This is a genomic window from Streptomyces sp. NPDC051582 (genome assembly GCF_040681715.1).
Classification (GTDB): Bacteria; Actinomycetota; Actinomycetes; order Streptomycetales; family Streptomycetaceae; genus Streptomyces.
In genome coordinates this window covers 1-56282 of record NZ_JBFAZJ010000026.1, presented here as the reverse complement: position 1 = coordinate 56282, position 56282 = coordinate 1, and the positions used below count along the sequence as shown (strand labels likewise).

49 protein-coding genes and 1 riboswitch (1 of these 50 running past the window's edge) are annotated in these 56282 nt (G+C 70.5%); of the genes, 26 read left to right on the top strand and 23 right to left on the bottom strand.

Annotated elements, in window-relative coordinates; all coding sequences use genetic code 11:
• Positions 1 to 208, top strand: partial view of a MerR family transcriptional regulator gene (locus AB0M92_RS28810; protein WP_366105223.1) — the 3' end only. 707 nt of this gene lie to the left of the window's left edge; 208 of the gene's 915 nt are visible here — the last part of the coding sequence; its start codon lies off the left edge, out of view; its stop codon occupies positions 206 to 208.
• Between the two features lie 73 nt (positions 209 to 281).
• Here the strand turns inward: AB0M92_RS28810 and AB0M92_RS28805 are convergent, their stop codons facing one another.
• A complete protein-coding gene (locus tag AB0M92_RS28805) occupies positions 282 to 1088 on the bottom strand; it encodes an aquaporin (protein ID WP_366105222.1) in 807 nt (268 codons plus the stop codon).
• Between the two features lie 143 nt (positions 1089 to 1231).
• On the opposite strand from AB0M92_RS28805, the gene AB0M92_RS28800 reads away from it, so the two are divergent.
• The 3 genes from AB0M92_RS28800 (at position 1232) to AB0M92_RS28790 (ending at position 6797) form a co-directional block, all read left to right on the top strand.
• Positions 1232 to 1771: an RNA 2'-phosphotransferase gene (locus AB0M92_RS28800; protein ID WP_366105221.1), complete on the top strand. Its 540-nt coding sequence runs from the start codon at positions 1232 to 1234 to the stop codon at positions 1769 to 1771.
• A gap of 119 nt (positions 1772 to 1890) precedes the next feature.
• Complete coding sequence (locus AB0M92_RS28795) at positions 1891 to 3786, top strand: HSP90 family protein (RefSeq protein WP_366105220.1); 1896 nt, start codon at positions 1891 to 1893, stop codon at positions 3784 to 3786.
• Positions 3783 to 6797: a tetratricopeptide repeat protein gene (locus AB0M92_RS28790; RefSeq protein ID WP_366105219.1), complete on the top strand. Its 3015-nt coding sequence runs from the start codon at positions 3783 to 3785 to the stop codon at positions 6795 to 6797. The genes AB0M92_RS28795 and AB0M92_RS28790 overlap by 4 nt, the downstream gene beginning before the upstream one ends.
• A 46-nt stretch (positions 6798 to 6843) precedes the next feature.
• Here the strand turns inward: AB0M92_RS28790 and AB0M92_RS28785 are convergent, their stop codons facing one another.
• Positions 6844 to 7749, bottom strand: a complete 906-nt coding sequence (locus tag AB0M92_RS28785; RefSeq protein ID WP_366105218.1) for an LLM class flavin-dependent oxidoreductase — start codon at positions 7747 to 7749, stop codon at positions 6844 to 6846.
• Between the two features lie 147 nt (positions 7750 to 7896).
• Between AB0M92_RS28785 and AB0M92_RS28780 the strand changes: the two genes are divergently transcribed.
• Positions 7897 to 8781, top strand: a complete 885-nt coding sequence (locus AB0M92_RS28780) for a Cof-type HAD-IIB family hydrolase (RefSeq protein ID WP_366105217.1) — start codon at positions 7897 to 7899, stop codon at positions 8779 to 8781.
• Positions 8782 to 8830: 49 nt separating this feature from the next.
• Here the strand turns inward: AB0M92_RS28780 and AB0M92_RS28775 are convergent, their stop codons facing one another.
• The 4 genes from AB0M92_RS28775 to AB0M92_RS28760 are packed head-to-tail and all read right to left on the bottom strand — an operon-like array spanning position 8831 to position 16748.
• A complete protein-coding gene (locus AB0M92_RS28775; protein ID WP_366105216.1) occupies positions 8831 to 10567 on the bottom strand; it encodes a GAF domain-containing protein in 1737 nt (578 codons plus the stop codon).
• A gap of 24 nt (positions 10568 to 10591) precedes the next feature.
• Entirely contained in the window at positions 10592 to 14164 is a 3573-nt protein-coding gene (gene cydD / locus AB0M92_RS28770) for a thiol reductant ABC exporter subunit CydD (RefSeq protein WP_366105215.1), read from the bottom strand.
• Positions 14165 to 14222: 58 nt separating this feature from the next.
• The gene (cydB, locus tag AB0M92_RS28765) at positions 14223 to 15224 is read right to left on the bottom strand and encodes a cytochrome d ubiquinol oxidase subunit II (protein ID WP_366105214.1); all 1002 of its coding nucleotides are present in this window, start codon (positions 15222 to 15224) and stop codon (positions 14223 to 14225) included.
• An 18-nt stretch (positions 15225 to 15242) separates the two neighbouring features.
• Positions 15243 to 16748 (bottom strand): cytochrome ubiquinol oxidase subunit I, encoded by a 1506-nt coding sequence (locus tag AB0M92_RS28760; RefSeq protein ID WP_366105213.1) that lies wholly within the window; start codon positions 16746 to 16748, stop codon positions 15243 to 15245.
• Positions 16749 to 16935: 187 nt separating this feature from the next.
• Here AB0M92_RS28760 and AB0M92_RS28755 point away from each other — a divergent pair, with 187 nt between their 5' ends.
• Positions 16936 to 17304 carry a cyclophilin-like fold protein gene (locus AB0M92_RS28755; protein ID WP_366105212.1) on the top strand — a complete coding sequence of 123 codons (369 nt, stop codon included), beginning with the start codon at positions 16936 to 16938 and terminating at the stop codon, positions 17302 to 17304.
• Positions 17305 to 17357: 53 nt separating this feature from the next.
• Here the strand turns inward: AB0M92_RS28755 and hisC are convergent, their stop codons facing one another.
• A complete protein-coding gene (hisC, locus tag AB0M92_RS28750; protein ID WP_366105211.1) occupies positions 17358 to 18437 on the bottom strand; it encodes a histidinol-phosphate transaminase in 1080 nt (359 codons plus the stop codon).
• A 362-nt stretch (positions 18438 to 18799) separates the two neighbouring features.
• Between hisC and AB0M92_RS28745 the strand changes: the two genes are divergently transcribed.
• The 3 genes from AB0M92_RS28745 (at position 18800) to AB0M92_RS28735 (ending at position 22344) form a co-directional block, all read left to right on the top strand.
• Positions 18800 to 19915: a LacI family DNA-binding transcriptional regulator gene (locus AB0M92_RS28745; RefSeq protein ID WP_366105210.1), complete on the top strand. Its 1116-nt coding sequence runs from the start codon at positions 18800 to 18802 to the stop codon at positions 19913 to 19915.
• Positions 19916 to 20145: 230 nt separating this feature from the next.
• Positions 20146 to 21360 (top strand): metallophosphoesterase, encoded by a 1215-nt coding sequence (locus AB0M92_RS28740; protein ID WP_366105209.1) that lies wholly within the window; start codon positions 20146 to 20148, stop codon positions 21358 to 21360.
• Between the two features lie 150 nt (positions 21361 to 21510).
• Positions 21511 to 22344 carry a hypothetical protein gene (locus AB0M92_RS28735; RefSeq protein WP_366105208.1) on the top strand — a complete coding sequence of 278 codons (834 nt, stop codon included), beginning with the start codon at positions 21511 to 21513 and terminating at the stop codon, positions 22342 to 22344.
• A gap of 18 nt (positions 22345 to 22362) precedes the next feature.
• On the opposite strand, the gene AB0M92_RS28730 is transcribed toward AB0M92_RS28735, so the two are convergent.
• A complete protein-coding gene (locus AB0M92_RS28730; protein ID WP_366105207.1) occupies positions 22363 to 23325 on the bottom strand; it encodes a hypothetical protein in 963 nt (320 codons plus the stop codon).
• A gap of 232 nt (positions 23326 to 23557) precedes the next feature.
• Between AB0M92_RS28730 and AB0M92_RS28725 the strand changes: the two genes are divergently transcribed.
• The gene (locus AB0M92_RS28725) at positions 23558 to 24688 is read left to right on the top strand and encodes a glycosyltransferase (RefSeq protein WP_366105206.1); all 1131 of its coding nucleotides are present in this window, start codon (positions 23558 to 23560) and stop codon (positions 24686 to 24688) included.
• Between the two features lie 103 nt (positions 24689 to 24791).
• On the opposite strand, the gene thiC is transcribed toward AB0M92_RS28725, so the two are convergent.
• Complete coding sequence (thiC, locus tag AB0M92_RS28720; RefSeq protein WP_366105205.1) at positions 24792 to 26579, bottom strand: phosphomethylpyrimidine synthase ThiC; 1788 nt, start codon at positions 26577 to 26579, stop codon at positions 24792 to 24794.
• A riboswitch (TPP riboswitch) is annotated at positions 26574 to 26719 on the bottom strand. (Overlaps the previous gene by 6 nt.)
• A 72-nt stretch (positions 26720 to 26791) precedes the next feature.
• Between thiC and AB0M92_RS28715 the strand changes: the two genes are divergently transcribed.
• Complete coding sequence (locus tag AB0M92_RS28715) at positions 26792 to 28204, top strand: YibE/F family protein (protein WP_366105204.1); 1413 nt, start codon at positions 26792 to 26794, stop codon at positions 28202 to 28204.
• A gap of 76 nt (positions 28205 to 28280) precedes the next feature.
• On the opposite strand, the gene AB0M92_RS28710 is transcribed toward AB0M92_RS28715, so the two are convergent.
• The 4 genes from AB0M92_RS28710 to AB0M92_RS28695 form a co-directional block, all read right to left on the bottom strand.
• Complete coding sequence (locus AB0M92_RS28710; RefSeq protein WP_099890683.1) at positions 28281 to 28730, bottom strand: SsgA family sporulation/cell division regulator; 450 nt, start codon at positions 28728 to 28730, stop codon at positions 28281 to 28283.
• A gap of 97 nt (positions 28731 to 28827) precedes the next feature.
• The gene (locus tag AB0M92_RS28705; RefSeq protein ID WP_366105203.1) at positions 28828 to 29598 is read right to left on the bottom strand and encodes a helix-turn-helix domain-containing protein; all 771 of its coding nucleotides are present in this window, start codon (positions 29596 to 29598) and stop codon (positions 28828 to 28830) included.
• A gap of 301 nt (positions 29599 to 29899) precedes the next feature.
• Positions 29900 to 30118 (bottom strand): DUF5326 family protein, encoded by a 219-nt coding sequence (locus tag AB0M92_RS28700; protein ID WP_366105303.1) that lies wholly within the window; start codon positions 30116 to 30118, stop codon positions 29900 to 29902.
• A 164-nt stretch (positions 30119 to 30282) separates the two neighbouring features.
• Positions 30283 to 30600 (bottom strand): cupin domain-containing protein, encoded by a 318-nt coding sequence (locus AB0M92_RS28695; RefSeq protein ID WP_366105202.1) that lies wholly within the window; start codon positions 30598 to 30600, stop codon positions 30283 to 30285.
• 89 nt (positions 30601 to 30689) lie between these two features.
• On the opposite strand from AB0M92_RS28695, the gene AB0M92_RS28690 reads away from it, so the two are divergent.
• The 5 genes from AB0M92_RS28690 (at position 30690) to AB0M92_RS28670 (ending at position 34406) form a co-directional block, all read left to right on the top strand.
• Positions 30690 to 31070, top strand: coding sequence for a phage holin family protein (locus tag AB0M92_RS28690; RefSeq protein WP_366105201.1), 381 nt, complete (start codon positions 30690 to 30692; stop codon positions 31068 to 31070).
• Positions 31071 to 31080: 10 nt separating this feature from the next.
• Positions 31081 to 31572 (top strand): low molecular weight protein-tyrosine-phosphatase, encoded by a 492-nt coding sequence (locus AB0M92_RS28685; RefSeq protein WP_366105200.1) that lies wholly within the window; start codon positions 31081 to 31083, stop codon positions 31570 to 31572.
• A complete protein-coding gene (locus AB0M92_RS28680; RefSeq protein WP_366105199.1) occupies positions 31569 to 32765 on the top strand; it encodes a cystathionine gamma-lyase in 1197 nt (398 codons plus the stop codon). Before AB0M92_RS28685 ends, AB0M92_RS28680 begins: the two co-directional genes overlap by 4 nt.
• A 175-nt stretch (positions 32766 to 32940) precedes the next feature.
• Positions 32941 to 33852: a LysR family transcriptional regulator gene (locus AB0M92_RS28675; protein WP_366105198.1), complete on the top strand. Its 912-nt coding sequence runs from the start codon at positions 32941 to 32943 to the stop codon at positions 33850 to 33852.
• 74 nt (positions 33853 to 33926) lie between these two features.
• Positions 33927 to 34406 (top strand): NUDIX hydrolase, encoded by a 480-nt coding sequence (locus tag AB0M92_RS28670; RefSeq protein ID WP_366105197.1) that lies wholly within the window; start codon positions 33927 to 33929, stop codon positions 34404 to 34406.
• An 84-nt stretch (positions 34407 to 34490) separates the two neighbouring features.
• Here the strand turns inward: AB0M92_RS28670 and AB0M92_RS28665 are convergent, their stop codons facing one another.
• Positions 34491 to 35822 (bottom strand): globin domain-containing protein, encoded by a 1332-nt coding sequence (locus AB0M92_RS28665; RefSeq protein WP_366105302.1) that lies wholly within the window; start codon positions 35820 to 35822, stop codon positions 34491 to 34493.
• On the bottom strand, positions 35816 to 36466 hold the full coding sequence (locus tag AB0M92_RS28660; RefSeq protein WP_366105196.1) for a haloacid dehalogenase-like hydrolase: 651 nt from the start codon (positions 36464 to 36466) through the stop codon (positions 35816 to 35818). The genes AB0M92_RS28665 and AB0M92_RS28660 overlap by 7 nt, the downstream gene beginning before the upstream one ends.
• Positions 36467 to 36585: 119 nt before the next feature.
• Between AB0M92_RS28660 and AB0M92_RS28655 the strand changes: the two genes are divergently transcribed.
• The 3 genes from AB0M92_RS28655 to AB0M92_RS28645 are packed head-to-tail and all read left to right on the top strand — an operon-like array spanning position 36586 to position 39197.
• Positions 36586 to 37476: a GNAT family N-acetyltransferase gene (locus tag AB0M92_RS28655; RefSeq protein WP_366105195.1), complete on the top strand. Its 891-nt coding sequence runs from the start codon at positions 36586 to 36588 to the stop codon at positions 37474 to 37476.
• 29 nt (positions 37477 to 37505) lie between these two features.
• A complete protein-coding gene (locus tag AB0M92_RS28650) occupies positions 37506 to 37967 on the top strand; it encodes a GNAT family N-acetyltransferase (RefSeq protein WP_366105194.1) in 462 nt (153 codons plus the stop codon).
• Positions 37968 to 38021: 54 nt separating this feature from the next.
• Positions 38022 to 39197 carry a winged helix DNA-binding domain-containing protein gene (locus AB0M92_RS28645; RefSeq protein ID WP_366105193.1) on the top strand — a complete coding sequence of 392 codons (1176 nt, stop codon included), beginning with the start codon at positions 38022 to 38024 and terminating at the stop codon, positions 39195 to 39197.
• 39 nt (positions 39198 to 39236) lie between these two features.
• On the opposite strand, the gene AB0M92_RS28640 is transcribed toward AB0M92_RS28645, so the two are convergent.
• A complete protein-coding gene (locus AB0M92_RS28640; RefSeq protein WP_366105192.1) occupies positions 39237 to 40622 on the bottom strand; it encodes a serine hydrolase domain-containing protein in 1386 nt (461 codons plus the stop codon).
• A 9-nt stretch (positions 40623 to 40631) separates the two neighbouring features.
• Positions 40632 to 42095: a replicative DNA helicase gene (gene dnaB / locus AB0M92_RS28635; RefSeq protein ID WP_366105301.1), complete on the bottom strand. Its 1464-nt coding sequence runs from the start codon at positions 42093 to 42095 to the stop codon at positions 40632 to 40634.
• 452 nt (positions 42096 to 42547) lie between these two features.
• Between dnaB and AB0M92_RS28630 the strand changes: the two genes are divergently transcribed.
• A complete protein-coding gene (locus AB0M92_RS28630; protein ID WP_366105191.1) occupies positions 42548 to 43885 on the top strand; it encodes an MATE family efflux transporter in 1338 nt (445 codons plus the stop codon).
• Positions 43886 to 44022: 137 nt separating this feature from the next.
• Here AB0M92_RS28630 and rplI read toward each other — a convergent pair whose 3' ends face one another.
• From rplI to rpsF, 4 genes are all read right to left on the bottom strand, one after another.
• Positions 44023 to 44469 (bottom strand): 50S ribosomal protein L9, encoded by a 447-nt coding sequence (gene rplI / locus AB0M92_RS28625; protein ID WP_048476047.1) that lies wholly within the window; start codon positions 44467 to 44469, stop codon positions 44023 to 44025.
• 18 nt (positions 44470 to 44487) lie between these two features.
• On the bottom strand, positions 44488 to 44724 hold the full coding sequence (gene rpsR / locus AB0M92_RS28620; RefSeq protein ID WP_005315025.1) for a 30S ribosomal protein S18: 237 nt from the start codon (positions 44722 to 44724) through the stop codon (positions 44488 to 44490).
• A 43-nt stretch (positions 44725 to 44767) separates the two neighbouring features.
• Entirely contained in the window at positions 44768 to 45364 is a 597-nt protein-coding gene (locus AB0M92_RS28615; RefSeq protein ID WP_366105190.1) for a single-stranded DNA-binding protein, read from the bottom strand.
• Positions 45365 to 45436: 72 nt separating this feature from the next.
• Positions 45437 to 45727: a 30S ribosomal protein S6 gene (rpsF, locus tag AB0M92_RS28610; protein WP_004950685.1), complete on the bottom strand. Its 291-nt coding sequence runs from the start codon at positions 45725 to 45727 to the stop codon at positions 45437 to 45439.
• A 247-nt stretch (positions 45728 to 45974) separates the two neighbouring features.
• Here rpsF and AB0M92_RS28605 point away from each other — a divergent pair, with 247 nt between their 5' ends.
• The 3 genes from AB0M92_RS28605 to AB0M92_RS28595 all read left to right on the top strand — a co-directional run bounded on the left by AB0M92_RS28605 (position 45975) and on the right by AB0M92_RS28595 (position 48642).
• Entirely contained in the window at positions 45975 to 46289 is a 315-nt protein-coding gene (locus tag AB0M92_RS28605; RefSeq protein WP_366105189.1) for a hypothetical protein, read from the top strand.
• A 132-nt stretch (positions 46290 to 46421) separates the two neighbouring features.
• Positions 46422 to 47540: a peptidoglycan bridge formation glycyltransferase FemA/FemB family protein gene (locus AB0M92_RS28600; RefSeq protein WP_366105188.1), complete on the top strand. Its 1119-nt coding sequence runs from the start codon at positions 46422 to 46424 to the stop codon at positions 47538 to 47540.
• A gap of 70 nt (positions 47541 to 47610) precedes the next feature.
• A complete protein-coding gene (locus AB0M92_RS28595; protein WP_366105187.1) occupies positions 47611 to 48642 on the top strand; it encodes an alanine racemase in 1032 nt (343 codons plus the stop codon).
• A 4-nt stretch (positions 48643 to 48646) separates the two neighbouring features.
• On the opposite strand, the gene AB0M92_RS28590 is transcribed toward AB0M92_RS28595, so the two are convergent.
• Positions 48647 to 50107 carry a glycosyltransferase 87 family protein gene (locus tag AB0M92_RS28590; protein ID WP_366105186.1) on the bottom strand — a complete coding sequence of 487 codons (1461 nt, stop codon included), beginning with the start codon at positions 50105 to 50107 and terminating at the stop codon, positions 48647 to 48649.
• 86 nt (positions 50108 to 50193) lie between these two features.
• Positions 50194 to 52782 (bottom strand): transglycosylase domain-containing protein, encoded by a 2589-nt coding sequence (locus AB0M92_RS28585; RefSeq protein WP_366105185.1) that lies wholly within the window; start codon positions 52780 to 52782, stop codon positions 50194 to 50196.
• 273 nt (positions 52783 to 53055) lie between these two features.
• On the opposite strand from AB0M92_RS28585, the gene AB0M92_RS28580 reads away from it, so the two are divergent.
• The 3 genes from AB0M92_RS28580 (at position 53056) to AB0M92_RS28570 (ending at position 56170) form a co-directional block, all read left to right on the top strand.
• Positions 53056 to 53658 (top strand): PadR family transcriptional regulator, encoded by a 603-nt coding sequence (locus tag AB0M92_RS28580; protein ID WP_030857740.1) that lies wholly within the window; start codon positions 53056 to 53058, stop codon positions 53656 to 53658.
• A 49-nt stretch (positions 53659 to 53707) separates the two neighbouring features.
• Positions 53708 to 54790, top strand: a complete 1083-nt coding sequence (locus AB0M92_RS28575) for an inositol-3-phosphate synthase (protein ID WP_366105184.1) — start codon at positions 53708 to 53710, stop codon at positions 54788 to 54790.
• A gap of 105 nt (positions 54791 to 54895) precedes the next feature.
• Positions 54896 to 56170 (top strand): MFS transporter, encoded by a 1275-nt coding sequence (locus AB0M92_RS28570; protein WP_366105183.1) that lies wholly within the window; start codon positions 54896 to 54898, stop codon positions 56168 to 56170.
• Positions 56171 to 56282 lie beyond the last annotated feature (112 nt).

The following is a 56282-nucleotide window of genomic DNA, read 5'->3' as shown; positions in this document are numbered from 1 at the left end:
CGCTACCCGGCACCTGCAGCGCCACCTGGGGGCGGCCGGGGCCCCTCAGCCCTCGGGCCCCGCCCCGGTGGCCCTGCCGGCGGAGACCGTACGGGCGGTGCAGGAGCTGGTCGGCGCCGAACACGTGGGGGAGTTCGTCCGGGCCGCCACGGAGCGGGAGCTCCAGGCCCGGACGATGAACGAACTGGCGCGCCGCGCAGGCGGGTGACGGCCGGCCGGTTACGACCGGCGGGTGACGGCCGGCGGGCTACGGCCGGCGGGTGACGGCCGCCAGCACCCGCTCAGTAGTCCACAGGGCGGATCACTCGTTTGCCTGCAAAACCAACCCAACCGGCTGTGGACAAGTCGGTATTGCCTGTGGGCAACTCTGTGGACAACGCCGCCGGCGCCTCTTGCGCACCGGGCCGGGCGCTCCCGTACAGGAGCCCGGCGAGGGCCAGCCCCACGGCGCCGCCGACCACCTGGGCCGCGACGAAACCGGGCAGCGACTGCGGGGCGATCCCGGTGAACGAGTCGCTGAAGGCCCGCCCGATGGTGCCCGCCGGGTTGGCGAAGGAGCCGGACGAGGTGAACCAGATCGCGGCGGCGATGTACGCGGCGACCGCGGCGGGGATCAGCTTCGACCGCCCGATGCGCTCCAGGCCCTGGATGACGAGGACGAGCCCGGCGGTGGCGACGACCTCGCCGACGAGCAGGTGGCCACCGCTGCGGATCTGCGTGGAGAAGGTGCCGGGCGCGCGGCCGAACATCACCTCGGCGAGGACGGCCCCGCCGATGGCCCCGGCGGTCTGGGCAGCGGCGTAGACGAGGGCCTCCCGGCCGCCGAGCCCCTCTCCTCCGGTCCGCCGGGCCCACCAGGAGGTGAGGGTGACGACCGGGTTGAGGTGGGCTCCGGACAGCGGCCCGAAGAGGGTGATGATCAGGCCGAGGCCGATGGCCGAGGCGAGCGAGTTGGCGACGAGCGCGACACCGGCGTCGCGGCTGAGGCCGGCGGCCTGGATACCGGAACCGATCACGACCACGAGAAGGCCGGCGGTGCCGACGAGCTCGGCGACCGCACGGCGCGGCAGGGAAGCGTGGATTGTCATGGGTTCTCCCCCTGGGCAGAAGTACAGCGGAAAATGTATTCCGTATCTTGGAAACGCGATAGAGGGGGTCCCACGGTGCCCCGGGGCGGTGGAGCCCCGATAAATCCCTGCTCGACCCCCGCCCGACCCGGCAAGCTGGACCCATGGACGACAGACGCACCGTGAAGGTGTCCAAATACGTCTCGAAACACCTGCGGCATCAGCCGGAACGCATCGGACTGGTGCTCGACCCCCAGGGCTGGGTGGAGATCGACGAGCTCCTGGCCGCGGCCGCCGACCACCGCTTCCCCATCAGCCGCGCCGAGCTCGACCACGTCGTCGCGGCCAACGACAAGCAGCGGTTCGCCGTCGAGGGCACCCGTATCCGCGCCAGCCAGGGACACACCGTTCCCGTGGACCTGGACCTACCGGAAGCCGAACCGCCCGCGTACCTCTACCACGGCACCGTCGCCGCGGCCCTGGACGCGATCCGCGCCGAGGGCCTGCGCCCCATGGCCCGCCACCACGTGCACCTGTCCCCCGACCGGGAGACGGCGACCCGCGTGGGCGCGCGGCGCGGCCGGCCGATCGTGCTCGCCGTGGACGCGGGAGCGATGCGCGCGGCCGGGCACGTGTTCCGGATCAGCGCCAACGGGGTGTGGCTGGCGGACGCCGTACCGCCGCAGTTCCTGCGCTTCTCCTAGCGCGGGAATTCAAGACGAGATTGTCAGATCATCCCCCTACTCTGTTCCTCATTCCGGTCCGTGAGGGGGGTACCTCGCGATCGCCGAACCATCCATGCGAGCACGCGAGGTGACGCCCCATGACGTCCGCATCCTCTTCCTCCACCCACTCCGATCCCGCCGCCAACAGCTTCCAAGTCGATCTGCACGGCCTGGTCGACCTGCTCTCCCACCACCTCTACTCCAGCCCGCGCGTCTACGTCCGCGAGCTGTTGCAGAACGCGGTGGACGCCGTCACCGCCCGCCAGGCACTCGACCCGGAGGCGGAGATCCGCATCCGCCTGTCGGCGTCCGCCGGCCGGGTGACCATCGAGGACAGCGGCATCGGTCTGACCGCCGCCGAGGCCCACTCCCTCCTCGCCACCATCGGCCGCAGCTCCAAGCGCGGCGGCGACCACGGTCTTGAGACCACCCGCCGGGAGTTCCTCGGTCAGTTCGGCATCGGCCTGCTCGCATGCTTCGTCGTGGCCCGCCAGATCCGCGTCATCACCCGCTCCGCCCGCGACCCCCGGGCCGCGCCCGTCGAATGGCTGGCCACGGACGACGGCTCGTACACCGTCCGCGAACTGCCCGACGAGGCGCGCCGGGAGCCCGGCACCACCGTGATCCTCCAGGCCCGCCCGGGTGCCGAGGAGTGGACCGTCCCGGCCAAGGTCGAGCAGCTGGCCCGCGACTACGGCTCCCTGCTCCCGTACGACATCACCTTCATCGAAGGCGCGGTCGAGAGCGAGGGCGCGGGCGTGGGCGACCGTGCCGGTGAGCCGCGGGGCATCACCGACCGGCCCGCCGTGTGGGACCGCCCCTTCCCCACCCCCGCCGCGCGCCGCGTCGCGCTCGCCGGCCACTGCGCACAGCTCTTCGGCTTCACCCCGCTCGACAGCATCGACCTCGACCTGCCCGTCGCCGGGGTGCGCGGAGTCGCGTACGTCCTCCCCGAGCCGACCAGCCCCGCCCACCGGGCCGGACACCGCGTCCACCTCAAGGGCATGCTGCTCACGGACCACGCCGACAACCTCCTGCCGGACTGGGCCTTCTTCGTCCGCGCGGTCGTCGACACGGACACCCTGCGGCCCACCGCGTCCCGCGAGAACCTGTACGACGACGAGACCCTCTCCGCCGTACGGGAAGCCCTCGGCGCCCGGGTCCGGGCCTGGCTCGCCGAGCTCGCCGCGAGCGAACCGGAGCGCCTCGCGGCGTTCCTGAGCGTCCACCACCTCGGTGTGAAATCCCTGGCCCGGCACGACGCCGAGCTGCTCGGCCTGATGCTGCCCTGGCTTCCGTTCGAGACGAGCGAGGGCTCGATGAGCCTCCAGGAGTTCACGGCCGCGCACACCGAGATCCACTTCACGCGCACCGTCGAGGAGTTCCGCCAGATCGCTCCGATCGCCGCGGCCCACGGCCTCGGCGTCATCAACGCGGGATACACCTACGACGCCGACCTGCTCGCCCTCCTGCCCACCGTCCGGCCGGACCTCAAGGTCTCGGAGCTGGACGCCGGCGCCGTCACCGAGCGGCTCGACCCGGTCCCGACCTCCGCCGAACTGGCCCTCGCGCCCTTCCTGTCCACGGCGCGCACCCGCTTGGAGGCGCAGGGCTGCGATGTCGTGCTGCGCGCCTTCCAGCCCGTCGCCGTCCCCGCGCTCTACCTCGACGACCGCCAGGCCCGCCAGGAGCGCGACCGCACGGCGGCGCTGGACAGCGCCGACTCCCTCTGGAGCGGAATCCTCGGCTCGCTGCGCGGCTCCGCCCCGCGCGCCCGCCTGGTGCTCAACCACAACAACCCGCTGATCCGCCGGATCTCGGCCCTTCCCGACGAGGCCTTGACCGGCACGGCCGTCGAATCGCTTTACGGACAGGCGTTGCTGATGTCCCAGCGGCCGCTGCGCCCCGCCGACTCCACGCTGCTCAACCGGGCCTTCCTCGGCCTCCTCGAATGGGCGACCCACTCCACCGACTCCCCGGAGGGACAGAAGTGACCATGCTGACGCGCGAGGAGATCGAGCAGGGCCTGGTCGAGAACCGGAACTCCCCGAACGGCACCGCGCGCAATGCGCACGCCGAAGTACTCGTGGGCGCGGCGGAGGCGATCGGTGACGGGCCCCTGTTCCACACGGCTCTGGACAACCTGATCAACGCCTACCTCTGGAGCGCCGAGTCCTCCAAGATGCTGGTGCCCTTCGCCCGGCTGCTCCAGGAGTACGACAAGGACCCCGGTGCCTTCGACCGGTGGGAAGCCCACTCGCTGTTCTGGCAGTTCAAGTGGGTGGCCACCGCCATCGGCGATTCCCCCGAGATCCCGCTCCAGTCCGCCGTCGGGTGGCTGGACGAGATGGAGCGCCGCTATCGGATCGCCGGCTACAGCGAGCGGCCGGTCCGCGAATCCGAGCTGTGGCTCGCCGACGCGATGGGCGACGACGACCGGGCCGAGGGGGCCCACCGGGCCTGGCTGGCGGCCGAACGCGACGACATGAGCGACTGCCACGCCTGCGAGCTCAACGGCCAGGGCGCGTACGCCGTACTGCGCGGGGAGGACGCCCGGGCCCTGGAGCTCTGGCGGCCGGTGCTGGCGGGCGAGCGGACCTGCGCCGAGGAGCCCCACCGGCTGCTCGCCACCTCGCTGCTGCCGCTGCTGCGCCTGGGCCGCCTCGACGAGGCCCGCTCGCACCACGTACGCGGCTACCGCATGGCCCGCGGCAACGAGAGCCTGCTGCCCTCGATCGGCAAGCACATCGAGTTCTGCGCCCTGAGCGGCAACGAGTCGCGCGGTCTGGAGATCCTCGCCGAGCATGCCGCCCACGTGAACCCGCTGGTCAACGTCGACGACCAGCTGGCCTTCCACGGCGGCATCCTCGTACTGCTGCGCCGGCTGACGGAGCTGGGGCACGGCCGGAGCCCGGCCGTCCCGTACGAGGGCGTCCCGCACACGGTGTCCGAGCTGTACGAGGTGCTGCGCGCGAGCTCGCTCGCGATCGCCCACCGGTTCGACGCCCGCAACGGCACCACCCGGGTCTCCGACCGCTTCCTCGCCCGGATCGGGCGGGAGCCGCTGGTCGACGTACTGCCGCTGGGGGTGCGCAGCTCGGCGCTGCCGCAGCCGACGGCGGCCGTGACCGCCCCTGCGGCCGCGGCCGTGACCCCGGTGCCCGCGGCCGATCTGGCGGAGCTGGTGGAGCGGGCCCGGCAGGCCCGGGAGCAGCGGCACCCGGCCGCGGACGCGCTCTGGGCCGAGGTCGGCGTACGGGTGGACGCGCGCCCGGCGGACGAGGTGGACCCGCTGCTCGCGGCCGATGTCGCCGACCACCGGGCGCTGACGGCGGCGCGCGGCGGCGCCGACGACGCGGCGGAGCTGCTGGAGGCGGTCCGCGACCGCTACCGGGAGCTCCGGCAGGCGGAGCGCGCGGCACTGGCGGAGCTGCGGCTGGCGAGCGCGGCCGCGCAGTCCGGAGCCGAGCCGCAACGGATCCGGGAGCTGCTGGCGGTGGCCCTGAAGGCCGCCGAGGGGCTGGACGCGGACGAGCCGCTGCGCGGGCGCCGGATCGCACTGGCGGAGCTGTCGTCGATCCGGGTGGAGTCGTACCTGCGCTCGCTGGAGGAGGGTCCCGAGCACGAACACCTCCACGGGCCGGGCCAGGACCACGGGCACGGTGAGCTGGCTGCCGAACTCGGCGCCTTCGTCACCGCGTACGAGGAAGCGCTGCCCGACCTGGCGGCCGAAGCCGAGGAGATGCTGGGCCGCGTCGCGCTGTCGCAGGGTGACCCCGAGCGGGCCCTGCCGCTCCTGGCCGCGTCCGCGGCGCGCGCGGTGGCGGCGGGCCTGCCGTGGCAGGCGGTGGATGCGCTGGTGCTGCGGGCCGGTGTGCTGATGTCGCTGGAGCGGGCCGAGGAGGCACAGGAGGCGGCGCGTTCCGCGCTGGAGCACTCGGCGGAGGTGACGGAACCCGAGACGCACGGCGTCGTACGGCTCACCCTGGCGGACATCCTGCTGCGCCGGGTCGACGCGGCGGCTGAGGCGGCCGAGCACGCCCTGACCGCCGCGCACTGGTTCGACCAGGCGGGTCTGACCGCGGACGGCGGGGCGCAGGCCCGGCTGGTGCTGGCCCGGGCTTACGCGCGGGAGGGCAGGCACGCCGACGCGGCGGAGGTGCTGCAGTCGACCCTGCCCGATCTCCTGGAGCACGGCGAGGGACAGGCCGTGTCCGTGCGGGAGTTCCTCGGCGATCTGCTGCGGCAGCTCGGCGATCCCCGGGCGGCCGCGGAGCAGTACCTGCTGGCGGCGGAGGTGGCCAAGGGCTGGCAGGACACCCGCCCGCAGGCCGCTCTGGCGCAGGCGGCGGCGGAACAGCTGTCCGCCGCGCGCCTGGACCAGGAGGCGACCGCCGCGTACGAGCGGTCCCTGGAGCTGTTCCGTGTGACGGGGGATGCCCCGATCGCCGAGGTGCGGATCCTGCGCTCCCTGGCCTGGTTGGCCCCGCGGGGAGACGCCAATGCGACGGCGGCGGCGTGGGCGCGTGCACGTGAGCTGATGGAGCAGGCCTCCGGGGTCCTGGAGGCAGCGCTGGCAGAGCACGCCGCGAACGCCGAGCCCTCCGAGACCCAGGCCTCGCCGCTGCGGGCCGAGCTCGCCCAGACCTGGCTCCAGCTGGCACAGGTGCTCGACTGGCGGGTCACCTCGCACGAGCAGTCCGAGGACGAGGGCGACGGTGACGGAGACGGGGGCGAGGTGGACGTCGAGGCGCTGAGGCTGGAGGAGATCGAGCTGACTGCGCGCGCCGGGGAGCTGTACGCGGAACTGGGTCCGAACCATCTGGGGGACCGGCTCCAGTGCGTGCAGTACGCGGCCTGGACGGAGCAGGAGATCGGTCGCGAAGACGCGGGGGCCACCCGGCTCGCGGCGCTGGTCGAGGAACTCCGGGCCATGCCCGAGGGGGTCGTCCCGGACGGGCTGGTGGAGCGCGCCCAGTCCTCCCTCGACAGCCTGCGGTCCTGACCACGATGCCCCCGCCGCCCGGTGGCGGCGGGGCATCGTGTTCGCTTCAGCTGTTCAGCTGGGCCAGACCCTCGGTGGCGATCTGCTCGAAGACGTTCTCGTCGGCCGCGAACTCGGAGTCCGGGATCGGCGCGTGGATCACGATCTCGGTGATGCCGAGTTCCTGGTGGCGGCCTGCGAAGTCGACGAACGCGTCGACGGAGTCCAGCATCGTGTTGCGGTCCGGGGTGAAGCCGGTCAGCAGGATCTTGTCCATCGGCTCGGATGCGCGGCCGATCTCGGCGCATGCCTTGTCGAGCCGGGCCAGCTGGCCTCGGATGGCCTCCACCGACTGCTCGGGGGTGCCCTCGTCGAAGAGCTTCGGGTCGCCGGTGGTCACCCAGGCCTGGCCATGGGCGGCTGCCAGCTTCATGCCCCGCGGGCCGTTCCCGGCGACGGCGAAGGGCAGGCGCGGCCGCTGCACACAGCCGGGGAGGTTGCGGGCCTCCGCCGCGGAGTAGAACGTGCCGGATTCACTGATCTCGGCCTCGGTGAGCAGCCGGTCCAGCAGCGGCACGAACTCCGCGAGGCGGTCCGCGCGCTCGCGCGGGGTCCAGGGGGCCTGACCGAGCGCGGTGGCATCGAATCCGTTGCCGCCGGCGCCGATGCCGAGGGTGAAACGGCCGCCGGAGATGTCGTCCAGCGACATGAGCTCCTTGGCCAGCGTCACCGGGTGCCGGAAGTTCGGCGAGGTCACGAGCGTGCCCAGGCGCAGCTTCTCGGTGGCTGCGGCCGCCGCGGTCAGGGTCGGGATCGCGCCAAACCAGGGCTTGTCCCGGAAGGACCGCCAGGTCAGGTGGTCGTAGGTGTAAGCGGTGTGGAATCCGAGCCGCTCGGCTCGCACCCACTGGTCACGGCCGCCCTCACGCCACGGGCGTACCGGAAGGATCACAGTGCTCAGACGCAGACTCATGCGTTCGAGCCTACGGCTCTACCCATGTTTCACGTGAAACATCGCCCGTCGCCGCTTCACCACGGGCATCCGCCCGGCAGCGGGCGGGGGACAAACATCGCCATCGGGCGCGGTTGCCCGGCCGCTCTGGTCGGCTGTCGCGGAGCCATGGGTGAAGATGGATCCGTGACCTCGGCTCCCCAGCGCCCGGACGGGCCAACCCCCACTCCCCGGCTCATCGCCACCGACCTCGACGGCACCCTGCTGCGCGACGACAAATCCGTCTCGCTGCGCACGGTCGCCGCCCTCGCCGCCGCCGAGGAGGCAGGGATCGAGGTCTTCTTCGTGACCGGTCGCCCGGCCCGCTGGATGGACGTGGTCAGCGACCACGTCCACGGCCACGGCCTGGCGATCTGCGCGAACGGGGCCGCGGTGGTCGATCTTCACGCGGAGCGGGAGTTCGTACAGGTGCGCGCACTGCCGCGGGCCACGGCGCTGACGGTCGTGGAGACGCTGCGCACCGCCGCACCGGGCACCTCCTTCGCGGTCGAGATGACGACCGGCATCAACTACGAGCCGCTGTACCCGCCCTTCTTCCAGGACCCGGGTGCCCACGTGGCAACGGCCGAGAAGCTGCTGGAGGAGGAGGCCGACGACACCGCCGCTCCCGTCCTCAAGCTGCTCGCGCACCACGCCGAGCTGGCCCCGGACGAGTTCCTGGCGCTCGCCCGGTCGGCCGCCGGCGCCTACGCGTCGATCACCCGCTCCAGCCCGACCGCCCTGCTGGAAATCAGCGGGCTCGGGGTCTCCAAGGCCAGCACCCTGGAGTTGTGCTGCGCCGAGCGCGGCATCTCCGCCGCCGAGGTCGTCGCCTTCGGGGACATGCCGAACGACGTCGAGATGCTCCGCTGGGCCGGCACCTCGTACGCGATGGGCAATGCCCATCCGGACGTGATCGCGGCCGCCTCCGGACGTACCGTCGCCAACAACGAGGACGGCGTCGCCGTCGTCATCGAGCGCATCCTCGCGGAACGCGCCGCGCACCAGCGCTAGGAGACGACGGCAGCACGCGCGGGACGGCACCCCGGGGGACGCCGGGGCGTCAGAGCGGGGCCTCCCACACCAGGGTGGTCCCGGTGCCGTCCTCTCCGATGCCCGGGCCGTACGAACTCGATCCGCCCAGCGACTCGGCCCGCCGTCGCAGGTTCCGCAGCCCGCTGCGCCGGCCGCCCTCGGGAATGCCCACCCCGTCGTCGGCGACCTCCAGGCGCACCCCGGGCCTCCCGTCGGCCAGCGTGCCGGTGCAGTCCACGACCACCTCGATGCGGGACGCCTCCGCGTGCCGGAAGGCGTTCGACAGGGCCTCGCGCAGCGCCGCGATCAGGTTCTTGCCCACCAGCTCGCCGACCACCGTGTCGACCGGGCCGAGGAAGCGGTGGGCCGGCTTGAAGCCCAACGGCACCGCGGCCATGTTGATCTCCCGCAGGACCCGGGTGCGCAGTCCCGACGGAGCCTCGGCCGGTCCCTGTTGCAGCGCGAAGATCGCGGTGCGGATCTCCTGGATCGTCACGTCCAGCTCGTCCACGGCCTTGCCGACGCCGTCGACGACCTCGGGAACGACGGACCGCCGCTGGGCTCCCTCCAGCATCATCCCGGTGGCGAACAGCCGCTGGATGACCAGATCGTGCAGGTCCCGGGCGATCCGGTCGCGGTCCTCGAACACCGCGAGCCGCTCCCGGTCGCGCTGCGCCTCGGCCATCATCAGCGCGAGCGCCGCCTGGGAGGCGAACTGGGTGGCCAGGGTCCGCTCGGCCTCGCTGAACTGCCTCTTGCCGCGGGCCCGCGGGGTGACCAGCGCGCCCAGCACCCGCCCGCCGCTGTGCAGCGGCAGCATCATGCAGGGCCCGTACTGGCTGGTCAGCCGGCTGATCATGCGGGGGTCGCTGGCGGCGTCCTCCACGAAGACCGGCTCACCCTCAAGCAGCTTCGCCACCACCGGGCTCTCGGCCGGGATCACCAGACCGAGCGAGGTGGCAACGCTCTCGGCGGAGACCGCCACGATCTCCATGCCGCCGTCCTCGGCCGGCAGCATCACGATCCCGGCGGCGGAGTCCGCCAGGTGGCGGGCCTGCTCGGCCACCACCGACAGTGCGTCGTCCGCGTCCCCGCCCGACAGCAGAGCGGTCGTGACGGCCACCGAGCCGTCGATCCACCGCTCCCGCTGGGTGGCGGCCTCGTACAGCCGGGCGTTGCCGATGGCGATGCCCGCCTCGGTGGCCAGGACCCGGACCATGTGGACGTCGTAATCGTTGAACCGGCCGCCGCCGTTCTTCTCGGCGAGGTACAGATTGCCGAAGATCTCCCCCTGCACCCGGATCGGGACGCCGAGGAAGGTCTTCATGGGCGGGTGGTGCTTCGGGAACCCTGCCGAGCGCGGATCCTTCGTGAGATCGGCGAGCTGCACCGTGTCGGGGTGGGAGATCAGCGCGCCGAGCAGGCCCCGCTTGCCGTCAGGCCGGTGCCCGATCTTCCGGGCCGTCTCGGCGTCGATGCCGAAGGTGACGAAGTCCGACAGCCCGCGGCCTTCGGTGTCGACGACGCCGATGGCCGCGTACCGGGCGTCCGCGAGCTCGGCCGCCGTCTCGCAGATGCGGTCGAGGGTGGAGTGCAGTTCGAGTCCGGTGCCGACGGAGCGCATGGCCTCCAGCAGTTGCGGCACCCGGGCCGTGAGCTCGGTGGAGAGGCCCTGCAGGCTTCTGGTGGCCCGGGTGGCCGCCTCCAGCGGGTCCGGTGTTCCGGGTGAGGACTCCGGCGGTTCCTGCGACTCCTGCACTGACATGCCCTTGAGACTAGTTAGTCCCTTTTACCGGGGAAAGTCGGCCAGGGCGCCGTCGGCGGCCCGCTCCCGCTCCAGCAGGTTCCGCAGCGGCCCTTCGGCCGACGCCAGCTGCGCGTACGTACCGCGCTGCACGACCGCTCCGCGCTCCAGTACGAGCACTTCGTCGACCGCCTCCAGGCCGGCCAGCCGGTGCGTGATCAGCACGGTCGTGCGCCCCTCGGTGGCGGCGAGCAGATCCGCCGTCAGGGCGTCCGCGGTGGCCAGGTCCAGGTGCTCGGCCGGCTCGTCGAGGACGAGGACGGGGAAGTCGGCGAGCAGCGCCCTCGCCAGGGCCAGGCGCTGGCGCTGGCCGCCGGAGATCCGCTCGCCGTGCTCACCCACCAGCGTGTCCAGCCCGTCCGGAAGGCCCTCGGCCCACTCCAGCAGCCGGGCCGCCGCCAAGGCCTCCCGCAATTGCTCCTCGCTCGCCCTGGTCCGGGCCAGCCGCAGGTTCTCCCGTACCGAGCTGTCGAAGAGGTGCGCGTCCTGGGCGCACAGGCCCACCATCCGGCGGACCTCGTCGCCGTCGAGCGTGCGCGCGTCGGCGCCGCCCAGGGTGTACGTGCCTTCGCACGGGTCCAGGAACCGCAGCAGGACCTGGGCCAGCGAGGTCTTGCCCGCACCCGAGGAGCCGACGACGGCGATCCGCCGGCCCGCCTCCAGGGTGAGGTCCAGTCCCTGCAACGCGTCCCGCTCCTGCCCGGGGTGCCGCACGGCGAGTCCGGCCAGCCGCAGCGGGAACGGGGAGGCCGGCACCGCGGCCGGCCGCTCCGGCTCGGCGACCGGGACGGGAGCGTCGATGACCTCGTAGATCCGCTCGGCGCTCCGGCGCACCCGCTGCCGGTACTGGACGGCCTGCGGAAGCCCGTTGACCGCCTCGAACGCGGCGAGCGGGGTCAGCACGGCCACGGCCATGGCCACGCCGGACAGCCGTCCACCGTGCACGGCGTCGGCGGCCAGGGCCGCGGCGAGGACCACGGTCAGCCCGCACACGAGGGCGGTGAGCCCGCTCCCGAGCCCGGTGACGGCGGCTCCCCGTGCGGAGATGGCGGTCAGCGTCCGGTCGCTCTCCTTCGTGGCGTCCTTCCGCCCGGCCAGCGCCCCGGCGACGGTCAGCTCGGCGGTCCCGGTCAGCAGATCGGCCACCCGGGCGGCGAGTTCCCCCCGGGCGGGCGCCAGCCGCCGCTCCGCACGCCGGGCGCAGGCTGCGCTGACCAGCGGCACTCCGACCCCGGCGGCGAGCAGCCCGACGGCGAGCGCGGCCCCTGCCCCGGGCAGCAGCCAGGCGGTGAAGGCGACCGATCCGGTGCCCACGAGTACCGCGGTGCCCACCGGCAGCAGCCAGCGCAGCCAGTAGTCCTGGAGGGAGTCGGCATCGGCCACCAGGCGGGCCAGCAGGTCTCCGCGCCGCTGCTCGCGCAGCCCGGCGGGCGCGATGCGCTCCAGCCTGCGGAAGACCGACACCCGCAGGTCGGCGAGCATCCGCAGTACGGCGTCGTGGGAGACCAGCCGCTCCGCGTACCGGAAGACGGCCCTCCCGAGTCCGAAGGTCCGGGTGGCCGTGACGGCCACCATCAGGTAGAGCACCGGCGGCTGTTCGGAGGCCCGCGAGATGAGCCATCCGGAGACGGCCATGAGCCCGACGCTGCACCCGACGGCCAGGGCCCCGAGGAGCAGCCCGAGCCGGAACCGCCCCTGCCATGCCTTGGCCACGGCGCGTACCCGCCGGAGCGGATCGCCACCGCCCCCGTCGGCGCCGCCTGCCTTGGCGGCCCTCTCGGAAGCGCGGCCGAGGATCCACTCCCCGGGGCCGGAAGGCCCACTGCGCTCCCCGCCGAGGCCGCCGGAGGCCGGGGGCACGATCCCGGCCCGGACGGCGGAAGGAGCCGGCAGGAGCCCCGCCGCGCTCGGCACCGCCGCCTCCGCGCCCACCCGGACCACGCGGTCGGCCACGGCCAGCAGCGCAGGACGGTGGACGACCAGCAACACGGTGCGCCCCACCGCGAGGCGTCGTACGGCGTCGACGACGGCCGCCTCGGTCTCACCGTCGAGGGCGGCGGTCGGCTCGTCGAGCAGCAGCACCGGCCTGTCCGCGAGGAACGCCCGCGCCAGTGCCAGGCGCTGGCGCTGGCCGGCGGACAGCCCGACCCCGCCTTCCCCGAGTTCCGTCTCGACACCGCGCGGCAGCGCGGCGACGAACTCCCAGGCCCCGGCGTCCTCCAGGGCCCCCGCCACCGCCTCCGCGGACGCGTCCGGCCGGGCCAGCCGTACGTTCTGGGCGATCGTCCCTGCGAACAGGTGCGGCCGCTGCGGAACCCACGCGATCCGCTCCCGCCACTGTTCGAGCGACAGCGAGGCGAGGTCCACGCCCCCGACCCGCACCCGCCCCGCGGTCGGCTCGACGAAGCCCAGCAGTACCTGGAGCAGGGTGGACTTGCCCGCCCCGCTCGGCCCGATCAGGGCGACGCACTCCCCGGGCCCGACCGTCAGCGAGACGGGTCCCGGCGAGTCCTCGCCCCGGCCCTCGTAGCGGACCGCGACCCCGTCGACCTCGATCCGCAGCCCCGCGGCGGGCACCGGGGCCACGCCGCCGGAGGCGGCGACCGGGGTCTGGAGCACCTCGAAGATCTCCTCCGCGGCAGCCAGGCCCTCGGCGGCCGCGTGGTACTGCGCCCCGACCTGGCGCAGCGGCAGGTACGCCTCGGGCGCCAGGATCAGGATGACCAGCCCGGTGTACAGGTCGAGCTCCCCGTGGACCAGCCGCATGCCGATGGTCACGGCCACCAGCGCCACCGAGAGCGTCGCCAGCAGTTCCAGGGCGAAGGAGGAAAGGAAGGCGATGCGCAGGGTCCGCACCGTCGCCTGGCGGTAATCGTCGGTGATCTTGCGGATCGACTCGGCCTGGGCCTTGGCCCGGCCGAAGACCTTCAGCGTCGGCAGCCCGGCCACCACGTCCAGGAAGTGCCCCGACAGCCGGGACAGCAGCCGCCACTGGCGGTCCATCCGGGACTGGGTGGCCATGCCGATCAGCACCATGAACAGCGGAATGAGCGGCAGGGTGACGACGATGATGGCCGCCGAGACCCAGTCCTCGGTGACGATCCGGGCGAGGACCGCCACCGGTACGACCACCGCCAGCCCCAGCTGGGGGAGGTAGCGGGAGAAGTAGTCGTCGAGGGCGTCCACGCCTCGGGTGGCCAGGGACACCAGCGACCCGGTCCTCTGCCCGCTCAGCCAGCCGGGCCCCAATTCGGCGGCCCGGTCCAGCAGGCGGCCCCGCAGCTGCGATTTGACCGCCGCGCCGGCCCGGTGGGCGGCAAGCTCCGTGAGCCAGGAGAGCAGGCCGCGCCCCAGCGCGACCGCTGCGAGCAACAGCAGCGGGGTCCGCAGGGCGCCCCCGTCCAGTCCCTGCTCGAACGCGCCGACCACGATCTCGGCGATGAGCATCGCCTGACCGACGACCAGCCCCGCCCCGGCAAGTCCCAGGGCCACCACGGCCGCCAGGAAGAGGCGGGTGGAGCGGGCGTACCGGAGCAGGCGCGGGTCGATCGGTTTCACGTGAAACATCCCCCAGAGCAGGGTCGGGCGGAAGGGTCAGGAATCCGTACGCAGCGGCTCAGTGCGCATCGGCGATGTGCTGCGTACCGATGCGCTTGCGGAACACCCAGTACGTCCAGCCCTGGTAGAGCAGGACGAGCGGCGTGGCCACTCCCGCGCACCAGGTCATGATCTTCAGGGTGTACGGGCTGGACGAGGCGTTGGTGACCGTGAGGTTCCAGGCCGCGTTCAGCGAGGACGGCATCACGTTCGGGAAGAGCGTCAGGAAGAGCATGGCGACCGCGGCGGCGATGGTGATCCCGGACAGGGCGAACGACCAGCCCTCGCGGCCCGCCAGGTTGAAGCCCAGGGCTCCGACCAGGGCCAGCACGGCGACGGCCATGGCGATCAGGCTCTTGCCGTCACCGCGCGAGACCTGCGTCCAGATCAGGAAGACGAGGGCCAGCACGGCGGTGAGCACACCCAGTCGCGTCGCCAGCCGACGCGAACGCTCGCGGATGTCCCCGACCGTCTTGAGTGAGGTGAACACCGTTCCGTGGAAGGTGAAGAGGGTGAGGGTGACGAGGCCGCCGAGCAGGGAGTAGACGTTGAGCAGGTCGAAGAGGCTGCCGACGTACTCCATGTGCTCGTCGATCTTCACTCCGCGCACGATGTTCGCGAAGGCCACGCCCCACAGGAACGCGGGGATCAGCGAGGTCCAGAAGATGGCGTGTTCCCAGTTGGTCTGCCAGCGCTCCTCGTCCCGCTTGTGGCGGTACTCGAAGGCGACACCGCGGATGATCAGGCAGAGCAGGATGAGCAGGAGCGGCAGGTAGAAGCCCGAGAAGAGGGTGGCGTACCACTCGGGGAAAGCGGCGAAGGTGGCACCGCCCGCGGTGAGCAGCCAGACCTCGTTGCCGTCCCACACGGGCCCGATCGTGTTGATCAGGACCCGCTTCTCCGTGCGGTCGCGGGCGAGCAGCTTGGTCAGGACACCGACCCCGAAGTCGAAGCCCTCCAGGAAGAAGTAGCCGGTCCACAGGACGGCGATGAGCACGAACCAGACGTCATGGAGTTGCATGGTGGGGTCCCCTCAGCCTCAGTAGGAGAAGGCCATCGGCCGGTCGGGGTTCTTGTCGTCCCCGCCGATCTTGGTGGGCGGGTTGAGGTCGGCTTCGGTCAGCTCGGGCGGGCCGAGCTTCACGTACTTCACGAGCAGCCTCACCTCGATCACCGCGAGCACGGCGTACAGGAGCGTGAAACCGATCATCGAGGTGAGCACCTCGGCCTGGGACACGTGGGGCGAGACCGCGTCGCGGGTGCGCAGGACTCCGTAGACCACCCACGGCTGGCGGCCCATCTCGGTGAAGATCCAGCCCCAGGAGTTGGCGATGAGCGGGAATCCCATGGTCCAGAGGGCGACGATCCAGTACCAGGTGGCGAACCGGGGGCTCAGCGCCTTTTTGAACAGGACCAGGTGCGGGACCTCGTCCTCGCCGGTGCGCAGCCCCGGGGGCAGCATGAACTTCTTCCGGGTGAGCCAGAGCCCCAGCACGCCGACCGCGAGCGATGCCATGCCGAAGCCGATCATCCAGCGGAAGCCCCAGTAGGCGACGGGGATGTTGGGGCGGTAGTCGCCGGGTCCGAACTTCTCCTGTTCGGCCTTGTTGACGTCGTTGATGCCGGGGACGAAGGAGGTGAAGTCGTCGTTGGCCAGGAAGGACAGCAGGCCCGGGATCTCTATCGCGACCTTGTTGTGGCCCTTTTCGACGTCTCCGTAGGCGAAGACGGAGAAGGGCGCGGGCGCCTCGCCGTCCCAGAGAGCCTCGGCGGCGGCCATCTTCATCGGCTGCTGCTTGAACATCACCTTGCCGAGCAGGTCACCGCTGATGGCGGTGCCCATGCCGGCGATGATCAGGGTGATCAGGCCGAGCCGCAGCGAGGTCCGCATCACGGGGACGTGCTTCTTGCGGGCCAGGTGGAAGGCGGAGATGCCGACCATGAAGGCGCCGCCGACCAGGAAGGCCGCCGTGATGGTGTGGAAGAACTGGGTCAGCGCGGTGTTCTGGGTGAGGACCAGCCAGAAGTCGGTGAGCTCGGCCCGGCCCCGCTCCTCGTTGATCTGGTAGCCGACCGGGTGCTGCATCCAGGAATTGGCCGCGAGGATGAAATACGCGGACAGGACGGTGCCCATGGAGACCATCCAGATGCAGGCCAGGTGGATCTTCTTCGGCAGTTTGTCCCAGCCGAAGATCCACAGGCCGATGAAGGTCGATTCGAAGAAGAAGGCGATGAGCGCCTCGAAGGCCAGCGGCGCCCCGAAGATGTCACCGACGAAGCGCGAGTAGTCGGACCAGTTCATGCCGAACTGGAACTCCTGCACGATGCCCGTGACGACGCCCATGGCGATATTGATCAAGAAGAGCTTGCCCCAGAACTTGGTGGCCCTGAGGTACTTCTCCTTCCCCGAACGCACCCACGCGGTCTGAAGGCCTGCCGTGAGCGCGGCGAGCGAGATCGTCAGCGGGACGAAGAGGAAGTGGTAGACGGTGGTGATGCCGAACTGCCATCGCGCCAACGTCTCTGGCGCCAAAGCTACGTCCACGTCGTCGTCTCCTTCGGTGCGCCGTGGTACTGCCGCGGTTTGCCTGGCATGCCCTACTCAATACGGGACGAAGCGGGACACGCTTGTGAACGCGTTCACATTCACAAGCATTATGTCGTACCAGCTCCGGCGCATTTCAGGGGGGGTGCCCTAGCCAACACATTCAACAGATTGTTGAATGCCGCCCATGAAGATTCGTATCTCCTGGCCCGCGGGCCAGCTCACGGCAGCCCTTGACGAGACCCCGACCAGCAAGGCACTCGCAGAGGCCCTGCCGATCTCCGCCTCCGCCAACACCTGGGGCGAGGAGGTCTACTTCGACACCGGCGTCTCCGTGGCGCTCGAACACGACGCCCGGCAGGTCGTCGACCCGGGCACGGTCGCGTTCTGGACCGAGGGCGACGCGCTCGCGCTGCCCTACGGCCCCACGCCCATCTCGCGGGGAGGCGAGAGCCGCCTGGCGAGCCCGTGCAACGTGCTGGGCTCGTTCGAGGGCGACCCCCGCCTGCTGTCCACCGTCCGCGACGGCGACCCGATCCGCGTGGAACTCGCGTAGCCGCTCACGGCTCGCGCGGTCCCCCAGGGCTCCATCTCGTTGAAGCCCGAGAGCTACATCTCCTTGAAGAAGGCCTCGGCCGTGTGCAGGAAGATGTCGTTCGCCTCGGGCTCACCGATCGTGACCCGCAGGCCCTCGCCCGCGAAGGGCCGGACCACCACACCGGCCTTCTCGCAGGCCGCCGCGAACTCGGCGGTGCGCTCCCCCAGCCGCATCCACACGAAGTTCGCCTGCGTGTCCGGCACCGTCCAGCCCTGGCCGAGCAGCGTCTTGTGGACCCGGGCGCGCTCGCCCACCAGCGCTCCGACCCGGCCCATCAGCTCGTCCTCGGCCCGCAGCGAGGCGACCGCCGCGTCCTGGGCGAGCTGGCTGACGCCGAACGGCACCGCCGTCTTGCGCAGCGCCGCCGCCACCGGCTCGTGCGCCACCGCGAAGCCCACCCGCAGGCCGGCCAGTCCGTACGCCTTGGAGAACGTACGCAGCACGCAGACGTTCGGGCGGCTGCGGTAGAGCTCCAGGCCGTCCGGCACCTCGGTGTCGCGGACGAACTCGTGGTACGCCTCGTCCAGCACCACGAGGATGTCGGAGGGCACCCGGTCCAGGAACCGCTCCAGCTCGGCGCGGCGCACAGCCGTGCCGGTGGGGTTGTTGGGGTTGCAGACGAAGATCAGCCGGGTCCGCTCGGTGATCGCGTCGAACATCGCGTCCAGGTCGTGCACGTCCCCGTCGGTCAGCGGGACCTGCACGGACGTGGCGCCCGAGATCTGCGTGATGATCGGGTAGGCCTCGAAGGAGCGCCAGGCGTAGATGACCTCGTCGCCCGGGCCGGCCGTCGACTGGATCAGCGACTGGGCCACGCCCACGGATCCCGTGCCCGTGGCGATGTGCTCGACCGGCACCCCGAACCGCTCGGCGAGCTCGTTCACCAGGCCCGTGCAGGCCATGTCGGGGTAGCGGTTGAACTGTCCGGCCGCCGCGACCGCGGTCTCCAGCACCCCGGACAGAGGCGGGTACGGGTTCTCGTTCGAGGACAGCTTGTACGCGACCGGCCCGCCCGCGGCAGCGGGCTTCCCGGGCTTGTAGGTGGGAATGCCGTCCAGCTCGGCGCGCAGCTTCGGGCTCTTCTCGCTCACCGCAGGTCCTCCTCGACCGTCCCGTACGACGTCGCCGTCGACTCAATACTGCTCACCTTATGAGGATTCCGCTCTCCCGAGAATGGGAGGCGCCAGGATTGCGGGGGAGCGTGTGCATATATGCGCACGCCGGTGGCCCGCGCCGTGGCGCGCATCCCTCGTACAGGTGAGTTGAGACCGTCCCGAGACCACACCGCTTTGGCATGCCCGTACCCGTCGACAAGCGCCCTGCTCACTCCCAGCGCTCAAATTCCTTTATTTCCAAGGTCATTGGGGGTGGCGAACCATGCAGAATCGTGCCTGTCAACGCGTGCATATGCATCCGGACCACCCACCCCACCGAGCCCTACTATCGGCTCGCCATGACAGCAGCAGGGAAGCATCAGGTGAGCCGGACCGAGACCACCCGGCGGGCCGCCGGCCGACAGGGCCGGGCCGGCATCAGGGACGTGGCCGCCGCGGCGGGCGTCTCGATCACGACCGTCTCCGACGCGCTCAATGGCAAGGGGCGGCTGCCGGACGCCACCCGCCGCCACGTTCGCGAGGTCGCCGACCGGCTGGGCTACCGCCCTTCCGCCGCGGCCCGCACCCTCCGTACGGGCAAGTCGGGCCTCATCGGCCTGACCGTGACCACGTACGGGGATGAACCTTTCACCTTCACCGAATTCGCGTACTTCGCCGAGATGGCCAGGGCCGCCACCTCCGCCGCGCTCGCCCGCGGCTACGCCCTCGTCATCCTGCCCGCCACCTCCCGACACGACGTGTGGTCCAACGTGGCCCTCGACGGCACCGTCGTCATCGACCCCTCCGACCACGATCCCGTCGTCAGCGAACTGGTCCGCCAGGGCCTCCCCGTCGTCTCCGACGGCCGCCCGGCAGGCTCCCTCCCCGTCACCGCCTGGGTCGACAACGACCACGAGGCCGCCGTACTCAACCTGCTCGACCACCTCGCCGCCGCCGGCGCCCGCCGGATCGGGCTGCTGACCGGCACCACCACGGACACCTACACCCGGCTGTCGACCACCGCCTACCTCAACTGGTGCGAGCGCGTCGGCCAGGACCCCGTCTACGAGTCCTACCCCGCCCACGACCCGTGCGCGGGCGCCGTCGCCGCGGACCGCCTGCTCGCCCGGCCCGACCGGCCCGACGCCGTCTACGGGCTCTTCGACCCCAACGGGACCGATCTGCTCGCCGCCGCCCGGCGCTACGGCCTGCGCGTTCCCGAGGACCTGCTGCTCGTCTGCTGCAGCGAGTCCACCGTGTACGCCAACACCGAACCGCCCATCACCACCCTCTCCCTCAAACCTCGCCGCATCGGCACCGCCGTCGTACAGCTGCTGATCGATGCCATCGAGGGGGTCGACACCGGTCGCCCGGTCGAACAGGTGGTCCCGACCGAGCTGATCATCCGCACTTCCTCGCAGCGCAGGCAGCCCCGTACGACCGTCAGTCCGCCTCGTTCTCCGGCCACGGACTGACCGCCGCGGCGCGATACCGGCGGGGCTGACGGTCCCGCCGGGGATTTCCGCAACACCCATTTCGGGAGAAAGTGGCAGGAACTACTGGTTCCGCCCAGGATTCACCACCCCTGGTGCGTCACAGAGCGCGAGCCGCATTCCTATGATGGGCGCACGACATCACGGACCCTCCGCCCAGGAGGCAAGAGGGTCCGCAGGTGTACGGCAGCGCGACGGTGGTGGAGGGGTCGATGACTCAGGGGGCCGGTCAGGGACCCGCTATGCGGACGGAGACGCTGCGGGACTTCCGGGTTCCGGTCGCCGAGCCCGTCCCGTACGGCGTGCCCGGCGCGCTTCCCGAAGAGGCCCCGGTGTACGGCGAGTACCCCGCGTACTACGCGGAGGGCGCTCTCCCGCCCCCTCCGCCGTCCGTGCCGCCCCAGCCCTCCGTGCCCCCGCAGCCGCCCGTGGGCCAGGCGCCCGCCCCCGGGGGACCGGCCCCGGCCGACGAGGACGGGACCGACGAGGTCTACGACGCGGACTACACCCCCACCCAGCGCGATCTGCCGGTCATCGGCCGCGGCGGACCGGGCGACACCGTCCAGGTCCAGTACGTTCCGCAGGAGCCCCAGGCCGCGGGCCCCGGACCGCTGTACGTCGTCGGCGACGTCCACGGCTATCTGGACGAGCTCGTCCACGAACTCCAGGCACAGGGCCTCATCGACGCCGACTGCCGCTGGTCGGCCGGCAACGCGCGCCTCTGGTTCCTCGGCGACTTCACCGACCGCGGCCCCGACGGCATCGGCGTCATCGACCTGGTGATGCGGCTGTCCGCCGAGGCGGCCGCCGTCGGCGGCTACTGCAAGGCCCTCATGGGCAATCACGAACTGCTGCTCATCGGTGCCAAGCGGTTCGGCGACACCCCGGTCGCCTCCGGGGCGGGCACCGCCACCTTCCAGGCCGCCTGGCTCCTCAACGGCGGCCAGCGCACCGACATGGAGCGCCTGGAGGACGTGCACCTGCAGTGGATGCAGCGGCTGGACGCGGCCGTGCTGGAGGACGGGCACCTGCTCCTCCATTCCGATACCACCGCCTACCTCGACTACGGCGACTCCGTGGAAGACGTCAACGACACCATCCACGAGCTGCTCAACCGCAACGACGCCGACATCACCTGGGACCTGTTCCGCAAGTTCACCAAGCGGTTCGCGTTCCGCGACGAGGAGACCGGCCCCCAGGCCGTGCGCGAACTCCTCGACACCTACGGCGGCGGCCGCGTCGTGCACGGGCACAGCCCGATCCCGTACCTGCTGGGCGAGGTGGGCACCGAGGACGGCGACGCGTCGCGCGGCCCGGAGGCCGTGAACGGGCCGCACGTGTACGCGGAGGGGCTCGCCATCGCGATGGACGGCGGGGTCACGATGGCGGGCAAACTGCTGGTCGTGCAACTCCCCTTGAACGACTGAGGGTTATCAGAAGGGGGGTAATTTCGGGAAAGCCCCTGTCACGGCGTGGCATGGGCGCTCTACCATCGCCCTATCCGTAGCAGGCTCTCCTCCGTTTGTGCCGGCGCCCGGGTCTACGCGGGCAAACCGGTCCCTACGGAGCATCGGGGGATGCACATGAACAGCGCTCCGCACCTGCTGACCGAAGACCGACCCGAGTTCGATCGGCTCCTCGACGAGGCGCTGCGCACCGCGCGCGAACGGCCCGAGCTCGCCGCCCTCGGTGAGCGCCTGAACGCCGAGCAGCTGCGCACGATGGCCATCGGGGCCAGCGCGCTGCTGACGACGGCGGCCGCGGCCGAGTACGACCACTACGTGAAACTCCGCGGAGAGCGGCGCGACGAGGTCCTGTCGGCCCCCGGTTCGACCGTGGACCGGGGTACCGGGCCGCAGGGCGAGGGCGAGGACGAAGACGGCGCGGGTGTCAGTGCCGTGGTCGCGGTGCTCGCGCCGGTCCTGGCGGGCACGGCGATGCTGATATTCCTGCTGGTGGGATACGTCCTGAAGGCGATCGAGCCCGAACCGGCCTTCGCCGACACGATGCTGACGGCCGGTTGGCTCTTCGGCGCACTGACCGTGGTCTCGCTGCTGTTCGCGGTGATCGGGCTGCTGGTGACGGCCGTCCGCAACCGGGCGACCGAGGTGGTGGCCGAGGACGGGGCGGAGGCGATGTCCGACGAGGTCGCGCGGGCCCGAGAGGCGTGGCGGCGGGCCCTGCTGGAGCGGGGCATCCTGCCGTTCCTGCGGGACGCGCTGGCCGACCCGAGCGCGGGGCCGGCGTACCCGGTCCCGCACACGCCGAAGGCCGGGCGCATCCCCAACCTGGGATACACCCGGCCCGACTTCACCAGCCCGGGGTCACCTTCACAGGGCCCCCGACCCGGCTACAGCCCACCGGACTTCACGAGCCCGGACTTCACGAGCCCGGACGGCGGCTCGCAGTGACGGCGGCCTGGACCGCCGCTACTTGATCTCCTTGGGGCGCAGGTTCATGTCCTCCTTGGTCAGCTGGTGCGAGAACCGCGCCAGAGGAGTGACGACACCGTTGGCTCCCGGAGCAGGCTGCGGGTTTGCCTGCGTCCACACCTCGTTGCAGACGAGTGCGTCCGGGGTACCGGGGTCGATGGTGCAGGTGGTCTCCCAAATGTCGCCCCCGGTCGTCAGCACCTCGATGTTGACGATGTTGGCCTGGGAGGAGACCGACACGGCGCATGCGTCGGTCGGGTAGGTCTCTCCGGTGTCGGTGAGGTCGTACCAGCGCCAGTTGGTGCGGTTGGGCGTCAGGTCGCGGATGCCCGCGTAGGTGATCGTTTCGGAGAGGACCGCCTTGACCTCACGCGAGGCTGCGGGACGGATCGAGTCCACGTCGAAGCACTGACCGCTGGCACCCCTCGCGCCGGTCGGGCCCGTGGCGCCGGTGGCACCCGTGGGGCCCGTCGGGCCCGTGGAGCCCGTCGCGCCGGTGGAGCCGGTCAGACCCGGAATGCCCATCGATCCCGTGGGGCCCGTCGGACCGGTCACGCCGGTCGCCGGGCCGGTGGGGCCCGTGGCACCCGTGGAGCCGGTCGCGCCCGTCGGGCCGGTTGAACCCGTGGCACCCGTGGAACCCGTCGGACCGGTCGGGCCGGTTGCTCCGGTGTGGCCCTTGGGGCCGCGCGGACCCCTCGGTCCGGGCGTGCCGGACTTGCACTTGTCGTTCCCCGACTGCCCGGCCGGGCTCATCGCCTTCTTGTTGGGGCGCTGCTTGCAGTGGTCACCACCACCACCGGTCACCACCGTCCCCGTCGGCTGCGTGGCGCCAGCCGCGGCCGGGGCCGCAATGCTCGCCAGAACCAGCGCGACGGAGGCGAAGGTGCCTCCCGCCAGCCAGCCGGCCCTTCGGGGCAGGGGCCCCAGGATGGATCGGGCCCTGTCCTCAGAACTCATGTACCGCTCCTCGCACACACCGGATCGAATGATCGCTCGGAGTCCGGACAGGTGACCGGACCCGCGGGTCATCCTGAAGACCGGTGCCCCGTGCGCCACCTCGCCGCGCCCGCCTGTCAGCAAATCGGACCAGCGCGCGCAGCCACTTGGCGGTGCAGGAGGGAGCCACCCGGGGCCGCACCCCGGCGCGGCGCCCACGGGCCGCCCGGCCCCGTCCCTAGGGTCAGCGGCCGTGAAGCCGACCATCTGCCTCTGCATGATCGTGAAGAACGAGTCCGCCGTCATCGAGCGCTGCCTCGACTCGGTACGGGACCTCATCGATACCTGGGTCATCTCCGACACCGGGTCCACCGACGGCACCCAGGAGCTGATCCGGAGCGCCCTGCGCGGCATCCCCGGCGAGCTCCACGAGGAACCCTGGACCGACTTCGGGCACAATCGCAGTCTCAACATCGCGCATGCCCGCGGCAAGGCCGACTACCTGCTCCTCCTCGACGCCGACCTCGTCCTGCGCCGCACCGGCCCGCTGCCCCCGCTCACCGCGCAGTCGTACATGTTGCGCCACGAGGGCACGACGGAGTACCGCATCAAGCGGCTGGTCCGGGGTGACCTCCCCTGGCGGTACGAGGGCGTCACCCACGAGTACCTGACCTGCGACGCCCCCGGGGAGTACGACGAGCGTCCCGGATTCCAGGAGAACCTCGACGCGCTGTTCATCGAAGACCACGCGGACGGGGGCTCCCGGCACGACAAGTTCGAACGTGATGCCCGCTTGCTCGGCGCCGAACTCGAAAAGGACCCCTCCAACACCAGGACGGTCTTCTACCTCGCCCAGACGATGCGGGACATGGGCGACACCGCCGCGGCGATCCGGCTCTACCGACGCCGCGCAGCCATGGGCGGCTGGGCCGAGGAGGCCTACTACGCGCTGCTCCAGGCCGGAGTCCTGAGCGCCGAGTCCGGCGACTGGCCCGCCGCCATGGACGCCCTTTCGCAGGCCTGGGAGTCCCGGCCCACCCGGCTGGAAGCCTGCTACGAACTCGCCTCCAGGCTCAGGGTGCTGGGGCGCCACCACACGGCCCACGCGATCACCTCGGCGGTGCTGGACCGCCCGGTCCCTCCGGACCTGCTGTTCGTCCAGCCATGGGTGTACCGGTGGGGGCTGCTCTTCGAGCACTCCATCACCGCGTACTGGGTGGGGGACGTGCAAGCCTCACTGCGCGCCTGCGACCGACTGCTGGCCCTGCCCGACCTGCCCGAGCCGTATCGTCGCCAGACAGAGGCCAATCGCGGTTTCGCGGTGGCCCGCAGCGGGCCGGCCGTCCCTGTTTCACGTGAAACATCGCGCGACGCGAAGGTCTGACCCCCACCGCCGCGCGGCGTGCGTCCGTGCGGGCGCATGCCGGGACACTGCTCTGGGAAGCCCCCTCATCCTCCCCAGAGCAGCGCCGGCCGTCATGGGCGGGTCAGTCCGCCAGCGGGAGGTAGACCCGGTTCCCGCTCGCGGCGAACTCGGCGGACTTCTCCGCCATGCCCGCCTCGATCTCATCGGCCTTCAGGTCGCCGCCGTGCTCACGGCGGATGTCCTGGGAGATCTTCATCGAGCAGAACTTCGGACCGCACATCGAGCAGAAGTGCGCGGTCTTGGCCGGTTCGGCCGGGAGCGTCTCGTCGTGGAACTCGCGGGCCGTGTCCGGGTCGAGGGCCAGGTTGAACTGGTCCTCCCAGCGGAACTCGAACCGCGCGTCCGACAGGGCGTCGTCCCATTCCTGGGCGCCCGGGTGGCCCTTGGCCAGGTCGGCCGCGTGAGCGGCGATCTTGTACGTGATGACGCCGGTCTTCACGTCGTCACGGTTGGGCAGGCCCAGGTGCTCCTTCGGCGTGACGTAGCAGAGCATCGCGGTGCCCCACCAGGCGATCATCGCGGCGCCGATGCCCGAGGTGATGTGGTCGTACGCCGGGGCGACGTCCGTGGTCAGCGGGCCGAGCGTGTAGAACGGCGCCTCCTCGCAGATCTCCTGCTGGAGGTCGATGTTCTCCTTGATCTTGTGCATCGGGACGTGGCCCGGGCCCTCGATCATGGTCTGCACGTTGTGCCGCTTGGCGATCGTGTTCAGCTCGCCCAGCGTCTTCAGCTCCGCGAACTGCGCTGCGTCGTTGGCGTCCGCGATGGAGCCGGGGCGCAGGCCGTCGCCGAGCGAGTACGTGACGTCGTACGTCGCGAGGATCTCGCAGAGCTCCTCGAAGTTCGTGTAGAGGAAGTTCTCCTTGTGGTGCGCCAGGCACCAGGCGGCCATGATCGAACCGCCGCGGGAGACGATGCCGGTCTTGCGGCGGGCGGTCAGCGGCACGTACGGGAGCAGCACGCCGGCGTGGACCGTCATGTAGTCGACGCCCTGCTCCGCCTGCTCGATGACCGTGTCCTTGTAGATCTCCCAGGTCAGGTCCTCGGCGCGGCCGTCGACCTTCTCCAGCGCCTGGTACAGCGGCACGGTGCCGATCGGGACCGGGGAGTTGCGCAGCACCCACTCGCGGGTGGTGTGGATGTTGCGGCCGGTCGAGAGGTCCATGACCGTGTCGGCGCCCCACTTGGTCGCCCAGGTCATCTTGTCGACCTCCTCCTCGATGGAGGAGGTGACCGCGGAGTTGCCGATGTTGGCGTTGACCTTCACCAGGAATCGCTTACCGATGATCATCGGCTCGATCTCGGGGTGGTTCACGTTCGCGGGAAGCACCGCGCGACCTGCGGCGATCTCCTCACGGACGACCTCGGGGGAGACGTTCTCGCGGATCGCGACGTACTCCATCTCCGGGGTGATCTCACCGCGGCGGGCGTACGCGAGCTGCGTGACGGCGGCGCCGTCCCGGCCCCGGCGGGGCTGGCGCGGACGCCCCGGGAAGACCGCGTCGAGGTTCTTGAGGCCACCTCGGGGCGAGGTGTGCTTGATGCCGTCGTCCTCGGGGCGCGCGGGGCGGCCCGCGTACTCCTCGGTGTCGCCGCGGCTGATGATCCAGTTCTCGCGCAGCGGCGGCAGGCCGCGCCGCACGTCGGTCTCGATCTGAGGGTCGGTGTACGGCCCGGACGTGTCGTAGAGCGTCACGTCCTTGCCGTTGGTGAGGTGGACCTGACGGACCGGCACCCGGATGTCGGGGCGGGAGCCCGCCACGTAGCCCTTGTGCCAGCCCGGCTGGCGCTCGGTCCGGTCGGCGTCGTCCTGGCTGACGGCAGGCGTGCGTGCGTCCTGAATGGTCATGAGACCTGATCTCCCTACGCCGGCATTACCCGGTAACAGGTTCGGCGGTCGACGCAGCCTCTTCCCGTACGCATCTGTGCTGCGCGTACGGTGATCAGCGCCCTCTCAGCCCGGTGCTCCGAGCTCCCGCGTTGTGCAAAGGTGCCCCCACGCTAGCGTCATTTGTGGCGTGCTGAACAGTGGGCCCCCTGAACTCTTGCGATGATCTGCCGGTGACGTCCTCGCCGCAGCCCCCCACCCAGCCCACCGAGCCCACGGGTCACAGCGACCACGCGCATGTGGGCCACGGGCACGACGACCACCGGCACGACCAGATCCCGGCCCAGGGCCACTCCCACGGTCATTCCCACGGCCACGGACCGGCGGCTCCCGTCTCGAAGCACCTGCGCAAGGTCATCGCGGCGGTCCTGATCCCCTTCGCCGTGGCCGTCTTCGTCGGCATGGTGGTTCTCTGGCCGGGCGGAGCGCCCGCCCACGAGCGCTCCGGGGTGGGCTTCGACCGGCAGACCCAGCAGGGCCGGGTCGTCGGGCTCGCACAGGTCGACTGCAAATCGGTGAACGCCTCGCAGGTGCCGACCACCGGGAACGCCACCACCCCGGAGGGCCGTGAGGCCCAGGCCCAGCAGACCGGCGACTGCAAGAAGGCCACCATCGAGGTCGGCACCGGTCCGGACAAGGGCCGGACGTTCATCGAGATCGTCCAGCCGGGCGCACCAAGGCAACTGGAGAAGGACCAGGAGGTCGTCGTCGCGTACGCGCCGGACGCGCCCCGGGACCTCCAGTACTCCGTGGTCGACGTGAACCGCAAGCTCCCGCTGGCGGTGCTGGCCGGCATCTTCGCCGTGGCCGTGGTCGTCGTCGGACGGATGCGGGGCCTGTTCGCGCTGATCGCGCTGGTCGTCAGCTTCGGCGTGCTGACCCTGTTCATCCTCCCGGCGATCCTCCAAGGCTCGAACCCACTGGTCGTCGCGGTCGTCGGAGCCAGCGCCATCATGCTCATCGCGCTGTACATGTGCCATGGCCTGAGCGCTCGTACGTCCGTCGCCGTCCTCGGCACACTCGTCTCGCTGCTGCTGATCGGGCTGCTCGGCTCGGCATTCGTCGACTGGGCGTTCCTCAGCGGCAACACCGACGACAACACCGGGCTCATCCACGGGCTCTACCCGGACATCGACATGAGCGGTCTGCTGCTCGCGGGCGTGATCATCGGATCGCTGGGCGTGCTCGACGACGTGACGGTCACCCAGACGTCGGCGGTCTGGGAACTCCACCAGGCCGACTCGTCGATGGGGCCCCGCGCCCTGTACCGCGCGGCCATCCGGATCGGCCGCGACCACATCGCCTCGGTGGTCAACACGCTGGTGCTGGCCTACGCGGGCGCAGCGCTTCCGCTGCTGCTGCTGTTCTCGATCGCGAACAGCAGTATGGGTTCGGTGGCCAACAGCGAACTGGTCGCGGAAGAGATCGTACGCACTCTGGTCGGGTCGATCGGCCTGGTCGCCTCGGTCCCGGTGACCACCGCGCTCGCGGCGCTGGTGGTGTCCGCCGACCGGCCGGGCTCCCCGGCCGGAGCGGCGGCCTCGGGGCCGGTCCGCGGCGGCCGGGGCCGGCGGCGCAAGCGCTGAGCGGCCCGGGCGGCTCGGGGGCCCGGGGCGACTCGGCGCGTGCGGTCGGCCGGCTCGGCTCGTCGGGTCCGCCCGCTCAGCCGGCGTTCTGCTCGTTCTGCCGGGACTCGGCCAGGATCCGGTCCAGCGCCTCGTCGAGGTTCTCCTCGAAGTCGCCGAGGTTTCGCTCCTGACCGAGCGGAACAAGCCGGTCGGTACGGTCGAGGAACGCGACGAGCGGCGCCGCACCGGCGCGGAACAGGGCCCGGTCGCTGCCGACCTGGAGCCGGATGTGGACGTCGGACAGTTCCTCGGGATCGGTGGGGGCGATGTGCACGTCGCCGTCACCGCACGGCTTGTTGATGCCGTCGAGGAGCAGCTCCCGGCCGAACGCCCAGGTCACGGGGGCGTCTCCGGGAAGGTGGAACGTCAGACGCACTGCGTAGGGGTCCCGGGTGTCGTACCGGAGTTCCACCGGGATCCGGAAGGAGAGCTCCTCGGAAACGAGGAAGCTCATCATGACCTCTGCCTGTACCGACTCGCGCATGGACTACCCCGCTGTAGTGGAAGTGGCCAGGAATGATCCCCCAGGGCCCTCTTGACAAGGGTGGTGGAAGCTCATGCAGATCACAAGGAGTGAGTTTTCAGATACTGATAGAGAACGAGAGGGTGCTCAACAGCGCGCCTACTTCACTCCGTAGTCGATCGACCACATACAGCAACCGTTTCTCCTGGTGCAAAGGGAGAGAAATCGCCATGGTTGCGGCGGTATCGCCCGCGGTGATGGGGATGGCTGCACACACCGTGCCCAGCGCATATTCCTGACGCTCCGTAACCGGCTCCATGCGCCCGAGAGAGCCGATTCGATGTTCGAGGGCGCTCTGGTCCCGGACGGTGTACTGGGTGACGGCCTCGACCGGGTGCCGCTCGTAGTAGTCCCTGCGCGTCTTCTCATCGAGTTGGGCCAGCAGGCACTGCCCGATGGCGTGCGCGTGGCCGGTCGCACGGAAATCCGCCCACTCCTCGACGGCGGGGCTGGCCGGGGTGTCCGAGACGCCCACCAACTCGATCTCGCCCTCGCGGAACACGGCGAAATAGACGGGGGCCCCGACCGCGTCGCGGAAGTGCGCGAGGGAGTCGAGGATCATGCTGCGACGTTTCTGCTGCAGTCCGCCGCCCGCCAGCCGCCCGGCGGCTGCGCCGAGCACGAACACTCCGCCCTCGCGCCGCAGATAGCCCTCGTGCGTGAGGGTGCGCAACAGGTGGTAGGCGGTGGGGAGCGGGAGCCCGGCTTCGCGCGCCAGTTGTTTCGCCGGGGCTCCCTCACTGTGGGAACCCGCTGCTTCGAGCAGCCTCAACGCGCGCTGCACCGAACCGATCAGCGTCGGCACACCGGCATTGTGAACCGAAGACAAAGCTCACCCCCAGGCGTGGCGGCGGGCCTGGGGAGGGCCCGCCCTGCGGGGGCCGCCCCCGCGCGCGCCGCGGTTCCTGGGGGTCGCACTCGGCCGACACTGGAGAAAACCGCAGTTCAAGGCGGTACCACCGGCGTCCGGTGCCCAGGGAACGGCGCAGATTGCCACCCTATCGGCCGATTGCCGGGGCGCGGGGGGTTTGCCACCCCACGTTCCCCCTCCCGGGTTAATCCCCCGGATTGACCCGCGGCCCGGGCCCCGAAGACCGGGGCCCGAAGCCCGGCGGTCCGGGCTCCGAGCCCTACCAGTCGCGCGAGGAGGACTTCGCACCGCCGCCGGTGAACTTCTTCACGATGAAGATCAGGCCTCCGACGAGTGCGACGAAGAGCAGCAGCTTGAAGGCGAACGAGATGAGGGCACCGAGGATGCTCGTGATGACACCACCGAAGACGAAGAGCACCAGAAGCGGGATCGCGACCCACTTGACCCACCAGGGCATGCCTGCGAATGTCTGTCGGATCCCGTCCATGTCCTCAACCTCTTCCTGAGCTTCCTGAGCCGTGACTTCCTGCTCTCGATGCTAGGAGCCCGCTCAACCGCCCGGGGGCCCGCGAGCCCTCGGACTCCCCTGATCCGCCCCCTAGGGGAATCAGGGGGTCCGACCCTGGGTCGAGGCCCGCCCGGTCAGGCCTCCGGCGGGGAGAACACCACCAATACCCGCAGGTCCTCGGTGATGTGATGGAACTTGTGCACCACCCCGGCGGGCACGTAGACGACGCTGCCGCGCGCCACCGCCGTCGTCTCCTCCGCGACCGTGATCGAACCCCGGCCGCTCACCACGAAGTACACCTCGTCCTGGCGGTGCGGCTGCTGCGGGTCGCTCTGGCCTGCGTCGAGGGCGTACAGCCCGACCGACATGTTCCGTTCGCGCAGGAACTGCAGATAGGCGCCGTCGTTCGCGAGCCGCTCCGCCTCAAGCTCGTCCAGCCGGAAGGCCTTCATCGTCGTTGTGCCCCTTGCTCTCTCGCGTTCCCTGGCATCCGCTGATCTGCTGATGTCCCACCGGGATCTTCTCTGCCACGATCAGACACATGACGAATTTCGTAGTCAAGACGCTCGCCAACGCGGCTGCCCTGGCCGTCGCCATCTGGCTGCTCGCCGGCATCACGCTCGACGACCACAGCTCCCTCGGCCGCCGGACCCTCAGCTTGATTCTGGTCGCCCTGGTCTTCGGCCTGGTCAACTTGATCGTCAAGCCCGTGGTGAAGTTCTTCTCGCTTCCCCTGTTCATCCTCACCCTCGGACTGTTCACCCTCGTCGTGAACGCCCTGATGCTGATGCTGACCTCCTGGCTGGCCAAGCAGCTCGACCTCAGCTTCCACGTCGACAATTTCTGGACCGCGCTGCTGGGCGGCTTGATCATCTCCGTCGTCTCCTGGGCCGTGAACATGGCCCTGCCCGACAAGAACTGAGCCGGCCGCCATGTACCGCGTGTGCTTCGTCTGCACGGGCAACATCTGCCGCTCCCCCATGGCCGAGTCCGTCTTCCGGGCCCGCGTCGCCGAGGCCGGGCTCGACGCCCTGGTCGAGGTGGACAGCGCCGGCACCGGCGGCTGGCACGAGGGGGACGGCGCCGATCCGCGCACCGTCACCGTCCTGGAGGCCGCCGGGTACGAGCAGGGTCACCGCGCCCGGCAGTTCCGCGCCTCGTGGTTCGCCGGCCTCGACCTGGTCATCGCGCTCGACGCCGGGCACCTGCGGGACCTGCGGGCGCTCGCGCCCACGCCCGAAGACGCCGCCAAGGTGCGGCTGCTGCGTTCCTACGACCCGGCGGCGACAGCCGCGGAGGCCGACGTACCGGATCCCTACTACGGCTCCCTCGATGGTTTCGAGCAGTGCCTGGAGCTCGTCGAGGCGGCGAGCGCGGGCCTGTTGGATGCCGTACGCGAGGCAGTGAAGGAGCACACCGCATGAACGACCACGCCGACGGGGCCGCGACGGCCGGAGCCGGGCCCCGGACAGCGGCGGCCGGGGCGGAGGGGATCGGCGAAGGGACCCGGGCCGTACGCGCCGGGCTGCCCCGGCCCGTCAAGAACGAAGCGCCCCTGCCCGGCCCCGTCTTCGCCGCCCACTTCCACCTCCCCGGCGACGTGGAGGGCCCGTACACCTACGGACGCGACACCAACCCCACCTGGACCCTGCTGGAGCGGGCCATCGGGGAACTCGAAGCACCCGGCCAGGACGGAGTCCACACCGTCGTCTTCGCCTCCGGCATGGCCGCGGTCTCCGCCGTCCTCCTCTCCCAGGCCCGTACCGGCGACACCGTCGTCCTGCCCGACGACGGCTACCAGGCGCTGCCTCTGGTCCGCGAGCAGTTGGAGGCCTACGGGATCCACGTCCGCACCGCCCCGACCGCCGGGGACGCGCAGCTCGCCGCCCTCGACGGGGCGAGGCTGCTGTGGATCGAGACGCCTTCCAATCCCGGGCTCGACGTGTGCGACATCCCGCGCCTGGCCGAGGCCGCCCACGCAGGCGGCACCCTCGTCGCCGTCGACAACACCCTCGCCACCCCGCTCGGTCAGCGGCCCCTGGAACTCGGCGCGGACTTCTCCGTAGCCAGCGGCACCAAGGGTCTCACCGGCCACGGCGACCTCCTGCTCGGCTACGTCGTCTGCCGCGACCCGGAGCTCGCGGCCGGCATCCGGCGCTGGCGCAAGATCATCGGCGCGATCCCGGGCCCGATGGAGGCCTGGCTGGCCCACCGCTCCCTGGCCACCATCCAGCTGCGGGCCCAGCGGCAGTGGGCGAACGCGCTGGCCGTCGCCGAAGCGCTGACCGACCGTGCGGACGTCACCGGGCTGCGCTATCCCGGCCTGCCGGCGGACCCGTCGCACAAGACGGCCGCCCGGCAGATGCGGGGCTTCGGCTCCGTGGTCTCCTTCACCCTGCCGGACCGCGCGCACGCCGAACGGTTCATGGCCGCCCTGCACCTGGTCGAAGACGCCACCAGCTTCGGTGGCGTACGGTCCACGGCGGAGCGGCGCGGACGGTGGGGCGGCGACCCCGTCCCTGAGGGATTCATCCGCCTGTCCGCGGGAGCCGAGGACACCGATGACCTGGTCGCGGACGTGCTGGGGGCGCTGGACGCGGCGGGCGCGGGACTCTGAAGCGGAAACAAGAGCGGTCCGAGCCTCCCCCCTAGTGGCTCGGACCGCTCCGGGTTCTGCGCGCGAAGAACCACGCACACAAGGCTAATTGACTCAACGTCAGAGTCCAATCACGGTAGCGACAGGGGCCTATCGGCATATTTATAGTTGAAGGCCCCCACCGAGAGGGGCCTTCATGGACCTGGCCCTGTTGCGCACCTTCGTCGCCGTGCACCGGGCGGGCTCGTTCACCCGGGCCGCCGCGCTCCTCGGGCTGTCACAGCCCGCCGTCACCTCACAGATCCGCACCCTCGAACGCCAGCTGGGACGGCCCCTCTTCCACCGCAGGGCCCGCGGGGTGACCCCCACCGCCGTCGGCGACGAACTCGCCCACAAGGCGGCCCCCCACCTCGACGCCCTGCTGCGGATAACCGAGGCGGAACGCGAGGCCGCCGGCGCGTTACGCACGCTGCACCTCGCCGGTCCCCCCGAGTTCCTGTGCCTGCGCGTCCTGCCCGCCCTCGCACCGCTCGTCGGCCAGGGCCACACCCTGCGCACCGTGCTCCAGGCCGGAGCCGAGGAGGCCCTCGACGGACTCGCCGCCGGCCACCACGACCTCATCGCCACCACGGCCCGCCCACGCGGCGGGCTCTTCAGCGCGACCGCCCTGTGCGACGAGGAGCACGTCTTGGTCGCCGCGCCCTACTGGGCCGCCCTCGTCGATCCGGACCGGCTGCGCGAGGCCGGCCCCGCCGCCCTCGAAGGCATTCCACTCGTCGAGGTCCACGAGACGCTTCCGCTCGTCGCCCGCTACTGGGCCGCGGTCTTCGAGACCCGTCCCGGCACCCGCACCCGGCCCGATGCCGCCACCGTCGTCGCGCCCGACCTGCGGGCCGTACTGGAGTGCGTCAGGGCCGGGGCCGGACTTGCCGTCCTGCCTCGGTACCTGTGCCAGGACGCCCTCGACAGCGGGCAGATCATCGCCCTGCTGGAGCCGCCCGTACCCCCGCTGCGCACCTGGTTCCTCGTCGTGCGGAGCGGCAGTCTGGCCCTCGCCCACCTCGCCCGTGCGCACGACCGGCTGCTGCGCGCCGCCGCTCACTGGTGAGCCTCCGCTTCCGCCGTGCGGCGCGTTTCGCCGCCACGCGTTTCAGACACCCCGGGCTGGGCCACTCTTCTCCCATGACCGAACGTCCCGTGGTCAAACGCACCGCCCGCGCGATCCTGCTCGACGGTGACGACCTGATCCTCATCAAGCGCACCAAGCCCGGCGTCGATCCCTACTGGCTGACCCCCGGCGGGGGAGTGGAGCCTTCGGACGCCACCGTCGTCGACGCCCTCCACAGAGAGCTCCACGAGGAACTCGGCGCGAAGATCACCGATGTGGTGCCCTGCTTCGTCGACACCGTCGAGCACATCGCCGACGGAGGGGTGACCGGAGTGAAGGTGCAGCACTTCTTCGTCTGCCACCTCGAATCCATGGACCCCAGCCAGCGGCACGGCCCCGAAGTCGACGAGCCCGCAGGCGAGTACGAGATCGTCCGCGTGCCCTTCAGCCGGGTCGGCATCGCCGCGGTGCATCTCGTCCCGCTGTCCCTGCGTCACTACCTCGACGGCAACATCGAGGGCCTACGCGCCATGCACGCCCCCGACCTGGGCTGATCCCGCCCCGATCCACACGGCGCGACCCGGGTCGCTTCGGCCCGGGTCGCGGTGAAAGGCGCGGTCCCGGCCGGTCGCCCGGTCTCAGCCGGCCGCGCCCACCAGCTCCTCCACCGCGTCGAAGCGGATCCGATCGCCCGGTATCCCGATCCGCTTGAGCTCGCTCACGCCGCTGCGGATCATCGCGGGCGGCCCCGAGACGAACGCGTCGTACGAGCTCCACGGCCCGTGCTCACCGACCGCGTGGGGCAGCTGGCCCGCGAGCCCCTCGCCGACGACCGGGCGCACCGACAGCCAAGGGTGAGAGCGCTGCAAGCCCAGCAGGGTGTCCTTGTCGTACAGGTCGCCGTCGCTGCGCGCCCCGAAGAACACCTCCACCGGGCGGCGCTCACCGTGCTCCGCCACGTCCTCGATCAGCGCCTTGATCGGGGCGATGCCCGTTCCGCCGCCCAGGCACAGCATCCCGTTGTCGGTGCTGTGGTCCACCACCATCGACCCGGCCGGCGGCCCGAGCCGCAGCACGTCGCCGGGCCTGGCATGGCGTACCAGCGCGTTGGAGACCCAGCCCGCAGGAACGGCCTTGACGTGGAAGGACAGCAGCCCGTCGGCGCGAGGCGCCGAGGCGAACGAGTAGTGCCGCCACACCCGCGGCCACCACGGGGTCTCCAAGCTCGTGTACTGGCCCGCGACGAAGGCGTACGGCTGGTCGGGGCGGACCGTCAGCACCGCGATGTCCGGGGTGCGCAGATCATGCGAGACCACCTCCGCGTGCCACCACGCGGGGCTCTCCACCTCGTCCGCCGCCGCCGCGTCGATCATCGTCTGGGACATCGTGGTGTAGGCCCGAACCCATGCGGCCTGCGTCTCCGGCCCCCAGGTCTGCTGTGCGTACCGGGACAGCGCACCGATGAGGGCCTCGCCCACCACCGGATAGTGCCCGGCCATCGTCCCGTACTTGCGGTGCCCGGCACCCAGTCTGCGCAGGTACGGGACGAGCACCTCCGGATCGTCGATGTGCTCGGCCGCGGTCAGCAGGGCCTTCAGCAGCCGATCGCGCTGCGCGTCCATGGCGGCCGGGAACATGCCCCGCACCTCGGGATGCCCGGTGAACACCAAGGCGTAGAAGTAGGAGGTCACCCTGTCGGCGATCGGTGCGATCTCCTCAAGGGTCCGACGGATGAGCACCGCGTCCGGGGAGGGCTCGACCGCACCGCCCCCGGACGGTATCCGGGCCGTCCGTCTGGCCGATCTGGTGGGCGGAGCGTCCATGCGATGCCTCGCTTCGAACATCTCGGTCGGTAAGCACGCCACGGCCTTCGAATCCGTGGTTCCGGGCCTCAGAGCCTGCCAGCCGCCCCAACTACTCGCGGGAAAACCCGGAAAGTCCGCGTTTCGAACCCGCTTCCCTCTTAAGATGCTTGGACTTCCGTGCGCGCCGCGCCGACCAGCCGATACGCCTCTCGCAGATCCCGGCCCTCGTAGACGTAGGTCGCCCGCTCCGCCAGGTACGGCCGGGCGTTGACCGCCACCGACACCGAAACGGCCTCGAAGAGCATCGAGTCGGTCGGCGAATCCCCGTACGCGATGCAATCGGCCCGGCGCAGCCCGAACTGCGCGCAGAGGCGGTCCGCCACCATGACCTTGCCCTCGGGTGTCAGGATCCCGGCCGCGTCCACGGGCCGGGTGAAGGGCACCGCCGGGAAAACCGAACCGTGAGCGGCATGCGCGCCCCATTCCAGCAGCAGTTCCACGAAGAACGAGGGCGACAACGAGATCACTGCGCAGTAGTCCCCGCGTTCCCTGATCTCCTGCCACACCTCACGGATCCCGGTCAGCCACGGAGCTCCGTCGAACGCCGCCCGGACGTGTGCGGGCGTCAACTCCGCCCACAGCGCGTGGGCCGCCACCGAAAACTCGTGCGGCCCCATCTGCTGTGCACCGAAGGCCCGCTCCAGCTCGGCGATCTCCGCGCTCAGACCGAGCTGCCGGGAGATCTCGACCGGCGCCGCCGAGCCGTACATCAGCGTCCCGTCGAGATCGAAAAGGTGCAGGAGGGTCATGGCACACGAGGCTAGCCCCGTTCATGTTTCACGTGAAACATCGTCCGGTCGATGTTTCACGTGAAACATCGATCCCAAATCCCCTGGACGCCCCCCGGCTGATGATCCAGTCTGGGCCAGTGACACCACACCTCAGCGACCTGCCGATCCGCGCACTGACCGTGGATGATCTCCGCAGCTGTGCCGACCTCTCCGAAGACCGCGGGTGGCCGCGCGAGGACCACAAGTGGGGGCTGCTTCTCGCCGCTGGCAGCGGCTACGGCATCGACGCGCCCGATGGACAGGGACTCGCCGCAGCCTGCGTCGTCACCTCGTACGGGCACACCCCCTCCGGTCCGGAGCTGGCCGCCATCGGGATGGTCCTCGTCGCCGAGCGCTTCGCCCGCCAGGGCCTGGGCCGCCGCCTCATGGCGTACGTCTGCGACGACGTCCTCAAGGGGATCCCCCTCACCCTCCACGCCACTCCCTATGGCCGCCCCCTCTACGAGGAGCTCGGTTTCGACACCACGGGCCGCGCGGAGATGCTCCGCGGCTCCTTCCGCGGGGAGCCTGCGGAAAGGGCTCCCGAGCCGGGCTCCGCGACGGTCCGGCCGGCGAGCGGCGAGGACATCCCGCGGATCGTCCGCCTGGACACCGAGGTCTTCGGCACCGACCGGACGCACATGATCACGCGACTTCCCGCTTTCGCGGACCTGCTGCTGGTAGCCGAGGACGCCCGGGGTGAACTCGTCGGCTACGCCGCGATCTGGCCCAACATGGAGACCCATGTGATCGGGCCGCTGATCGCGCGGGACACGGCCGGCGCCCAGATGCTCGTCACCGCGCTCGCCGCCGCCACCGACCGGCCGCTGCGGACCGACATCGACGTACGCCACGAGGAGCTCCTCGACTGGCTCAAGGGCCGCGGCCTCGACTCCGTGGCGTTCAACGCCGTCATGACCCGTGACATCCCGGGCCTCCCCGGCGACTGGACCCGTCGCTGGGCCCCGCTCACCGTGGCAGCGGGCTGAGTGCAGCGGGTCGAGAAAGGAACACCGCCATGAGCAAATTTGACGGGCCCGCGATCCGGCCGGCCGCCGAGGAGGACCTGCCCGCCATCGTCGCGATGCTGGCGGACGACCCGCTCGGCGCCGCCCGCGAATCGCCCGACGACCTCACCCCGTACGTCGCGGCGTTCAAGCGCCTGGCGGAAGACCCCCACCAGCACGTGGTCGTCGCGGTCCGCGAGGGCCGCGTGGTGGGCACCCTGCAGCTCACCGTCGTCCCCGGGCTGTCCCGCAAGGGAGCCACCCGCTCGATCATCGAAGGCGTCCGGGTCCACGCCGACGAGCGCGGCAGCGGTCTGGGTACCCGGTTCATCCAATGGGCCATCGAGCAGTCCCGCCGTGAGAACTGCCAACTCGTGCAGCTCACCTCGGACGTGACCCGCACCGACGCCCACCGCTTCTACGAGCGGCTCGGGTTCACCGCGTCCCACGTCGGATTCAAACTCTCCCTCTGATCGCCGCCTCCACAGGCCGGGCCGGCGTCGGCGGTCCGGCCTACGATCGGGAGGATGAGCCCCAGCCTCCCTCTCGTCACCACCGCCGAGCGCCGCGACCGGCTCGGACGCAGACACCGCCTGGCTCCCTCGGCGCATGCCGCCACCGTCGCCGAAGCCGCGGACGCCGTCGTCGCCCTGCACGCCACCGACGCCGCCACCCTGTTCCTCTCGGCCCGCGCCCGGCTCGCGAAGGGCGGCCCCGCAGTGGTCGAACACGCCCTCTACGAGGACGTCTCCCTCGTACGACTGCTCAGCATGCGCAGAACCCTCTTCGCAGTCTCCCGGGAACTCGCCCCGTACGTGGACTCCTCCACCGCACGGGGCATCGCCGTCAAGGAGCGCACCACCCTGCTCAAGCACTTCGACGAGGACGGCCAGGGCCTCGACGCCGACTGGCTGGCCGCGGCCGAAGTCGCCGCGCTCGATGCCCTCGACACCCTCGGACCGTCCACCGGAAGCCAGCTCTCCGCAGCCGTGCCCGCCCTGCGACAGAAGATCACCGTCGGCCGCGGCAAGAAGTACGAGGCCGAGACCGGTGTCGCCACCCGGGTGATCCGGCTCCTGGCCGCCGACGGCCGGATCCGCCGTGACCGGCCGCGCGGATCGTGGACCTCCAGCCAGTTCCGCTGGGTGCACACCGAGCCCTGGCCCGTCGTATCGCCGGCCGAGGCGCGCACCGAGATCGTCCGCCGCTGGCTGCACGCCTACGGACCGGCAACGGAGGCGGACCTCAAATGGTGGACGGGCTGGACCCTCACCGACGTCCGCAAGGCCCTCGCCGTCGTCGGGCCCGACGAGGTCCGCCTCGACGACGGCAGAACCGCCTTGGTCGGCCCCGGCGACACCGCGCCCGAACCCGCACCGGAAACCTGGGCCGCGCTGCTGCCCGGCCTGGACCCCAGTGGCATGGGCTGGGCCGACCGGGGTTTCCACCTCGATCCCGCCCACCGGCCCGCGCTCTTCGACTACGCCGGCAACATCGGTCCCACGGTCTGGTGGAACGGTGAGATCGTCGGCGGCTGGGCCCAGCGTACGGACGGCGAGATCGTCTGGCGGCTGCTCGCCGACCGCGGGCGCGCCACCGAGGAGGGCGTCGCCGCCGAGGCGGCCCGCCTCGCCCGATGGGTGGGCGAGGCCCGGATCACCCCGCGCTTCCGCACCCCGCTGGAGCGCGAACTCGTCGCCTGATCCGGCTGGTTGCCCTCGGGTTGCTGCTCCGGAGACGACCTACCCGATACCCCGCCAGCCCTGCGGATCCACCCCGCCGGGCACCGGGGCCTGTGGGTCGTACGGCTCCCTCGTGAACACGAACGAACCCAGGTCGAGGTGGCTCACCGAACCGTCCTCGCGCCGGACCGCACGGAGGGTCTCCCCCGCGTAGTAGCCGGAAAGTCCGGTCCAATCGCCGTCGGGCGCCAACCGGAACCTGGCCGCCCGGCCCGTCCCACCCACCGGCGCGAGCTCCAGCAGCCCGTCCGCCTTCAGCCGCAGCACCTGCGGGGACGTTCCCCAGTACCACGGTCCGCACAGCTCCAGGGCGACCGGATCGGCCTCCCGGAACGGCCGCCACGGCTGCGGGAACCGCGGCTCCGCGTCCGCGACGATCCCCACCAGATCCGCGGCCACCGTCGCGGCCGGCAGCCCCGACGTGCAGTTCGCCAACACCACGGCCGCCACGTCGTCCGCCTCGCACAGCCACAGGCCCGCGACGAATCCCGGCAGCGAACCGCTGTGGCCCGCGAGCCTTCGACCGCCGGCGTCCGTCAGCTGCATGCCGAGCCCGTAGCCGAGCTCGGCGACACCGGGCTCCGGCGGCGCAGCCGCCGTCCGCATCTCCCGTACCGACGCCGCGCTCAGCACCCGATCGTCACCACGGGCGAGGAACACGGCGAACCGCGCCAAGTCACGTGTCGTGGACCAAAGTTGTCCGGCCGCGGCCATCAGCCCCAGGTCCTCCGGGGGCTCGGGCATCATCACGTCGGCCCAAGGGTGCACCGCCCAGCCGCCCGCATGCGGAGCATGCGGCCCCGCCGTCGTACGGTCCAGCCCCAGCGGCTCCAGCACCTCGGCCCGGAGCACCTGCGACCACGGCTTCCCGCGCACGGCCTCCACGAGCGAACCCAGCAGCGTGTAGCCGGGGTTGGAGTAGTGATGACGCCGGCCGGGCCGGAAGCGGAAGGGCTCCTCGCCCAGTACGTCCGCGAGCTCGGGCCGCAGCTCCGCGGGCGAACGCTCCCACCACTGGCCCGGCGTCTCGGCCGCCAACCCGCCGGTGTGGGACAGCAACTGGGCGAGGGTCACCCCTCCGGCGCCCGTTCCCGGCAGATGCTTCTCCAGCGGGTCCTCAAGGCTCAGCAGCCCCTCGTCCCGCAGTCGCATCACCAGAACCGCGGTGAAGGTCTTGGTGATCGACCCGATCCTGTACTGCACGTTCCCGTCGGGACCGTGCCCGTCGACGGAGGTACGGGAGCCCTCCCAGACCACCTCGCCGCCACGGGCCACGGCCGCCACCACCGACGGCGCCCGGCCCTCGCTCTGCGCGACGGCGATCCGGTGCCTCAGGGCGCGCCGGGTGGCGGGGAGCAGCTCCAGGTCTTCAGATACGGCATCCATGATCGGATGCTACGTGTTGGCCATGTCCACGAACCGCGAATAGTGGCCCTGGAAGGCGACCGTGATCGTCGCCGTGGGGCCGTTACGGTGCTTCGCCACGATCAGGTCCGCCTCGCCTGCGCGGGGCGACTCCTTCTCGTACGCGTCCTCGCGGTGCAGCAGGATGACCATGTCGGCGTCCTGCTCGATCGAACCCGACTCACGCAGGTCGGAGACCATCGGCTTCTTGTCGGTGCGCTGCTCGGGACCACGGTTCAGCTGGGACAGCGCGATCACCGGCACCTCCAGCTCCTTGGCCAGCAGCTTGAGGTTTCGGGACATGTCAGAGACCTCTTGCTGGCGGCTCTCGGGACGGCGCGAGCCGCCCGACTGCATCAGCTGGAGGTAGTCGATGACGACGAGCGAGAGGTCGTTGCGCTGCTTGAGGCGCCGGCACTTCGCCCGGATCTCCATCATCGACAGGTTCGGGGAGTCGTCGATGTAGAGCGGGGCGGCCGAGACGTCGGGCATCCGGCGGGCCAGCCGGGTCCAGTCGTCGTCCGTCATGGTGCCGGAGCGCATGTGGTGCAGGGCGACCCGGGCCTCCGCCGACAGGAGGCGCATCGCGATCTCGTTGCGACCCATTTCGAGGGAGAAGATCACGCTGGGCAGGTTGCTCTTGATGGAGCAGGCGCGGGCGAAGTCGAGCGCGAGGGTGGACTTGCCCATGGCGGGACGGGCCGCGATGACGATCATCTGGCCGGGGTGCAGGCCGTTGGTCAGCGAGTCGAGGTCCGTGAAACCGGTCGGGACGCCCGACATCTGGCCGCTGCGGGAGCCGATGGCCTCGATCTCGTCGAGCGCGCCCTCCATGATGTCGCCCAGCGGCAGGTAGTCCTCGGACGTCCGCTGCTCGGTGACTGCGTAGATCTCGGCCTGGGCGCTGTTGACGATCTCGTCGACGTCGCCGTCCGCCGCGTATCCCATCTGCGTGATCTTCGTACCGGCGGCGACCAGGCGGCGCAGGACCGCCCGCTCGTGGACGATCTCCGCGTAGTACTCGGCGTTCGCCGCGGTCGGCACCGACTGGACGAGCGTGTGCAGGTACGAAGCCCCGCCGACCTTGCTGATCTCGCCGCGGCGGGTCAGCTCGGCGCCGACGGTGATCGGGTCGGCCGGCTCACCCTTGGCGTACAGGTCGAGGATCGCCTGGTAGATCGTCTCGTGCGAGGGCCGGTAGAAATCGTGGCCCTTGATGACCTCGACCACGTCCGCGATGGCGTCCTTGGACAGGAGCATGCCGCCGAGCACCGACTGCTCGGCGTCGAGGTCCTGCGGCGGGACGCGCTCGAAGCCGCCGCCACCGCCGTCCCAGGAGCCGCCCTCGCGGCCCCGCTCGTGCTGGTCGTCCCCGCGGCCCCGGCTGTCGCTGTTGCGGCGCGAACGGGCGGGCAGACGGTCACCGGGACCGCTGTCGGCCCAGGGGTCGTCCATGGGCTCGGGCATACTCACCGGGCCGCCTCCTCCCGTCCGCAAAGCGGACCTTGCCGTGCCACTCTTTCTACGACACGGCTCTGACATGTGGGGCACCCGGATCCGCCGTCGGCGAGTCGGGCAACGCACAACGGTAGGGCCGACGGCGACGTCAGCCAATCTTGTTATCCACAGGCTGTGTGGATGAGATGTGGATGACCGACCCAATGCTGTGGGTAACTCGCCGGAAGCTGTGCACGGACCGGGGGACGGCGCTGTGGACAAAATCACCTGCCCTACCCAATTACCCACCCTGACCTGCAATTTCTTCCTCCACGGGCTGTGGGGGAGAAATTTCTTGGTCCCAGTTTCGAGATGGCCTCCAACGGGGTGTCGAGAACGTGTGAACCAACTCGCAGGTAAGGATCCAAAGACCATTGCATCCATTACCTGTGGAAGATTAGATTGAGCGCATGACACAGGCCCTCGCCCCGCTGAAGCCTGCCCCCAGACGGCACGACCGCGAGATACTCGCCCTCGCCGTCCCGGCATTCGGCGCACTCGTCGCCGAACCCCTGTTCGTCATGGCCGACAGCGCCATCGTGGGGCACCTCGGCACTCCGCAGCTGGCCGGCCTCGGCATAGCCGCGGCCCTGCTCACCACCGCCGTCAGCGTCTTCGTCTTCCTCGCCTACGCCACCACCGCGGCCGTGTCCCGGCGGGTCGGCGCGGGCGACCTCCGCGCCGCCATCCGACAGGGCATGGACGGCATCTGGCTCGCCCTCCTCATCGGCGCCGCCGTGGTCGCCGTCCTGCTGCCGGCAGCGCCCTGGCTGGTCTCCCTCTTCGGGGCCTCCGACACGGTCGCCCCGTACGCGATCACCTATCTGCGGATCTCCGCCCTGGGCATCCCGGCCATGCTGATGGTGCTCGCCGCCACCGGCGTCATCCGCGGCCTCCAGGACACCCGTACACCGCTCTACGTCGCCATCGGAGGGTTCGCCCTCAACGCGGGCCTGAACGGCGCCCTCGTCTACGGAGCGGGCTTCGGCATCGCCGGTTCCGCCTGGGGCACGGTGATCGCCCAGTGCGCCATGGCCGGCGCCTACCTCTTCGTCGTCGTCCGCGGGGCCCGCCGGCACGGGGCCTCCCTGCGACCCGACCCCGCGGGCATCCGGGCCTGCGCCCAGGCCGGTGTACCGCTGCTGGTACGCACACTGTCCCTGCGCGCCGTCCTGATGATCGCCACCGCCGTGGCGGCACGGCTCGGCGATGCGGACATCGCAGCCCACCAGATACTGCTCTCCTTGTGGAGCCTGCTCGCCTTCGCCCTCGACGCCATCGCCATCGCCGGGCAGGCCATCATCGGCCGCTACCTGGGCGCCGGCGACACCGAAGGGGCCAAGGCGGTCTGCCGCCGGATGGTGCAGTGGGGGATCGTCTCCGGAATCGTCCTCGGCGCACTGGTGGTGGCCGCCCGCCCACTGTTCATCCCGCTCTTCACCGGCGACCCGGTGGTCGAGGACGCTCTGCTGCCGGCCCTGCTGGTCGTGGCCGTCTCCCAGCCCGTATGCGGCATCGTCTTCGTGCTCGACGGGGTGCTGATGGGCGCGGGTGACGGCCGCTACCTGGCCTGGGCCATGCTCCTGACGCTCGCCGTGTTCACCCCGGCCGCCCTGCTCGTCCCGGCCCTCGGCGGTGGTCTGACCGCGCTCTGGTGGGCCATGACGCTGATGATGCTGATCCGGATGGCCACCCTCCAGCTGCGCGCCCGCTCCGGCCGCTGGCTGGTCGCGGGGGCGACCCGCTGATCCATTGCTCCTGAGCCGATGTTTCACGTGAAACATCGGACGGGCCGTCGCGCGTTTCACGTGAAACATCGACCGGCGGACCCCGGGAACGACGAAGGGCCGCACCCCACAGGGGTGCGGCCCTTCGCTCGCAGCACTTAGGCGGCGACGACCTCGACGCCCACGTTCGCAGCGACCTCGGGGTGCAGACGCACCGAGACCTGGTACGAACCGAGGGTCTTGATCGGGGCAGCCAGCTCGACGCGGCGCTTGTCGACCTTCGGACCACCGGAAGCCTCGATCGCCGTGGCGATGTCGGCCGGGGTCACGGAGCCGAAGAGACGGCCGGCGTCACCCGAGCGGGTGGCCAGACGGACCTTCGTGCCCTCAAGCTTGGCCTTGAACTCGTTGGCCTGCTCGATGGTCGCGATCTCGTGGATCTTGCGGGCGCGGCGGATCTGCGCCACGTCCTTCTCGCCACCCTTGGTCCAGCGGATCGCGAAACCACGCGGGACCAGGTAGTTGCGAGCGTAACCGTCCTTGACGTCGACGACATCGCCGGCGGCACCGAGGCCAGAGACCTCGTGGGTCAGGATGATCTTCATTATTCGGTCACCCTTTCCTTATCGCGCGGTGGACGTGTAGGGCAGCAGTGCCATCTCACGGCTGTTCTTCACGGCCGTGGCGACGTCACGCTGGTGCTGCGTGCAGTTGCCGGTGACGCGGCGGGCACGGATCTTGCCACGGTCGGAAATGAACTTCCGCAGCATGTTCGTGTCCTTGTAGTCCACGTACGCGGTCTTGTCCTTGCAGAAAGCGCAGACCTTCTTCTTAGGCTTGCGCACAGGCGGCTTCGCCATTGTGTCTCTCCTGTGAAATCAAGAAGTGGGGGTGCGAGCTGCCCTAGAAGGGCGGCTCGTCCGAGTAGCCACCGCCGGAGCCGCCGGAGCTTCCGCCCCAGCCGCCACCGCCGCCGCCCTGCTGCTGGCCACTGGCCGGCGCGCTGGACGCCCACGGGTCGTCGGAGGGAGCTCCGCCGCCCTGAGGGGCGCTGCCACCAGGGGCTCCGCCCCAGTTGCCACCGCCGCCGCCCTGCTGCTGGCCGCCGCCGCCGTATCCGCCCTGGCCACCGCGACCGGTGGTCTTGGCGACCTTGGCCGTGGCGTTCTTCAGGCTGGGGCCGACTTCCTCGACGTCCAGCTCGTAGACCGTGCGCTTGACACCCTCACGGTCCTCGTACGACCGCTGCTTCAGCCGGCCCTGCACGATGACGCGCATGCCTCGCTGAAGGGACTCAGCGACGTTCTCGGCCGCCTGCCGCCACACCGAGCAGGTCAGGAACAGGCTCTCGCCGTCCTTCCACTCGTTGGTCTGACGGTCGAAGGTGCGGGGAGTGGACGCGACACGGAACTTCGCGACCGCCGCACCCGAGGGGGTGAAGCGCAGCTCGGGGTCGTCGACGAGATTGCCGACGACCGTGATGACGGTCTCGCCTGCCATGGATGAACCTCTCGGCGGGGATTGCTGCTGGGCTGCTGTGCTACTCGGTCCCGATTACCGCTGAACCGAAGTTCAGTGGGTCTCGGGGCGAAGGACCTTGGTCCGGAGAACCGACTCGTTCAGGTTCATCTGTCGGTCAAGCTCCTTGACGACCGCAGGCTCGGCCTGAAGGTCGATGACCGAGTAGATGCCCTCGGGCTTCTTCTTGATCTCGTAAGCGAGACGACGACGGCCCCAGGTGTCGACCTTCTCGACCTTTCCGTTGCCCTCACGGACGACGGAGAGGAAGTTCTCGATCAACGGGGAGACAGCGCGCTCCTCAAGATCGGGGTCGAGGATGACCATCACTTCGTAGTGACGCATGTGGAACCCACCTCCTTTGGACTCAGCGGCCACGGTCGTTCCGTGGCAGGAGGGTCGTGATGCGTGCGCACGGCGTCTGTGAGCAGACACCGCGCAGCTGTACAGACTACCTGCTCGACTCCTTCCGGTTGAAATCCGGCAGGAAGAGGCCACACTCTGTATTCATCGGGTGTGCTCGGTGCTATGCCCCCGGCCCCTGCCGGAGGCGCCCGTGCACCGCTCTGCTTCAGCCAGGAGGTGCCTTCCGATGGCACAGGCCATGCAACCCAAGTCCTCCATCTCGCTCCTCGCGACCGACGGCAAGCCCCATCCGCTCCAGGACACCCTCATGGTGGCCACGGTGGTGCTCGGCATCGTGGCGTTCATCACGGGGTTCTTCGACAATCTGCACCTGCTGAGCTCGTGGACCGGGCTCGTCGGCATCCTCACCGGCGCGTACGGACAGTTCATCTCTGAGACGACACGCGAGCGCTTCGCACTGATCATCGGGCTTGGCGCCGCGGCCGTGGGCTTCTACCTCGGCATGGCGCACGGCGGTCTCTTCGGCGGCTGGGCGGGCTGACCGGGGGCACCTCGGCGACAGGGCGCCGGTCACTCACCGGCCCGGGCCCGGCCCGTCCCCCAGATGGGTGGCGCCCTTGTCGCAGTAGGCTTCGCGCCATAGCCAGCGAAGCCGCCGGAGGAGACGCCCCGCATGAGCCTGTCCCTGAGGACCATCAGCCGAGAGCAGCATCTGGGGTACCTCCAGAGCCTGCCCTCGGCTAGCCACTGCCAGGTCCCGGCGTGGGCCGACGTGAAGAACGAGTGGCGCTCCGAGAACCTCGGTTGGTTCGACCAGAACAACGAACTGGTCGGTGCCGCACTCGTGTTGTACCGGCAGCTGCCCAAGGTGAAGCGGTACCTCGCGTACCTTCCCGAGGGCCCGGTCATCAACTGGTACGCCCCGAACCTGGAGGAGTGGCTCCAGCCGATGCTGGCCCACCTCAAGCAGCAGGGCGCCTTCACCGTGAAGATGGGCCCGCCCGTCGTCATCCGCCGCTGGAACTCGGCCGCCATCAAGGCCGGCATCCAGGACCCGGACGTGAAGCGCCTGCGCGACGTGGAGGCCTCGGTCATCGAGCCCCGCGCCTTCGAGGTGTCGGACAAGCTGCGCCGCATGGGCTGGCAGCAGGCGGAGGACGGCGGCGCCGGCTTCGGTGACGTCCAGCCCCGCTACGTCTTCCAGGTACCGCTGGCCAACCGCTCGCTGGACGACGTCCTCAAGGGCTTCAACCAGCTGTGGCGCCGCAACATCAAGAAGGCCGAGAAGGCCGGTGTCGAGGTCGTCCAGGGCGGCTACGAGGACCTGCCGGTCTGGCAGGAGCTGTACGAGGTCACGGCCGAGCGCGACAAGTTCCGCCCGCGCCCGCTCAGCTACTTCCAGCGCCAGTGGACGGCCCTCAACTCCGAGGACCCGAACCGGATGCGGCTGTACATCGCGAAGCACGAGGGGGAGCCGCTGGCCGCGGCCACGATGCTCACCGTCGGCCAGCACGTCTGGTACTCGTACGGCGCATCGGCGAACCACAAGCGCGAGGTCCGGCCCTCGAACGCCATGCAGTGGCGCATGCTCCGTGACTCGTACGCGCTCGGTGCGAGCGTCTACGACCTGCGCGGCATCAGTGACACGCTGGACGAGAACGACCACCTGTTCGGCCTGATCCAGTTCAAGGTCGGCACCGGCGGCGAGGCCGTCGAGTACGTCGGCGAGTGGGACTTCCCGCTCAACAAGGTGCTGCACAAGGCGCTCGACATCTACATGTCGCGCCGCTGACCCGCTGCCGCACCCCACACACACCGCACCGCTGCACAGGCAGCTTTTTCGAGAGAGGCTCCGGACGGGCATGGCGCTCACGCTCTACGTCGACACCGCGCGCTGGCGTGCGCACCAGAAGCAGATCCAGGACCGGTTCCCCGGGATGATCCCGGTCTGCAAGGGCAACGGCTACGGCTTCGGCCACGAGCGCCTGTGCGAGGAGGCGACCCGCCTGGGCGCCGACGTACTGGCCGTCGGGACCACGTACGAGGCCGCCAGCATCAAGGACTTCTTCGGCGGCGACCTGCTCGTCCTCACCCCGTTCCGGCGGGGCGAGGAGCCGGTGCCGCTGCCGGACCGGGTGATCCGCTCGGTGTCCTCGCTGGACGGGGTCCGCGGCCTGGTGGGCGCCCGTGTGGTCATCGAGTGCATGAGCTCGATGCGCCGCCACGGCATCTCCGAGCAGGATCTGGGCCAGCTGCACACGGCGATCGAGGACGTACGGCTGGAGGGCTTCGCCCTGCACCTGCCGCTGGACCGCCCGGACGGATCGGACGCCGTCGAAGAGGTCATCGGCTGGATGGACCGGCTGCGCGCGGCCCGGCTGCCGCTGCACACGATGTTCGTCAGCCACCTGCGGGCCGAGGAGCTGGCCCGGCTCCAGCAGCAGTTCCCGCAGACCCGCTTCCGGGCGCGGATCGGCACCCGGCTGTGGCTGGGCGACCACGAGGCGACCGAGTACCGCGGCGCCGTCCTGGACGTCACGCGCGTCGCCAAGGGCGACCGGTTCGGCTACCGGCAGCAGAAGGCCGCCTCGGACGGCTGGCTGGTCGTGGTCGCGGGCGGCACCTCGCACGGGGTGGGTCTGGAGGCCCCCAAGGCCCTGCACGGCGTGATGCCGCGCGCCAAGGGCGTCGCCCGGGCCGGTCTGGCGACCGTGAACCGCAACCTGTCGCCGTTCGTGTGGGCGGGCAAGCAGCGCTGGTTCGCGGAGCCCCCGCACATGCAGGTGTCGATCCTGTTCGTGCCGTCGGACGCCCCCGAGCCGAAGGTCGGCGACGAGCTGGTGGCGCACCTGCGCCACACCACCACGCAGTTCGACCGGGTGCTCGACGCCTGACCGGTCAGTCCCGGGGCGCCGTGCCCCACTCCACCCGCTGTCCCTCCGAGGGCGCCGCATCCTGCGGCGCCCTCGCGGCGTCCGACAGCACGAACACGTCCTCGGCCCCGTCCAGGACGCCGCCGGACGGGTCGTCCGATCCGTCGCGGCGTACGACGTCCCGCTCGGGCAGCAGGATGTCGCGGACGACGACGGCGCACAGGTAGAGGGTCGTCAGCAGGTGGGCGGCGATCGCCAGCTGGTAGCCCTCCGTGGGCAGGCCCTGGTGCTTGTCCCCGCTGGTCGTGTAGGCGAGGTACAGCCAGATCCCGAAGAAGTAGACGACCTCGCCGGCCTGCCAGATCAGGAAGTCCCGCCAGCGCGGGCGGGCCAGCGCCGCGAGCGGGATGAGCCACAGCACGTACTGCGGCGAGTAGACCTTGTTGGCCAGGATGAACGCGGCCACGACCAGGAAGGCCAGCTGCGCGAACCGGGGGCGGCGGGGGGCGGTAAGCGTCAGCACGCCGATGCCCGCGCACAGCAGCAGCGTGAGGCCCGTCGCGTAGGTGTTGGCGTCGTCCAGGGGGTTCCCGGAGCGCTGGGAGATCAGCAGCCATACGGAGCCGAAGTCGATCGGGCGTTCCTGGCTGAACGTGTAGAACTTCTTCCAGCCGTCCCAGGCATAGATCATGACGGGCAGGTTCACCACGAGCCACGAGACGGCCGCGCCGAGGAGGGCGGAGCCGAACGCCCGCCACTTCCCGGCCCGCCAGCACAGCACGAACAGCACGCCGAGCAGCAGGACGGGGTAGAGCTTGGCGGCGGTGGCCAGGCCGATGAAGACGCCGAAGAGCAGGGTCCGGCCGCGGGACCACATGAGCATCCCGACGGCGGTCAGGGCGATGGCCAGCAGGTCCCAGTTGATCGTCGCGGTGAGCGCGAAGGCGGGCGCGAGGGCGAAGAGCAGCGCGTCCCACGGCCGGCGGCGGTGGGTGCGCACGACGCACACGGCGATGACGGCGGTGCAGGCCATCAGCATCCCGGCGTTGACCATCCAGTACATCTGCTCGCGGTGCTGCACGGAGCCGCCGCCGGGGGTCAGCCAGGACGCGACCTCCATGAAGAGGCCGGTGAGGACCGGGTACTCCAGGTACTCCATGTCGCCAGGGAGCCGGTCGAAGTAGGGCGTGAGCCCGTCGGCGAAGCCGCGTACGGAGAACAGGTGCGGGATGTCGGAGTAGCAGGCGTGCGTGTACTGGGAGCCGGCTCCCCGGAACCACGCCCAGTCGTAGCAGGGCAGCTTCTGCACCATGCCCAGCGCGAACATTCCCAGGGCCACGAGGGCCACGACCCGGACCGGGGTCAGCCAGTGGCCGCCCAGCCGGGCGTAGCGGCCCATCGGACCGCCGAGGAACTCACTGCCGGCCGCGGCGACCTCGTCCTGCTGGGTGGGCAGTACGGGCCGGTCCTCGTGCACCTTCGTCATGCGCTCATCCTGCCGTACGGGGCCGGGCACGGGGGAGGGCCGCCGCACGGTGTGCGACGGCCCTCGTCGGAGCGGGGGGAGAGGGCTCAGCCCGAGGTGCCCATCGAGGTTCCCCAGCTGGTCCCGCCCGGGCGGCCCGGTCTGCCCGACGGGGTCCCCGACGGTGATCCGCTGGGTCCCCCGGTTCCGCCACCGGGGCCCCCGTTGGTGTTGCCGCTGTTCGTGCCGCCGTTGGTGTCCGGGATGCAGTACAGCTCCCACGGCTTGCAGGTCGGCTTGCCGCCCTTCGACGGGCTCGGGGAGACCGGCGGGGAGGAGCTCGCCGAGGGCGAGGGCATCGACGGGGACGGCGACGGGGAGAAGGAGGGGCTCGGCGAAGGGGCACCGGAGGCGTCCGCGGTGACGCCGATCTTCTCGGCCTCCGGGAACTCCTTGACCGGGACGCCCTTGAGGGCTTCCTTCATGTACTCGGTCCAGATCGCGGCCGGGATGTCACCACCGTGGATGGAGTCGACACCGCCGACGCCGTTCATGGAGATGAGCTTCTTGTCCTTCGAGTTCGGATCCGTGCGGAACAGGGCGACCGAGGTGGACAGCTCCGGGGTGTAGCCGACGAACCAGGCCGACTTGTTCTGGTCCGTGGTTCCGGTCTTGCCGGCGGCGGGCCGGGTGAAGCCGAGCTTGCGGACCTTGGTGCCGGTGCCGTTGTCGACGACGTTCTCCAGCACCTTGGTGACGTTGTCGGCGATGGAGTCGTCCATCGCCCGCTGCTCCTTGGGGGCCCCGAAACCGGGCAGCTCCTTGCCGTCCTTTTCGACGCTGGTCACCGAGAAGGGATCGCGGTGGGTGCCGGAGGCGGCGAAGGTCGCGTACGAGTCGGCCATGCGGATGGCGCTCGGAGTCGAGGTGCCGAGGGCGAACGAGGCGTCGTCGTTCGGGTTCATCGAGTCCTTGAGGATGCCCGTGGACTGGGCCATCTCACGGACCTTGCTGTGGCCGACGTCGAAGACGAGCTGTGCGAACGGCACGTTGATGGACTTCTCCATCGCCTCGTTGAGGGTCACGTACCCGTAGGGGTAGGTGCTCTCGTTCTTCTGCTTGAACGGCTTGCCCGCAGCGTCCCGCAGCGGCTTGCCGTCACGGTTGTTGATCACGGTCAGGTCGTTGGCGTTGTACTTGCTGTCGGCCGAGATGCCATCACCGTGCGAGTTCTGGGTGCCGTACCGCATCGCCGCCGCCAGCACGTACGGCTTCCAGGTCGAACCGACCGGGACGCCGAGCGTGTCGGCGTTGTTGCTGAAGTACTTCTTGTCCATGCCCGGACCGCCGTACAGGGCCACGATCGCCCCGGTCTTCACGTCCACGGAGGCGGCGCCGAACTGGACGAAGGTGTCGTACTCGGGCCGGGCCTTCTCGTCGAGGAAGTCGTTGCGGGTGTCCTCGACGGCCTTGACCAGGGCGTCCACCCTGGGCTTCTGGAAGGTGGTCTTGATCTGGTAGCCACCGCGGGCCATCTCTTCGGCCGTGAGGCCCGTGACCTTCATCACGTACTTCTTGGCCGTGTCGACCAGGTAGCCGGTCTGTCCGGACAGGCTGCGGGCCTGCTCGGAGTCGACGATCTTCGGGAACTCCGCGAACTGGTCCCGCTCGGCCTTCTGCATGCGGCCCACCGCGACCTCGCGGTCCAGGACCCAGGCCCAGCGCTCCTTGGCCCGCTCGGTGTTCTTCTCGGGGGTGGCCGCCGTGCCGACGCCGCCGTCCGGGTTGTAGAGGTTGGGGCCCTTGAGAACGGAGGCCAGGAAGGCGCTCTCCGAGGGGGTGAGGTCCTTGCAGTCCTTGCCGAAGTAGGCCCGCGCGGCCGCCTGGATGCCGTAGGCGTCCCGGCCGTAGTAGGCGGTGTTCAGGTAGCCGGCGAGGATCGTGTCCTTCTCCTCGGACACGCCCAGCTTTATCGAGATGAAGAGCTCGGTGACCTTCCGCTTCAGCGTCTGGTCGGAGTCCAGGTACGTGTTCTTCACGTACTGCTGGGTGATGGTCGAGCCGCCCTGGGTGGAGCCGCCCTTGGCCATGTTCCACACGGCGCGGGCGATGCCCATCGGGTCGACGCCCTTGTCCGTCTCGAAGGACTCGTTCTCCGCGGCGATCACGGCGTTCTGCATCGACTTGGGGATCTTGTCGATGGGCACGATCTGGCGGTTCATCGAACCGCCGGTGGCCACCATCTGGGTGCCGTCGGCCCAGAAGAAGACGTTGTTCTGGGCCTGGGCAGCCTTGTTCGGGTCGGGCGTGTTCACCGACGCGATGCCGATGCCCGCCCCCGCCGTGATGACGGCGAAGAAGCCGAGCGCCGTACCGCAGACCAGCTTCCAGGACGGTACGAACCGCTGCCAGCCGTCCTTGTCGGACCGCGGGTAGTTGATCAGCCTCTTGTCCGGGCGGCCGGCGCCGGCCCCCGCGGCGCCGCGGCCGCGCCCCGAGGATCCACGGGGGGCGGCTCGGCGCGCGCCGGCACGGCCGCCCTGGCCGGGCGGCTCTGCGTACGGTCCGCTGGGCGACGCGGTGGGGACGTCGCGTGCGGGCCCTGCGCCCCGGCCGGGGCGCTGCTGGGCGGCCCGACGGGCCGCGGCACGTCCGCCTCCCTCGGGCTGCGGCGGTTTGCGGCGGTGCTCGCTCATCGAACGACTACTCCTCGGGCAGGCGAGTGGCCTGGAAGCGGCAGGTGAATTCCGGTTCCCCCGTTGTCATGGCCCACAGACTACGCACGCTCAAAACCCGAACAGTGCCGAAGTTCACCCCAAATCAGGCAACTCGCTTGGTACGAATTAGTGATGTGACGCCGGTCACCACCCCACCCCTTGTCGCCGAGGGCGCCCCGTTCTATCGTCTGGATGTATCGAGCCGATACATCAGCTCGGTATAAAACTCAGGGGCGAAGGAGAGGCAGGCGGATGAGCAGGCGCTCAGGCATCCTCGAATTCGCCGTCCTCGGCCTGCTTCGCGAATCCCCCATGCACGGGTACGAGCTCCGCAAGCGGCTCAACACCTCGCTGGGGGTGTTCCGGGCGTTCAGCTACGGCACGCTCTATCCCTGCCTCAAGACGTTGGTCGCCAACGGCTGGTTGATCGAAGAACCGGGCAACGCCCCGGAAGACGCTCTCGCCACTTCACTCGCAGGGCGCCGCGCCAAGATCGTCTACCGGTTGACGGCGGCGGGTAAGGAGCACTTCGAGGAGCTCCTGTCCCACACGGGCCCCGATGCCTGGGAGGACGAGTCCTTCGCCGCGCGCTTCGCCTTCTTCGGTCAGACCGAGCGGGAAGTGCGCATGCGGGTCCTGGAGGGCCGCCGCAGCCGGCTGGAGGAGCGCCTGGAGAAGATGCGCGCCTCGCTCGCCCGTACGCGGGAGCGGCTCGACGACTACACGCTTGAGCTGCAGCGGCACGGCATGGAATCCGTGGAGCGCGAAGTGCGCTGGCTGAACGAGCTCATCGAGAGCGAGCGGGCGGGACGGGATCGGAGACGACCCGGTCCGCCCGACGAAACTGCAAAGTGAGGTCTGCATCTCGCAGGCCTCGTCCAAGAACGAACAGGGAGCAACCGGAATGGGTTCGGTTCGCGTAGCCATCGTCGGCGTGGGCAACTGCGCCGCCTCGCTGGTGCAGGGCGTCGAGTACTACAAGGACGCCGACCCGGCGGCCAAGGTCCCCGGTCTGATGCACGTCCAGTTCGGCGACTACCACGTGGGTGACGTCGAGTTCGTCGCCGCGTTCGACGTCGACGCGAAGAAGGTCGGCCTCGACCTCTCGGACGCCATCGGCGCCAGCGAGAACAACACCATCAAGATCTGCGACGTCCCCAACGCGGGCGTGACCGTGCAGCGCGGCCACACCCTGGACGGCCTGGGCAAGTACTACCGCATGACGATCGAGGAGTCCGCCGAGACCCCGGTCGACGTGGTCCAGGTCCTCAAGGACCGCGAGGTCGACGTTCTGGTCTGCTACCTGCCCGTCGGTTCCGAGGACGCGGCGAAGTTCTACGCCCAGTGCGCCATCGACGCCAAGGTCGCCTTCGTCAACGCCCTCCCGGTCTTCATCGCCGGCACCAAGGAGTGGGCCGACAAGTTCACCGAGGCCGGTGTCCCGATCGTCGGCGACGACATCAAGTCGCAGGTCGGCGCCACCATCACGCACCGCGTGATGGCGAAGCTGTTCGAAGACCGCGGTGTCCGTCTTGAGCGCACCATGCAGCTCAACGTCGGCGGCAACATGGACTTCAAGAACATGCTGGAGCGCGACCGCCTGGAGTCGAAGAAGATCTCCAAGACGCAGGCCGTCACCTCGCAGATCCCCGACCGTGAGCTCGGCGAGAAGAACGTCCACATCGGCCCGTCCGACTACGTGGCGTGGCTCGACGACCGCAAGTGGGCCTACGTCCGCCTCGAAGGCCGCGCCTTCGGCGACGTCCCGCTGAACCTTGAGTACAAGCTTGAGGTGTGGGACTCCCCGAACTCCGCCGGTGTCATCATCGACGCCCTGCGCGCCGCGAAGATCGCCAAGGACCGCGGCATCGGTGGCCCGATCCTGTCGGCTTCGAGCTACTTCATGAAGTCCCCGCCGGTGCAGTACTTCGACGACGTGGCCCTGGCCAACGTCGAGAAGTTCATCAAGGGCGAGGTCGAGCGCTAAGTCGGATCCCACGGGTCTTCGGACACCTGGTCTTCGACTGTTCTTCCGCGGAGGGTCCCCGGGCAATGTGCCCGGGGACCCTCCGCGTATGTGACCCTTGCCCTCATGCCCGTCGTACGTGATCTGCGCGTACTCCTGCGCCTGAGGGACTTCCGCAACCTGCTCGCCGTACGGCTGCTCTCCCAGGCCGCCGACGGCGTGTACCAGGTGGCGCTCGCCACGTACGTGGTGTTCTCCCCCGAGAAGCAGACCTCTCCCGCGGCCATCGCCTCGGCCATGGCGGTCCTGCTGCTGCCCTACTCGGTGATCGGCCCCTTCGCCGGAGTGCTGCTCGACCGTTGGCGACGGCGCCAGGTCTTCCTCTACGGCAACCTGCTGCGGGCCGTCCTCGCCTGCGTCACCGCCGTGCTGATCGTCGTGCACGTCCCCGACTGGCTCTTCTACGCCTCGGCCCTGTCGGTCACCGCCGTCAACCGCTTCGTCCTGGCCGGGCTCGCCGCGTCCCTGCCCCGGGTCGTCGCCTCCGGCCAACTGGTCACGGCCAACTCGCTCTCGCCCACGGCCGGGACGCTCGCGGCGGTCGCCGGCGGAGGGCTGGCCTTCCTCGTCCGGCTGCTGGTCTCCGACTCGAACACGCTGGTCGTGCTGCTCGGCGCCGGGCTCTACCTGTGCGCGGCCCTGGTCTCGCTGCGCCTGGCCGTGGGACTGCTCGGCCCGGACCATCCCACCGGAGCGGTCCACCCCTCGGTCGCCCAGGGGATAGCCCTGACCGTCCGGGGCATGGCCGCAGGGCTGCGGCACCTGGCCTCGCGGCGCGAGGCGGCCCAGACGCTGACCGCCATGACCCTGATGCGCTTCTGCTACGGGGCCCTGTTCGTGACGCTGCTCATGCTCTGCCGGTACGCCTGGTCGGACAGCGAGTCCGCCGGCCTCGCCCTGCTGGGCATCGCGGTCGGAGTCTCCGGGGCGGGGTTCTTCGCCGCCGCCGTGATCACCCCCTGGCTGGTGGGCCGGCTGGGAACCCGCGGCTGGATCACGGCCTGCTCCGGCGGCGCGGCCGTCCTGGTGCCCCCGCTCGGCCTGTTCTTCGCACCGGGACCGATGCTGGTCGCGGCCTTCCTGCTGGGCCTCGCCACCCAGGGCGCCAAAATCTCCACCGACACGGCCATCCAGTCCCATGTGGACGACGACTTCCGCGGCCGGGTGTTCTCCGTCTACGACGTGCTCTTCAACATCGCGTTCGTGAGTGCGGCCGCCGTGGCCGCCCTGATGCTCCCGCCGGACGGGCGTTCCGTCACGCTGATCCTGAGCGTGGCCGTCCTCTACGCGGTGACCGCGCTCTACCTGAAGCGGCAGGGACCCCGCTCCTGCGGCGTCTGACACGTCGGCGGGGGGGGTGGTTTTGGTTTTAAATTAAGCACCCCGCCCCCAGGGGGTGGAGGTGCGCGCCCCCCCAAGAGTTTTGGGGGGGGCCCGCGGGCGCCCGGCCCGC

Excerpts from the sequence above, each read along its gene's own strand:
- AB0M92_RS28805 (WP_366105222.1), bottom strand. The coding sequence starts at position 1,088 with ATGACAATCCACGCTTCCCTGCCGCGCCGTGCGGTCGCCGAGCTCGTC.
- AB0M92_RS28800 (WP_366105221.1), top strand. The coding sequence starts at position 1,232 with ATGGACGACAGACGCACCGTGAAGGTGTCCAAATACGTCTCGAAACAC.
- AB0M92_RS28795 (WP_366105220.1), top strand. The coding sequence starts at position 1,891 with ATGACGTCCGCATCCTCTTCCTCCACCCACTCCGATCCCGCCGCCAAC.
- AB0M92_RS28785 (WP_366105218.1), bottom strand. The coding sequence starts at position 7,749 with ATGAGTCTGCGTCTGAGCACTGTGATCCTTCCGGTACGCCCGTGGCGT.
- AB0M92_RS28780 (WP_366105217.1), top strand. The coding sequence starts at position 7,897 with ATGGGTGAAGATGGATCCGTGACCTCGGCTCCCCAGCGCCCGGACGGG.
- AB0M92_RS28775 (WP_366105216.1), bottom strand. The coding sequence starts at position 10,567 with ATGTCAGTGCAGGAGTCGCAGGAACCGCCGGAGTCCTCACCCGGAACA.
- cydB (WP_366105214.1), bottom strand. The coding sequence starts at position 15,224 with ATGCAACTCCATGACGTCTGGTTCGTGCTCATCGCCGTCCTGTGGACC.
- AB0M92_RS28755 (WP_366105212.1), top strand. The coding sequence starts at position 16,936 with ATGAAGATTCGTATCTCCTGGCCCGCGGGCCAGCTCACGGCAGCCCTT.
- AB0M92_RS28745 (WP_366105210.1), top strand. The coding sequence starts at position 18,800 with ATGACAGCAGCAGGGAAGCATCAGGTGAGCCGGACCGAGACCACCCGG.
- AB0M92_RS28740 (WP_366105209.1), top strand. The coding sequence starts at position 20,146 with ATGACTCAGGGGGCCGGTCAGGGACCCGCTATGCGGACGGAGACGCTG.
- AB0M92_RS28735 (WP_366105208.1), top strand. The coding sequence starts at position 21,511 with ATGCACATGAACAGCGCTCCGCACCTGCTGACCGAAGACCGACCCGAG.
- AB0M92_RS28730 (WP_366105207.1), bottom strand. The coding sequence starts at position 23,325 with ATGAGTTCTGAGGACAGGGCCCGATCCATCCTGGGGCCCCTGCCCCGA.
- thiC (WP_366105205.1), bottom strand. The coding sequence starts at position 26,579 with ATGACCATTCAGGACGCACGCACGCCTGCCGTCAGCCAGGACGACGCC.
- AB0M92_RS28710 (WP_099890683.1), bottom strand. The coding sequence starts at position 28,730 with ATGCGCGAGTCGGTACAGGCAGAGGTCATGATGAGCTTCCTCGTTTCC.
- AB0M92_RS28695 (WP_366105202.1), bottom strand. The coding sequence starts at position 30,600 with ATGAAGGCCTTCCGGCTGGACGAGCTTGAGGCGGAGCGGCTCGCGAAC.
- AB0M92_RS28690 (WP_366105201.1), top strand. The coding sequence starts at position 30,690 with ATGACGAATTTCGTAGTCAAGACGCTCGCCAACGCGGCTGCCCTGGCC.
- AB0M92_RS28685 (WP_366105200.1), top strand. The coding sequence starts at position 31,081 with ATGTACCGCGTGTGCTTCGTCTGCACGGGCAACATCTGCCGCTCCCCC.
- AB0M92_RS28680 (WP_366105199.1), top strand. The coding sequence starts at position 31,569 with ATGAACGACCACGCCGACGGGGCCGCGACGGCCGGAGCCGGGCCCCGG.
- AB0M92_RS28675 (WP_366105198.1), top strand. The coding sequence starts at position 32,941 with ATGGACCTGGCCCTGTTGCGCACCTTCGTCGCCGTGCACCGGGCGGGC.
- AB0M92_RS28670 (WP_366105197.1), top strand. The coding sequence starts at position 33,927 with ATGACCGAACGTCCCGTGGTCAAACGCACCGCCCGCGCGATCCTGCTC.
- AB0M92_RS28660 (WP_366105196.1), bottom strand. The coding sequence starts at position 36,466 with ATGACCCTCCTGCACCTTTTCGATCTCGACGGGACGCTGATGTACGGC.
- AB0M92_RS28650 (WP_366105194.1), top strand. The coding sequence starts at position 37,506 with ATGAGCAAATTTGACGGGCCCGCGATCCGGCCGGCCGCCGAGGAGGAC.
- AB0M92_RS28645 (WP_366105193.1), top strand. The coding sequence starts at position 38,022 with ATGAGCCCCAGCCTCCCTCTCGTCACCACCGCCGAGCGCCGCGACCGG.
- AB0M92_RS28640 (WP_366105192.1), bottom strand. The coding sequence starts at position 40,622 with ATGGATGCCGTATCTGAAGACCTGGAGCTGCTCCCCGCCACCCGGCGC.
- dnaB (WP_366105301.1), bottom strand. The coding sequence starts at position 42,095 with ATGGACGACCCCTGGGCCGACAGCGGTCCCGGTGACCGTCTGCCCGCC.
- AB0M92_RS28630 (WP_366105191.1), top strand. The coding sequence starts at position 42,548 with ATGACACAGGCCCTCGCCCCGCTGAAGCCTGCCCCCAGACGGCACGAC.
- rplI (WP_048476047.1), bottom strand. The coding sequence starts at position 44,469 with ATGAAGATCATCCTGACCCACGAGGTCTCTGGCCTCGGTGCCGCCGGC.
- rpsR (WP_005315025.1), bottom strand. The coding sequence starts at position 44,724 with ATGGCGAAGCCGCCTGTGCGCAAGCCTAAGAAGAAGGTCTGCGCTTTC.
- AB0M92_RS28615 (WP_366105190.1), bottom strand. The coding sequence starts at position 45,364 with ATGGCAGGCGAGACCGTCATCACGGTCGTCGGCAATCTCGTCGACGAC.
- rpsF (WP_004950685.1), bottom strand. The coding sequence starts at position 45,727 with ATGCGTCACTACGAAGTGATGGTCATCCTCGACCCCGATCTTGAGGAG.
- AB0M92_RS28605 (WP_366105189.1), top strand. The coding sequence starts at position 45,975 with ATGGCACAGGCCATGCAACCCAAGTCCTCCATCTCGCTCCTCGCGACC.
- AB0M92_RS28600 (WP_366105188.1), top strand. The coding sequence starts at position 46,422 with ATGAGCCTGTCCCTGAGGACCATCAGCCGAGAGCAGCATCTGGGGTAC.
- AB0M92_RS28595 (WP_366105187.1), top strand. The coding sequence starts at position 47,611 with ATGGCGCTCACGCTCTACGTCGACACCGCGCGCTGGCGTGCGCACCAG.
- AB0M92_RS28590 (WP_366105186.1), bottom strand. The coding sequence starts at position 50,107 with ATGACGAAGGTGCACGAGGACCGGCCCGTACTGCCCACCCAGCAGGAC.
- AB0M92_RS28585 (WP_366105185.1), bottom strand. The coding sequence starts at position 52,782 with ATGAGCGAGCACCGCCGCAAACCGCCGCAGCCCGAGGGAGGCGGACGT.
- AB0M92_RS28580 (WP_030857740.1), top strand. The coding sequence starts at position 53,056 with ATGAGCAGGCGCTCAGGCATCCTCGAATTCGCCGTCCTCGGCCTGCTT.
- AB0M92_RS28575 (WP_366105184.1), top strand. The coding sequence starts at position 53,708 with ATGGGTTCGGTTCGCGTAGCCATCGTCGGCGTGGGCAACTGCGCCGCC.
- AB0M92_RS28570 (WP_366105183.1), top strand. The coding sequence starts at position 54,896 with ATGCCCGTCGTACGTGATCTGCGCGTACTCCTGCGCCTGAGGGACTTC.